The organism is Halomonas shengliensis (assembly GCF_900104135.1).
GTDB lineage: Bacteria > Pseudomonadota > Gammaproteobacteria > Pseudomonadales > Halomonadaceae > Halomonas > Halomonas shengliensis.
Map to the genome: position 1 here is coordinate 445,975 of NZ_FNIV01000001.1, position 54,879 is coordinate 500,853.

Below are 54,879 nucleotides of genomic sequence, written 5' to 3' on the forward strand. Positions count from 1 at the left end.
CGGCTCGTCCAGCATCACCTGGGCCGACCACAGCGGCGTGGCGGGGCGCTGGCTGCGCCGCCTCAGCTCCTGGCCCATGCCGCCGTCCAGCAGCACGATACGTTGTGTCTCAGCGCTCATGGCGTGGGCTCCTGGCTCATAGGGGATAAGGCCTGACAGGGTTTCGGAAGGATCACCATGACCGCACCTCGAGAGACCGAACTGGGTGGCGTTCAGGATGGCGAAGGCAGGGCGGCGCGACAACCATGGCGGGGGTGATGCCGCCTTGCGACCATCGCACGGCTGGCCCTCAGGCGGCTTTGGTGCCAGGCTGACGGGTAACGATTTGTTGCCAAACGTCAGCAGGCTCGTCAGCCGAGCCGATATGCAGGAATAAGTCCATGATCCTTAAGGAAAAGGATGCCTATCCAAGCAGCGACGGCGATGACCGTGACCAGCGCGCCTTCTACGGCCACAAGCAGGAGCAGGACGTCGCCTTCCAGCTGCGCCGCGAATTCGGCGAGCACAAGCAGATCCACGTCATCAACGACCTGCGCCTCGAGCATCACGGCGAGCGGGCGCAGATCGATCATCTGATCCTCCACCCCTACGGCTTCATCATCATCGAGTCCAAGAGCATCGTTGGCGAGGTCACGGTCAACGCCGCCGGGGAGTGGTCGCGCAGCTACCAGGGCAACTGGATAGGGATCCCGTCCCCGATTCGCCAGGCTGAACTTCAGAAGATGGTATTGGGTCGTCTATTAGCTGCCAATGTCGAGAAAGTCATCAGCAAAATACTGGGCATTCAAGGAGGCGTCGGGGGACGTGACTGGCAGGTGCTGTGTGCCGTCTCCAGCACCGCGATCCTGCATCGCGACAAGATGCCCAAGAAGGTCGCCGATCGGGTGGTAAAGACCGAGTTCCTGGCGCAAAAGGTGAAGGACATAGTCGGAAATATCGCCATCGCCTTTATCAAGGCCAAGCCTGCGTTTTCGAAGCGGGAGTTGGCCAATATTGGTAGCTTCCTGCTCGAGCATAACGATCAGGTAAGCACCGCCTCGGCGAACAGCAATAGCGAAACCGCCACACCAGAGCCGGCCGCCACCGTTACCGAGCCCGTATCGCACTACTCGTCTACACCGGCGCCGGATACCGCCCCATTCCAGGCCGAGCCAGCCACGCAGGCCCAGAACCTGGTGACCTGCAAGCAGTGTGGCGAGTCACATCAGCTCACGGGCATGTACGGCCAATACGGCTACTACGTGAAGTGCGGTCGTTGCAGCACCAACACCTCGATGAAGCAGCCATGCCCCGCCTGCGGCTGGAAGAGCGTGCGGGTATCCAAGGATGGCCCGGAATACACTGGTACTTGTCAGAAATGCGCGCAGCAGTTTCTGGTCTATCGGCAGGCATAGAGGAGAGGGATGTCATGACAGCTATCGACCCAAAGCGGACATGCCGGCAAAGGCAGCAAGCACGTTCATTGGGGATATGCAGCATGCGATATGATTGGTGTTATACCGCCGAACTATACTTAATTATTAGGAATTTCAATAGGATGGGAGGGGTATGAGCGTGCGGCATAACATTGTTGAACGCGCGTGCGCGTTCAAGTGGAATATCGAGCACGCCGTATAATACAACTGTTAGGCCTACTTAAGTATTCGCCATGGATGATATACATAGCATGCTTTCTAAGATTCAAGCTGAGCGAGAAGCTAAAATCACTGAGCATAAAAAGCATCTTGAATCCGATGAATATCAGAACTCTCTAAAGCTTATAGAAGTGGTTACATTCGACTTCATCAAAGGCATGAAGTCATGTTCTTTTTATTGCAGCCATGGTGCTGAATTTCGTGATAATTCTCTTTCGCTCAGCCATATTGATGATTATTTCATGTCAGCCATCATGATCGTAGCAATGCTCAAAGAAGGAGGCTTAAATCCTGCGAAACGAGAAATACGCTACCTCATTGATTCGAGCATGCGCTACTTATATGTAGATCAGAAATTGTGGAGAGGGAAGCTAAGTGAAAAGCTCGTTTATTTCGATAAGAAAATCGATAAATCGAATATAAAGTATATCCATGATATTGATCTTCACATGATCGGAAACCAAGACTTAAAGAAGTCATTTTGTTCTGAGTACACTCAAAATTATTACAAAGCCTGTGAGTACGTCCATGCGTCTACCAAGCAAATTGAGGAGCGATTTTCACTGTATGAGCAGGGAATCACGATAGGATTAGAACGAGCTGAGCAGCTACAGGAAGTGGCAGAGTTATTGAGCGAAGTGTATTCAACTCTTTTAGTTTTTACGTTTCATGCATCAGGCGTGAGTACAATTGGCGACCTTATGTTAGACACTCTTTCCCCACAAGACGATTGGGTGTACAACGGCAACAAATATATTGCAGAAATTGATCGCCATTTCGACTACAAGCACGAGCGGAAAGATGTTCTTCAAGAGTTAGAAGCAACGCGCTCGGCAAGAGCCTGGCCTAACAAAGCATTGCAGCGGACAAGCCGCTGAATGCGGCGTTATATTTGAGGAAGTTATGGATAGGAAGCCCTATAAAACACCGTTTAGGAAAAATAGTGTCACGAAATTTGTCTGTCCAACCTGCACGAAAGGCAACCTTAAAGTTAAAGAAAACTCTTTTCTTTACCAGGAAACCCGTTCATCTCGGCTAGCTCATAGCCATGATGCATGGGACCCTGATTGGATTGATTACGTATACTCCTGCCTATTCGAATGCACCAACTCGGCATGCAAGGAAGTAGTGTCTAGCACTGGAACGGGTTTTGTTGATCAAGATTTTTACTATGATGAAAATGGTAACCCGGACGTAAATTATGATGACTACTTCAGGCCGGTTTACTTTGAGCCGCACCTTTGCTTCTTTTCGATTCCTAAAGCAACTCCGGACTCAGTAACTGATGAAGTAAATACCTCCTTTTCACTCATATTTTCTGACCCTGCGTCTTCCTCAAATCACGTCAGAATCGCTCTTGAACACTTGCTGACCTTCTTGAAAATTAAGCGATTCAATACGAAAAATGGGAAAAGGCTATACTTAAATTTACACCAAAGAATCGACCTACTTCCTCAAAAATATGATCATGTCAAAGACCTTTTCTTTGCAGTAAAGTGGCTTGGCAATGCGGGTAGTCATAGCGGTCAAGAAGTGACCATTGACGATGTTTTCGATTCTTATGAACTATTGAGTGAAATATTGTCGGAAGTTTTTGAGAATAAGAGAGAAAGTGCCAAGAGTCTGGCCAAAAGAATAAACAAGAAAAAAGGACCTAAATAATATAACCAAGCAGGCACGGCGACGCCCATTTCATTGCGCCTTCGGCTCCATTACATGGGCGCGCATGCTGCAGGCGTTAGGTGCTAAAGGAACACAGATGAGGAGATTATCGTGTCAATGTTAGTAGCAGATTGCCCAAGGTGTGGAGCAAAGGAAATCACCTTTGATTTACAGAATCAGATTCTTGTTTATACCGAGTATGATTGGAAAAAATACCTTGAGGTTTTCTGTGTTTGCCGCGCATGCTTCAAGCCAACGATTTTTCTTGTATCACAAAAAGAATATGACTACTCAAAATTAATTAATGAAGGTCTTCCTAATCTCAAGGTTGCGGTTAATGAAATTGTCAGAGTAGAACGCTATATCGGAATCCAAGATAATACGACAGAAAAACCACCTGAATATCTACCCGAAGACATAAATAATATCTTTAAAGAAGGTGCTGCCTGCATGTCTATTGGTTGCTGCAACGCAGCAGCGACCATGTTTCGTTTGTGCTTAGATTTAGCCACCAAATCACTTTTGCCAGAAGAGGCTGAAGGACTCAATAATCGAGTTAAAAGAAACCTTGGGTTACGCCTACTCTGGCTATTCGATAATCAAATACTTCCAGAAGCACTAAGAGAATTGTCAACTTGTATAAAAGATGATGGCAATGATGGAGCGCATGAGGGAGTTCTTTCAAAGGACGATGCAGCAGATATTCTGGACTTTACATTTATCCTTTTGGAACGTCTCTATACTGAACCTAAAAGACTGGAAATAGCAGGTCAGAGAAGGGCCGCTAGAAGAGAAATTGGATAAACCGCACCTAACAAGGCGCTGCTGTCGGACAAATTTTCCGCTGCGCTCCAAATTTGCCGCAGAGCGCGGCGTTACATTACATCAGGTTTTTCTGAACGGCCGCTTCTGGCCGAGAGCTGACACGTTTTTTGAAAAATCCGGCTCGCTGACGATGGAATTTCCCACCGCAGCGAGCCGGAGTCTGTCAACATAGTTGGCACATGAAATGACTTCGGCTCTTTAAAATCCTGCGGCCTGTGGCACCGGGTCCCGCTCGGGATTGAGGTGTACCACCTCCGGCAGGCTGAGCTTCCGGATGGCGCCTGCCCACCGCTCCGGGTGGCGCTGCCTCGCATTCTCAAAGACCTTTCGGCGCTGCGTCAGAATATCCTCGGCTTCGCCGCGATGGCGCTGGCCTGGGGTGACATAGCGAAGGGCGCTGTGGCGGTGCTCGTGGTTGTACCACTCGATGAATTGCTGGACCCACTCCTGGGCCTCGGCCAGGGTGGCGAACCCGGCGACGGGGAAGCCCGGTCGGTACTTCAGCGTCTTGAAGGCCGACTCGGCGAAGGCATTGTCGTTACTGACCCTTGGTCGGCTGTATGACGGGGTGATGCCCAAGTCATAGAGCTTCTCCAGGAAGGTCGCTGCCTTCATCGGGCTGCCGTTATCTGAGTGCAGAATCAGGGGCTTATGACGATCCGTCAGATGCTCTCGCCAACAGGCCTTCTGGATCAGCTCGGCGGCCAACTCGCCGGTCTCGCTTTCGTAGACCTCGTGCCCGACGATCTTGCGGCTGAAGACATCCATGATCAGGTACAGATACCACCAAGTGCCACGCGCAGGGCCAGGCAGCCACGAAATGTCCCAACACCACAGGTGGTTAGGCGCGGTGGCCTGGTGCGTTGTCGGCGGACGCCCGCGCTGCGGGACCTGCTGGCGGCCCCGGTGGTGTTGCTGACCATATTCATGAAGGACTCGGTACATCGTCGACTCAGAGGCCAGGTAGCGGCCCTTGTCCGCCTGATCGGCCACGATGAAGGCCGGAGGTCGGCTTCGGTATTCCGGGGCGTTGCACAGCGTCACGATCGCCTTTCGCTCCTCGGGAGACAGCTTGTTGGCCGGTTCCGGGCGGTCGGCGCCGGGGCGGCGATCCGCCGTCACCTCGCCCTCAGAGACCCAACGGTAGTAGGTCCGCACGTTGATGCCCATCACCTGACAGGCCTTGGCCAGCCGAGCACCGTCACGCTGGGCGTCTTGCACCAGGGTCACGATGCGCTGGCGATCCGGGAGGCTGGTCAGTCGTCCTCGTCGTTGGTCGTGCCCCAGATCGCCTCGGCTTTTTTTGATAAGGCCAGCAGCGCCGCCGTCTCGGCCAGAGCCTTGTCCTTGCGGTGCAGTTCTCGCTCCAGCTTGCGGAGCCGCTTCTGCTCCGCCTTGCGCGCCTGACGGAGCTGCTTGGCCTGCGCTGCCGCCTCATCGTTGGCGTTCATGCAGGCATCCCGCCAGGCTTCCACCTGCTCGGGGTAGAGCCCGCGCTCGCGGCAGTAGGCGCTGAGTTCGGCCTCGTTCATGGGGGCCGTCTCCAGGACGATCTGGAACTTCTCCTGGCTGGTCCACTGATCGGGCTGGGTGGAACGTGATGGCAAAACCTGTCCTCGTGCTCTGGCCTGCTTCCGCCAATTGTAAAGGGTTGTCGCTGTGATGCCTTCCTGCTCGGCCAGTTCCGGGATGGTCATGCTCATGGGCGGCGCCATCTTCTTGAGGATGGCTTCCTTACGCTCTGCGGGGTAACGCACGTTGATCACCTCTCAATCCGTTTAGGTGACAACTACGTTGACGCATAGGGGAGCCGTTTCTCTTCCTTCACTGGCTGACCAGTATTGCCCGGCTGGTGCCGTTGCCGACGGGCTCCACCCGGATCTGCACCGGGATGCGTTCGTGCATCTCCTGCACGTGGGAGATCACGCCGACGCGGCGGCCCAGGGCCTGCAGGCCGTCGAGTGCCTCCATGGCGAGCGCCAGGGATTGCGGGTCGAGGCTGCCGAAGCCCTCGTCGATGAACAGCGACTCGATCACCAGTTCGCCTGACGCCATCGAGGCGAGCCCCAGGGCCAGCGCCAAAGAGACCAGGAAGGTCTCGCCGCCGGAGAGCGAGTGCACCGAGCGGCGCTCGTCGGCCATGTCGCGATCCTCCACCAGCAGGCCGAGCTCGCTGCCGCCGCGGATCAGCCGGTAGCGGCGGGAGAGGCCGCTCAGGTGCGCATTGGCGTGCTCCAGCAGCTGCTCCAGGTTGTAGGCCTGGGCGATGCGCCGGAAGGCTTTGCCGTCGGCGGAGCCGATCAGCTCGTTGATCTGGCCCCAGCGGCGGAACTCGGCCTGGGCGGCCTCCCGTTCGGCCTGGCCGGCCTTGCGCCGCTCGCGGCGGCGATCGTCGTCGCTCAGGGCGAAGGCGGCCTCGTCGCGAGCCTTTTGTGCCCCCTCCAGGCGCGGGTGAAGCTCGGCCTCGGCCACCTCCAGCGCCTCGCGGCGGCGTCGGAGTTCGTCGTCCACGGCGTCACTCAGCAGCGCCGCGTCGCGCTCGTCCTCGCGGCTCGCTTCATCCGCCTCTTCAGCCAGGCCCTGGTCGCGGCGGTGGCGAAGCAGGGCGTCGCGCCGCTCGGCGAGGGTGGCGGCGGCGCGCTGGCGGGCCTGGTCGGCGGCCTCGATCTCCCGCTCCTCGTCGCGGGCCGCTTCTTCTGATTGGGTGAGCAGCCGGTCGAGGGTGGCGTCGCTCAGCTCGGGGTGCGCCGCTCGCCAGTCGGCGAGCTCGCGGGCGAGGGTGTCGCGCTCCCGGTGTAGCCCCTCGAGCCGCTCGGCCTCGTGTTCGACCCTTTGGGCGAGGCGCTGCTGTTGCTGTTGGGCCGTGTGCCAGCGCGCCTGGGCGGCGTCGCGGGCCTGGCGGGCCTGCTCCTGGCGGGCGTCGAAGTGCTGCTGCCAGGCATCCGGCGAGGCGTGCTCGCCGAGCCGGGCGGCGAGGGCGCGGGCGAGTGCCTCGCGCTCCTCGCGCAGCGGCGGCAGCCGCTGGTCCAGCTCGGCCAGCGCCTTGTCGGCGCTCGCCTTCCCTGTCTCCAGGCGCGCCAGGGCGACCTGGCCCTCCTGCAGCGCCTGTTCCAGCGGGGCCAGTTCCGCCTCGGCCCGGGCCAGCTCGTCCAGGTGCCCTCGCGCCCGGCGGCGGTGGGTCTCGCTCGTCTCGCGCTCGGCCTCGAGCCAGGCGTCGCGCTCGTTTGCCTCGATGGCGGCGAGCTCCTGCTGCAGGGGGTGCGCCTCCAGGGCCTTTCGTGCGGCGTCGTGCTGCCGCTCGGCCGCCTCGCGATCCTGCCGGTGGCGGGCGAGGGCGGCCTCCACGGCGCGGTATTCGCCGACAAGTTCGTCGCGCCGCCGCTGGGCCGCGTCGCGCGCCTTCCGGGCCGCGTCGAGCTGGCGGGCTTCCTCCGCCTCCTGGGCCTCGAGCTGGGCGGCCTCCGGGGTGGCCGGCGGGTGCTCCCGCCAGGGGTGGTCGTGGCCGCCGCACACCGGGCAGGGCTCGCCCTCGACGAGGGCCTCGCGCAGCCGTGCCACGCTCTCGCTACGCACGGCGCGGCTGCGGTCGATCAGCGCGCCGACGCTGTCGAGGTGGGCCTGGGCGCTGTCCAGGGCCTTGCGGGCGGCCTGGCCCTCGGTCAGCAGCGTGTTCCTGCGGGTCTCATCGTCGCCGAGTCGGCGGGTGAGCTGATCCAGGGCCTGGTCCGCGCGGCCGAGCTCCTGCCAGCGGCTGGCGAGCTCAGCGAGCGCCAGGTGGCGCCGGGCGGCCTCGTCGTGAATCTGCTGGGCGGCCTGGCGAGCGGCATCGAGGCGAGGGTGACTGCCCACCAACCGCTCGAGGGTTGAGCGCCAGTCGTCGCGGCGTCGCTGCCGTGCCTGCTGGGCCTCATCGGCTGAGCGGTGCTCCCGGGCCAGCCGTTCGGTCTCGGCCTGCTGCCGGGTGCGGGCCGCTTCCAGGTCGGCGAGCTGCCTGTCGTGGGTGGCGAGGCGCTGGGCCTCCTCTCGGGCCTCGCGCAGGGCGGGCTCGGCCTCGCGGCGCGCCGCGGCGGCCTCGGCCAGGTCGCGCTCGCGGGCATCAAGGGCCTCGCGGGCCTCGGCCTGGTCACGCTCGGCCTCGGCGAGCGCCCGCGCCGTTTCGGCGTGGCTCGCCTCCAGGGCGGTGATCTCGTCGGGCAGGGCGGCGCTACGTGCCAGCGCATGGCGCTTGGGGGCGATCCGCCGGCGCCACTCGCGGTCGGCACGCGCCTCGCCGAGCGCCTGCCAGTCGGCCTCGGCGTCCTGCTGCCGGGCCAGGCCCTGGCGATAGGCCGCGTGCAGCCGGTCATCGTCGTCGTGCCAGCGGCGCCGGTCCTGAAGCGATGCGGCCTGGCGCTGCAGGTCGGTGAGCGCCTGCCGGGTGGCCTCGGCCGTCTGCTGCAGTTCGGCGCGGGTCTCGGGCTCGGCGGGCCGGTCGCCCTCGAGCCGGGCCTCCAGGGCCTCGACGGCCTTCCTGGCGGCGTTGGCGCGCTGGTAGGCGGCCATGGAGATCGCCGAGTACTCCGCGGTGCCGGTGAGGCGCTCCAGCAGGTCGCTGCGGGCGTTGTCGTCGGCCTGCAGGAAGGCGGCGAACTCGCTCTGGGCGAGCAGCACGGCGCGGGTGAACTGGTCGAAGCCGAGCCCCAGGCGTTCGGGCAGCAGGCGGTCGAACTCGCGTTTCTGGGCGGTGAGCAGGCGCTCGGCGTCGAGGTCAGTGAGTGACTGCTCGGCCTTCTGCAGCCGGCCGTCGACGCGCTGCCGGGCGCGGCGCACCGCCCAGCGGGCGCGGTAGCGGCGGCCGTCGCGGCCCAGGAAATCCACCTCGGCGTGGCCCTCGGCGGCGCCGCGGCGCAGCAGGGTGCGCGGGTCGCCGGTGGTCAGGGTGGAGTCCGGGGCATCGGCGACCTGGCTGTCGCGGCTGGGTGCCTGGCGCAGGCGCGGCGTGCTGCCGAACAGCGCCAGGCAGAGCGCGTCGAGCAGGGTGCTCTTGCCGGCGCCGGTGGGACCGGTGATGGCGAACAGGCCGGCGTCGCCCAGCGGCGGCGCAGTGAAGTCGAGCTCGAGGGGGCCGGGCAGCGAGGCCAGGTTCTCCAGGCGCAGGGCGAGGATCCTCATGCGTGGTTCTCCTCCCGGGTGTCGTCGGCGTCGAGTACCGCCTGGCGCAGGCGATCGAAGTCGGCCAGCACCTCGTCGCCCGGCGGCTCGCCCCAGCGCTGCTCCCAGGTGCGCGCGAACAGCTTGCGCGGCCCCAGGCTCTCGAGGTCGACCCGGGCGGGGTTCGCCCCGCCGGCCACCTCGGGCAGGCGGCGGGCCAGGCGCAGCAGGCGCAGCGCACGGCCCTCGAGGGCGGCCTCCACCCGGGCGCGCAGGTCCGGCATGGGCGCCTCGAGTGCGACCTGCAGCTCCAGCCAGGGCCACTGCTCCCTGGGCAGCGCCGGGTCGTCGTCGAGTGCCGCAACTTCGGCCAGTGCCGTCTCGAGCGGGGCGGGGCCGATTCGATGCATGGCCACCGGGCGTGGCACGGGGATCGTCTCGGTCACGGCCAGCGCCTCGCCCTCGAGGCGGACCGCCACCACCTGGTGAGGGTAGCCGGCCTCGCTGAAATCCAGCGGCAGGGGGCTGCCGCTGTAGCGGATGCGCGCCTCGCCCACCTGCTGGGGGCGGTGCAGGTGGCCGAGGGCGACGTAGGCGATCGCCGGCGGGAAGAGGGCGGCGGAGATCGACTCCTCGCCGCCGATCACGATGGGCCGCTCGCTGGCCTCGGAGACCGCCGCGCCATGCAGGTGGGCGTGGCTCATGGCGACCAGCGCCTGACCGGGTTCGCGACGCGCCTCGGCGGCGGCGATCAGCTGGCGATGCACCCGGGTGATGCCGGCCACATAGTCGTTGGGCGCGGCGTCGGGCCCGTCATCGTCGTCGTGTCTCGCCAGTGCCGCGCCGGTCACCTCGGCGGGGCGCAGGAAGGGCAGCGCCAGGCACCAGGCGCGGGTCTCGCCAGTGGCGTCGGTGAGCGGCACCAGCAGGCGCTCGGCGTCGAGGGTACCGTCGTCGAGCCAGCGCACCCGGCCCAGGGCATGGGTACGCAGACGGCGCATCAGCGGCGCGGGCAGCTCGATGCGGTTGCCGCTGTCGTGGTTGCCGGCGATCAGCACGATATCGAGGCTCGGCAGCCGCTCGTGGGCGCCGACGATGAAGTCGTACAGCAGCTCCTGGGCGGCCAGCGACGGGTTGACCACGTCGAAGATGTCGCCGGCCACCAGCAGGGCGTCGGCTTGGCTCGCCACCAGGGTATCGAGCAACCAGGCGAGGAAGGCGCGATGCTCGGCGTGGCGCTCCTGGCCGTGGAACGTCTGGCCGAGGTGCCAGTCGGCGGTGTGGATCAGTTTCATCAGGTCTCCCTTCCTGCCAGCGTGCCGGGGGCGATAGTCTACGTCACTCACGAGCGGCTGTTCAGGAGTCCCCATGCCGACGGTACCCCTCCACGACTGGAACCTCGCCCCGCGGGATGCCATCGCCCTGCAGAGGCGCCTGGCCGGCCGCGTCGAGCGCGAGGACCGCCTTGGCGAGGTGCGGCGACTCGCCGGGGTGGATATCGGCTTCGAGCAGGGCGGCGAGGTCACCCGGGCGGCAGTGGTGGTGCTGGCCTGGCCACCCGAGGTAGACGGCGGCTTCACGGTCGTGGAGGAGGTGGTGCATCGCGAGCCGACGCGCATGCCCTATATCCCGGGGCTGCTCTCCTTCCGCGAGGTGCCGGCGGCGCTGGCCGCCTTCGAGCGGCTCGCCGTGACGCCGGACCTGGTGATGGTGGATGGCCAGGGCATCGCCCACCCGCGGCGGTTGGGGGTCGCCTCCCATCTCGGGCTGTGGCTCGACCTGCCCACCATCGGCGTGGCCAAGTCGCGGCTGTGTGGCCGCCACGGCGAGCCGGGGCCTGAGCGGGGCGACTGGGTGCCGCTGACCGACGGCCCCGACGACGAGGTGATCGGCGCGGTGCTGCGCTCGCGGGCGAAGGTGAAGCCGATCTTCGTCTCCGGCGGTCACCGGGTGTCGCTGCCCACGGCGCTCGACTGGGTGATCCGCTGCCTCGTGCGCACCAAGCTGCCGGAGCCGACGCGACTGGCCGACCGCCTGGCCTCACGGCGGGGCGGCGCGGCTGGTGCTAAGGGGTAGCCCCGCCAGGGGCTGCGCTATACTGCGGGCCACTTCCTTTACCGTGAGCCCGCCATGCCCTCCGTCGATCTCCTCGCCGCCACCCGCCAGTGGGTGGAGACCTTCGTGGTCGCCCGAAATGTCTGCCCCTTCGCCGGCCGCGAGGTCGAGCGCGACAGCATCCGCTACGTGGCGGTGGACGCCGCGGCCTGGGAGCCCGCCCTGCTGGCGCTGATCGGTGAGTGCGAACGCCTCGATGCGACGCCGGCGATCGAGACCACCCTGCTGGTGCTCACCCCCGGCCTCGAGGCCTTCGACGACTACCTGGACTTCCTGGGCGTGGCCGAGGCGCTGCTCGCCGATCAGGGCTATGAGGGCACCTACCAGCTGGCGAGCTTCCACCCGGACTACGTCTTCGCCGACGCCGAGGAGGCGGATCCCGCCAACTTCACCAACCGCTCCCCCTTCCCCATGCTGCACCTGCTGCGCGAGGCGGGGCTGGAGCGGGCGCTCTCGCACTACCCGGACCCCGAGGCGATCCCCGAGCGCAACATGGCGGCGCTGCGCGAGGTGGGCCAGGCGCCCCTCGCCGCGGCGCTGGCCCGGCTGCGCCGCGGCGACTGAGCGGCAGGGCTATCTCAGCTAGCCTGCGGTGATAACGAAAGGCGCCGGGGGCAGGTCGAAGAGGGGGGCCTATGCCAGGGGTGAGGAGCATTGCTCCGAACGGGCTGGCCAGGGATGGCCAGCGCCGGACCTTCAAGCGGAGCGGGACGCGAGAGCGCAGAAGGGCATCGGTAGCGCCCAGGGATGGGTTCACAGCGCCCCCTCGAAGGCCTGTCGCCGGGAAAGCCTTGAGCGGTACTTCTATCTACGATAGCCCTGGACTAAGCGGCACATGATGTGACCCCCTGACTAGATGTGATCTCTCTGTAGGTTGTTCATCCGGAACCAACCCGGAAGACTGGAGATGCGAACCAACCAATCGCTCCAGGAGGCCCGGATGAACACCCATAAGAATGCCCGTCTCACTCCGCATGGTCGAGCCCTGCTGGCCGCTCGCGTCATCGATGAAGGGTTGCGGCCCAGAGAGGTCGCGCAAGCCCAGGGCGTCAGTGTGAGAACAGTCTACAAGTGGGTGCGTCGTTTCCGAGAGGAGGGGCAGGACGGGCTTCAGGACCGTCGGTCACGCCCCGCCCACAGCCCGCTGGCGACGGACGCAACGACGGTGGAGCAGATCGTCAAGCGTCGTCAGCAACGCCAGACCTATCGCCAGATTGCCCAGGCGCTGGGGGTTGGTCAGAGCACAGTGGCGCGCATTCTCAAGCGCAAGGGGCTGAATCGCCTGGCGGCGCTGACGCCGCCAGGGCCCGACAATCGCTATGAGCACGACGCCCCCGGGGATCTCCTGCATCTGGATATCAAGAAGCTCGGCCGCTTCAAGCGCCCAGGACATCGGGTCACCGGCGATCGCCAACAGGCTACGCGTGGCGCGGGGTGGGAGTATGTCCACATCGCCATCGACGATCACTCGCGGGTGGCCTACGGCACCCGCTACCCTGATGAAACCGGCTGGAGCGCGTGTTATGCGCTGTTGGAGGCCATGCGGTATTACCGAGGGCTGGGGGTTAGCTTCACACGGGTGCTCACCGACAATGGCGCCTGCTACCGGTCCAGGACATTTCACCGCCTGTGCCGGCGACTGGGGCTGAAGCACAAGCGCACTCGCCCCTATACGCCCCGCACCAATGGCAAGGCAGAGCGGTTCATTCAAACCGCCCTGGGCGAATGGGCCTATGCCCGGTCGTACAAGAGTTCGAAAGAGCGAGGCCAGCATCTGCTCGCCTGGCTCCATCAGTACAACTGGCATCGACCGCATGCCAGCCTGAATTATCAGCCTCCGGTCAGCCGGCTGGGGCTTTCCGTGAACAACCTGGTGGGTTTACACAACTAGACGATATCCAGCGCCACCTTGCGCGCCGGTGCCGGGAAGGCGGCCTCGAGCCTGGCCAGGGCGTCGTCGTCCAGGCGCACCTGCAGGGCGGCGGCGTTCTGCTCCACGTGCTCGGTGCGCGCCGCCTTGGGGATGGCGATGACGTCGCGGCGCCCCTCGACCGGGCGGATCGCCCAGGCCAGCAGCACCTGGGCCGAGGTGATGCCGTGGCGCGCGGCGATGCCCGTCACCTCGGGGTGGCCGAGCAGGTCCTCGCGCAGGCCGCCGGCCTGAGCCAGCGGGCAGTAGGCCATGGTGGGCATGCCGCGCTGGCGCTGCCACGGCAGCAGGGAGTGCTCGATGCCCCGGGAGCCCAGGTGGTAGAGCACCTGGTTGACCGCGCAGGCGTCGCCGCTCGGCAGGCCGTGCAGGGCGGCGAGCTCGTCGACGTCGAAGTTGGAGACCCCGAAGCGGCGGATCTTGCCCGCCTCGCGCAGGCGCTCGAAGGCCTCCAGGGTCTCCTCCAGCGGGATATCGCCGGGCCAGTGCAGCAGGTAGAGGTCGAGGTGGTCGGTGCGAAGGCGCCTGAGGCTCGCCTCGCAGGCGGCGATGGCCGATTCGCGTCCGGCGTTCCAGGGGTAGACCTTGGAGACCAGGAAGGCCTCGTCGCGCCGCCCGGCCAGCGCCTCGCCCACCACCTGCTCGGCGCCGCCGTCGGCGTACATCTCGGCGGTGTCGATCAGCGTCAGGCCCATGGCCAGGCCATGCTGCAGGGCGCGCACCTCGTCGCGGCGCGGGGCGCGCCCCTCGCCCATGTACCAGGTGCCCTGGCCGATGGTGGGCAGCGCGACGGCGGGCTCGTGGGTGGTGGCGGGCAGGGTGACGCGGGGAGCGGGGAGCATGGCGAGGGCCTCTTGTCGGTTTTATGGAAGGCGTTTCCAGTCATTCTGGCCCCCCTTGTCATCCGACCGCAACGGCCCCATGGTCTATGGTGAAGTGGCAAGTGAATCCCCTGACGAGAGAAGGAGTCGAGATGAGCATCGAGAAAACCGGCAGCGCCGTCTGGCAGGGCGGCCTCAAGGATGGCAAGGGCAGCGTCTCCACCCAGAGCGGCGTGATCCAGGAGGTGCCCTACAGCTTCGCCAAGCGCTTCGAGGGCGAGTCCGGCTCCAACCCCGAGGAGCTGATCGGTGCCGCCCATGCGAGCTGCTACTCCATGGCCCTGTCGATGGTCCTTGGCGAGGCGGGACTCACCGCCGAGCGCATCGCCACCGAGGCCAAGGTCGCCCTGGAGGAGGTCGACGGCGGCTTCGCCATCACCCGCATCCACCTGAGCACCGTGGCGAGCATCCCCGGCGCCGACCAGGCGGCCTTCAAGGACGCCGCCGAGAAGGCCAAGGCGGGCTGCCCGGTCTCCAAGCTGTTCAACGCCGAGATCAGCCTGGACGCTCGCCTGGAGGGCTGACGCCGACGTCACGCCTCCCCATGCGCCGGGGCCGCCAGCGATGGCGGCCCCGGTGTCGTTTCAGCCCGCGCAGGGTGCCGTGCGCTGCGCGGCCGCCTTCACCAGGGCGCGGATCAGGCGCTGCTGCGGGCGGTTGAAGATCAGCCACTCCGGGTGCCACTGCACGCCGATCAGGAAGTCATGGTCGCGGGACTCGATGCCCTGGACCAGGCCGTCGCGGTCGCGGGCGACGATCGCGATGCCGCGCCCGGCGCGGCTCACCGCCTGGTGATGGAGGCTGTTGATGCGACACCAGCTCACCCGCAGGATGCGATGCAGCCGGCTGTCGGCGACGATGTCCACGGTCTTGCGCGGCAGCACCGTGCGCCGGCGCTTGAGCCCCTCGTGGCTGGTGTAGATGTCGGGGTCCAGGGTGCCGCCCAGATGGACATTGATCAGCTGGGCGCCGCGGCAGATGCCGAGCACCGGGGTGCCCCGGGGGATGAAGGTCTCGAGCAGCTCCAGCTCCAGCTCGTCGCGCTGGGGGTCGACGCGCACGTCGAGCTGCACCTCGGCGTCGTAGAGGTGGGCCTGGATGTCGTCGCCGCCGCCGATGATCAGCCCGTCGAGGGTGTCCGGCCAGGGGCGCGCGGGGGAGAGCCGGCGTGGCCGGCCGCCATGGCGCCAGACGGCGAACCAGTCGAAGAGCCAGGCGATCTGGCTCTTGCGGTCCGAGGTGGTGATGCCGATCAGCGGACGCCGACTCATGAACGCCTCACCCAGCGGCGCAGGCGCAGCCACAGGCGCACCAGCGGCGAACGGGTGTGGCGCGCCACGTACTCGGCGCTGCGCCGCGCCAGCGCCTCCTTGTCCGCGGCCAGCCTCTCCACCTCTACCCAGCGGTTCCACTCCACCGCCGAGCCCCAGCCGGCCTGGGAGAGGCGGGCGTCGGGCAGCCGGTAGTGGAAGGTGGGGCGCGCCTTGACCAGGCGGTTGCGGAACAGCTCGTGGGGGTAGTCGGGGCGCAGGTGGGCGAACAGCGGGGTCATGTCGAGCTCGCGGTTGCGGGTCGGGTTGTCGGCCAGGTAGTCGGCGATCAGGGTGTCGAGGTCCGGGGCGTAGTCCGCCGCCAGCACCTTGAGGGCGTAGGCCTTCGGGAAGGGGTTGGCGTGGGGCAGCATCTCGCGGGTGATGTCCACGTCGATCTGCTCGCGCAGCCACTCCGCCAGCAGCAGGTAGGCGCGCAGGTGGTCGCGCAGGCTCGCCACCTCGAGGCTCGGTACCTCGGGGTTGAGGTGCAGGCCGAAGCCGTAGAGCAGGCTCTCCTCGGTGCCCTTGGCGCCATGCTCGCGCAGCGCGGTGAACAGCGTGTCGAGCTCGCCGAGCTCATCCCAGGGGATCGGCGGACAGACTATCTCGGTGGGCACGAGCCCGGTGACCACGTCGCCGATCAGCTCACGGGTGCGGTTGTGGAACTCGACGCGCATCTGGTGGCGATGGCGCTCCCACTCGCTGTCGTCCTTGGGCCTGGCCTCCAGCACCTCCGCGTCGGGGTGGGCGTACTGGGTGTCGAGCTCGATGGTGAAGGTGCCCCAACGGGTCCCCTCCACCTTGAGCCGGTGGGGGCTGACCACCACCACCTCGCCGCCGAAGCGCTCGCGAACCTGCTCGGCGGTGTCATGCGGATGCAGCCCGGCGAACTCGATCTCGACCCCCACGCGGCGCGTCTCGCCGTCGGCGTTGCGGGGTTCGGGTGGCGGTTGCGGCGTCATGTCGGCATCCTGTGCGTCACATGGGGGCGTCCATCGAGCGTATCATACTGCCCCGGGCCCCCGACGCCTCTTCGCCCCATCGTCCATTGCCCATCCACAGGGAGACGTGATGTTGCCTCACCGCCGCTCCGGTTGCTTGTTCCTGGCCTGGAGGCCGCTGCTCGGCCTGGTGCTGCTGCTGTGTGCCTGGTGGCTGCCGCTGGCCGCCCAGGCCCAGGCGGTCAACCTGCCGGGGCTGGTCACCTCCGCGGAGGACCAGCAGCAGCATGACCCCCAGGCGTTCCAGCAGTCGCTGGAGCGGATCATCGCCACCCTCGAGGACGCCGAACGGCGCGGCCAGTTGCTGGAGAGCCTCAAGGACCTGCAGAGCGTGCATGGCGAGGCCACCGAGGAGGGCGGCATCGCCCCGCGGGAGGGGCTGCTGGGGGCGCTGGCCGAGACCATCAGCGACCTGGGTGAGCAGGCCGAGGGCGACTCGCCCCTGGCGCGCTGGCAGGCCCAGCTCCGCCAGGGCTGGCAGGACCTGAGTACCCTGGTGGCGGAGACCGGCAATGCCGACCTGATCCGCTTCGCGGTGGAGGCGACGGTGCTGCTGGTGATCTGGGGCGGGCTGCTGGTGATCCTGATCGCCCTGGGGCGGCTGCTGGCGCGGCGCCACGGCTGGCCCCTGGACCTGCCCCGCGAGCCGCGGGCCTGGCTCATGACCGTGCACTTCCTGCGCCGCATGCTGCCCTGGGCGCTGGCCTTCGCCCTAGTGTTGGGCATCGCCCAGCTGGTGCCGCCCAGCACCGGGCGGGTGCTGGCGCTGGTGGTGGCCTACGTGGCGCTGGCCGGGCGCACCCTCTCGGTGATCGTGGAGACCTTCGTCTCGGTGTTCACCCGCGGCCATCGCTTCGTCGCCGTGCAGCTGGTGCAGAACCACGGTCTGCGCCCGCTGTTCGTGATCGGCGCCCTGGTGGCGCTGGGCGACGCCTTCAACTCCGGCCGCCTCACCGGGCTGCTCGGCGACGAGCTGGCCGGGCTCGCCTCGGTGTTGGCCAACATGCTGGCGGCGCTGCTCAGCGTGCGCTTCATCCTGCGCTTCAAGCGGCCCATCGAGCACATCATCCGCAACCGCCCCTGGCGCGAGCGGCGCGAGACCAGCGCCGGCAGCAGCGTGGCGCAGGTGCTGGGCCGGCTGTGGCACGTGCCGGCGCTGCTGCTGGTGGGGGGCTCGCTGGTGGCGATCTTCGTCACCGGCGGCGACGTCGGCACCGCCCTGGCGCGCTCGATCATCTCCGCGGCGCTGCTGGTGCTGGCGCTGGTGGTCACCGGCCTGGTGCGGCGCCACGCCGAGCGTCGCAAGCGGCGCCAGCGCCGCCGCCGGGTCAGCCAGTACCGGGTGCGCCTGGAGCGCTTCGGCTATGTGTTGGCCCATGTCGCCGCCTGGCTTGCCTTCGCCGAGCTGTCACTGCAGGTGTGGAGCGGCTCGCTGCTGGGCATCGGTGCCCAGGGGGTGGCCAGCGCGCGCATCGGCCAGGCGCTGCTGGCCATCGCCGTGACCCTGCTGCTGGCCTGGCTGGCGTGGATCTTCGCCGACACCGCCATCCAGCGCGCCCTGACCAGTTCGGCGCGCTCCCGCGGGCGGCGGGTCAACCAGGCCCGTGCCCAGACCATCACCCCGATGATCCGCAACGTCATCTTCACCGCCATCGTGATCATCGCCGGCATCGTCGGGCTGGCCAACCTGGGGGTCAACGTCACGCCGCTGCTGGCCGGTGCCGGTGTGATCGGCCTGGCGCTCGGCTTCGGCGCCCAGACCCTGGTGCAGGACCTGATCACCGGCATCTTCATCCTGATCGAGGACTCGCTGGCGGTGGACGACTTCGTCGAGATCAACGGCCACATGGGCACGGTGGAGGGGCTGACCCTGCGCACCGTGCGCCTGCGCGACCTCGACGGCATCGTGCACATCATCACCTTCAGCCGCATCGACTCGATCCACAACATGTCGCGCCAGTTCGGCATCGCGCTGATGAAGATCCGCATCCCCTACGACATGCCCATCGACGACGCCATCACCCTGATGCAGGAGACCGCCCAGGCGCTGCGCCAGGACCCGATGATGCGCCACTACATCTGGTCGCCGCTGGAGATGCAGGGGATCCACGCCTTCGAGGAGGGCTGCCCGATCCTGCGCATGCGCTTCCGCACCGCCCCGGAGATGCAGTGGGACGTGGCACGCGCCTTCAACCTGCTGCTCAAGCAGCGCATGGAGGCCCAGGGCGTCGGCCTCGGCGTGCCGCGGCTCAGCGTCAGCATGGAGGGGCGTGGCGGCGGCCGCCTGGACGGTTCCAGCGAGCGCGGCGACGAGGCGGCAAGCCAACGCGATGCCGCCGGCCGCGCCCCGGGGCGTGCCGGCGCCGCCGACCCACAGCGCCAGACCAGTGCCAGCGGCGGCTCGCCCGACCCGGCCCAGTGATGCGCCGGCAGCGTGAACCCGGCAGCGAGGCCCGTGCGTGATCCATGTCGAACGCCAGGACAGCCTGCACCTCAAGATCTCCCGCGTGCTGCAGGAGGAGACCTCGCATCGCCTCGACCTCTTCCTGTTCGTGCCCGGCGAGCTGGGGCTGACCGGCCGGGTGATCGCCGAGGAGGACTTCTACCACGCGGCGATCCAGGTCAAGCGCACCTACTACAGCGACCGCTATCGCCTGCCGCTGGTGCTCAGCCGCCTGGCCGAGCGCGGCAAGCTCGACCCCGAGCACTACCGCCTGAGCCTGAGCCTCTATGCCTACCAGTACGTGGTGGCCATGGAGCGCTCCACCCAGCCGCTGATCGATGACGCCCGGCGCGTCCGCCGCGCCGAGAAGAGTGCCCGGGCGACCGGCGAGGCGCGCCGCCAGGAACCCGGTGACGGTGCGCAGGGAACGCGGGAGGAGGAGGCCCCGGACGAGCATCAGGAGCTGCAGCGGCGCCTGGCGGAGCATGCCGACCTGGCGGTGAGTATCCTGCGCCGGCTGCGCCGCCATGAGCCGAGCGAGGAGAGCCTGCACCGCTACTTCGCCACCATCGACAACTATCTCTCCTGGTTCACCGAGCAGCGCCTGCTGGCGCTGCTCGCCGGGCTGCCGCGGGGCGCGCGCTTCCGCCCCCTGCGCGCGCGCCTGGTGGCGATCTGCCGTGCCGAGGACGCCTACCGCCGCGAGCGCGAGTACAACTCCGAGCGGGTGACCCGCGACCCCACGCGGATGTCCAACAAGATGCGCCTGCTGCGCCGGCTGATCGAGTACCCGGTGACCCTCAAGCAGACCACCCAGGAGCTGGGCAATGCCGAGCAGAAGGCGGTCAAGGCGCTGGCCACCGCGGTGGTGATGGTGTTCGTCTCCCTGGGCCTGCTCGAGATCCGCACCGTGCTGGCCGACATCACCGCGCTCTTCGTGCTGGCCATGGCTGGCCTCTACGCCCTGCGCGAGGTGTTCAAGGATGACCTGCGCAACACCCTGTGGCGCCTGCTGCGCCGTGGCCGGCCCAAGTGGCGGCGCCAGTACCTGGACCCCACCCGCAATGCCGTGGTCGGCCGCCAGCGGGAGTGGTTCGACTACAAGCGCTACGCCCGCCTCGACGACGAGATCCGGCGGGTGCGCAAGCGCAACGTGGCCCAGCGCGAGGAGGTGGTGCTGCACTACCGCTCCAGCTCGCGGATGTCGCCGACCCGCTTCCTGAGCGGCTACGACCATACCCGCGAGACCCTGAGCCTCGACCTGTCACCGATCGCCCGGCTGATGGACAAGGGCAGTCACCGGGTCTATCGCCTGGAGGAGGGCGACCAGGTGGTGCGCGAGGAGGTGGAGAAGCGCCACCTGCTCAACCTGGTGATCCGCGAGACCCAGGGCGCGGCCCCGCCCACCCTGCAGCGCTGGAAGATCGTGATGAGCCGCTCGCGCATCGTCGACGTGGAGCGTGTCCACGCCGAGGGGCCGGGGCACGAGACGGGATCAGACGGCTGAGTGCCGAAGGCCAGGCTGCTGGAGGGGCCAGGTCAAGTGACGGGGCTGGCCGCGCGGGACGCTCAGGTCAGGTTCTCGGGTCCGAAGGCGTCGGGTAGCAGCGCCTCCATGCTGTAGTCCTTGAGCAGGCGCCCCTCGGCATCCACCACGCGGATGCGGGTGTGCTCGTCGGCGAACTCGCGGATACGCTGGCGGCAGTCGCCGCACGGCGTGCAGAGGTGCTCGCCGGGGCCGATCACCCACACCTCGCGCAGGCGACGCTCGCCGGCGCCGACCATGGCGGCGATGGCCGAGGCCTCGGCGCACAGCCCCTTGTAGTGGGCCACCTCGACATTGGCCCCGGCGTAGTGCCTGCCGCTCTCGGCGACCACCACCGCGCCTACCGGATGGCGGGAGTAGGGCGCATAGGCGTTGCCGCGCACCGCCACCAGGGTCTCGATCAGGCTCGGGTCCGGCGTGTTCATGCACTCTCCCCACGGTCGTCGAGCAGCACCGCGTCCAGCGCCGTGCGCATCATGTCGTCGAAGCTGCGCTCCCGGGCGGTGCTGTCCAGGGAGTCGCCCTTGAGGATATGGTCCGAGACGGTGCAGATGGTCGCCGCCCGGGCGCCGAACTCGGCGGCCACCCCGTAGAGGCCGGCGGCCTCCATCTCCACGCCGACGATCCCGTAGCGCCTGAGCAGCTCGGCGGTCTCGGGCCGCGGGTCGTAGAACAGGTCCGCCGAGAAGAGGTTGCCGACCCGGGCCGCGAGGCCCTGCGCCTCTGCCGCGTCGGCCAGCGCCCGGGTCAGGGCGAAGTCGGCGGTGGCGGCGAAGTCCATGCCGCCGAAGCGGGTGCGGTTGACCCCGGAATCGGTGCAGGCGCCCAGGCCGATCACCAGGTCGCGTACCTGCATGTCGTCGCGCACCGCGCCGCAGGAACCGACACGGATCAGGCGCCTCACGCCGTACTCGGTGATCAGCTCCTTGGCGTAGATCGAGACCGAGGGGATGCCCATGCCGTGGCCCATCACCGAGACCGCGCGGCCGCGGTAGGTGCCGGTGTAGCCGGCCATGTTGCGCACGGTGTTCACCTGGCGGACATCCTCCAGGTAGGTCTCGGCGATGTACCTGGCACGCAGCGGGTCGCCGGGCATCAGCACGCTGTCGGCGAAGTCGCCGGGGGCGGCGTCGATATGGGGCGTGGCCATCATGGGGCTCCTGTGGCATCGGATTCGAGGAAGGAGGTGCCATCGGCGAAGGGCGGCAGGGCGAGCCACTCGGCGAGGCTCTGGCCGATGTCGGCGAAGGTCGCCCGCGCGCCGAGGGGGCCGGGGGTGAGGCCGCCGCCCAGCGCCAGCACCGGCACCTGCTCGCGGGTGTGGTCGGTGCCGGACCAGCTGGGGTCGCAGCCGTGGTCGGCGGTGAGGATCAGCAGGTCGTCGTCGCCGAGCCTTTCCAGCAGCTCGGGCAGGCGGGCATCGAAGGCCTCCAGCGCCGCGGCGTAGCCGGCCACGTCGCGGCGGTGGCCGTAGAGGGTGTCGAAGTCGACGAAGTTGGTCATCACCAGCGCGTGGCCCTCAGTCGCCTCCAGCGCCGCCAGGGTGGCGTCCATCAGGGCGTCGTGGCCGCTCGCCTTGACCGTGCGCGAGACCCCGCAGTGGGCGTAGATGTCGGCGATCTTGCCGATGGCGACCACCTCGCCGCCGTCGTCATGCAGCCGCTGCAGCAGGGTGGGCGAGGGCGGCTCGACGCTGTAGTCGCGGCGATTGGCCGTGCGCGTGAAGCCGGCCGCATCGCCGCCGGTCGGCTGTTCTCCAACAAAGGGGCGCGCGATCACCCGGCCGATGTTGTACGGCTCCAGCAGGCGGCGGGCGGTCTCGCACAGCGCGTAGAGCCGCTCCAGGCCGAAGGCCTCCTCGTGGGCGGCGATCTGGAACACCGAATCCCCCGAGGTGTAGACGATGGGCTTGCCGGTGGCGAGGTGCTCCTCGCCGAGCCGGGCGATGATCTCGGTGCCAGAGGCGTGGCAGTCGCCCAGCACCCCGGGAAGCCCGGCCTCGCGCACCAGTGCCTCGAGCAGCTCGGGCGGGAAGCTCGCCTGCTCGTTGCGGAAGTAGCCCCACTCGAAGCGCACCGGTACCCCGGCGATCTCCCAGTGGCCGGAGGGGGTGTCCTTGCCCGAGGAGACCTCGGCGGCGTGGCCCCAGGCGCCGGCCACCTCGGCGGGGGGCGTCACCCCCTCGGCCCAGGCGCCGGTGGCGGCGCGGTGGGCATGGAAGAGCCCCAGCCGTGCCAGGTTCGGCAGCGCGAGGGGGCCTGCCCGGTTGGGGCCGTCGCATTCGCCCCGCGCGCAGGCGGCGGCGATATGGCCCAGGGTGTCGCTGCCCTGGTCAGCGAAGCGCGCGGCGTCGGGGCCGGCGCCGATGCCGAAGGAGTCGAGCACCACGAGGATGGCGCGGTGCGAGGTACCATGGGTCATGGGGTCTCTCCCTGGAGGCGTTCCTGGATCAGCGTAGGCGCTGTGGCGGCGTCGTCGCCTACCACCATGGCCTCGCGCAGGGTGGCGGCGGCGCGTTCGGCGTCGGCACGGCTGGCGGCGTGGACCAGCGCCAGCGGGCGCTCGCCGTCCACCGCCTCGCCGATGGCGGCGATGCCGGTGAGGCCCACCGCCGGGTCGATGGCCGCCCCCGGGGTGCGGCGTCCACCGCCGAGCTCGACCACCGCCAGGCCCAGGGCGCGGGTGTCCAGGCGCTGGACGATGCCGGCGCGCTCGGGGCGCACGGCCAGCGTCACCGGTGCCTCGGGCAGGTGGTGGCCGGGGCGCTCGAGCAGGTCCGGCGGGCCGCCGAGGCCAGTCACCATGCGCGCGAAGCGCTCGGCGGCGGCCCCCGAGGCGAGCGCCGCCTCGAGCCGCGCCACGGCCGCGTCGCGGCTGTCGGCCAGGCCCCCGGCGATGAGCAGTTCGGCGGCCAGCTCGCGGGTCACCGACAGCAGGCGGCCGTCGCTCGCCTCGCCGCCGAGCAGGCGGATCGCCTCGTGCACCTCCACGGCGTTGCCGGCGCAGGGCGCCAGCGGCTGGCTCATGTCGGTGACCAGTGCCGTGGTCGGTGTGCCGGCGCGGGTCGCCACCCGGGCGATCGCCGCGGCGAGCTCCACGGATTGCTCATGGGTGGGCATGAAGGCGCCGCTACCGCTCTTGACGTCCATCACCAGGGCATCCAGCCCGCAGGCGAGCTTCTTGCCGAGGATCGAGGAGACGATCAGCGGCAGCGACTCCACCGTGGCGGTGACATCGCGGATGGCGTAGAGGCGGGCGTCGGCCGGGGCGAGCGCGGCGCTCTGGCCGACGATGGCCACCCCCACCTCGCGCACCAGGCGGCGGAAGGTGGCGGTCTCCGGGGTCACCGAGTAGCCCGGGATCGCCTCGAGCTTGTCCAGGGTGCCGCCGGTGTGGCCGAGGCCGCGACCGGAGACCATGGGCACATGGCCGCCGCAGGCGGCGACCCAGGGCCCCAGCACCAGCGAGACCAGGTCACCCACGCCGCCGGTGGAGTGCTTGTCGAGCACCGGGCCGGGCAGCTCCCAGGCGAGTGTCTGGCCGGAGTCACGGATCGCCGTGGTCAGCGCCACCGTCTCGGCCTCGTCCATGCCGTTGAGGAAGATCGCCATGGCCAGCGCCCCGACCTGGGCGTCGGAGAGTGTGCCGTCGGCGATGCCGGCCACCAGCTCGGCGATCGCCTCGGCGGAGAGCGCGCGGCCGTCGCGCTTGGCGCGGATCCGCTCCTGGGGCAGGGCGGGCGAAGGGGACGTGGGCATCAGTAGCCTCCCTGGCTCCCGGCGGGGGCGACCGCCATCCCCAGGGTGACCAGCAGGTCGTCGAGCAGGCCCGAGGCGCCGAAACGGAAGTGCGCCGGGGTGATCCAGCTCGCGCCCATGATGCGCTCGGCCAGCGCCAGGTAGGCCTGGGCGTCCTCGGTGGTGCGCACCCCGCCGGCGGCCTTGAAGCCGATGTCACGGCCGCTGGCCCTGATCGCCTCGAGCAGGATCTCGGCGGCCTCCAGGGTGGCATTCACCGCCACCTTGCCGGTGGAGGTCTTGAGGAAGTCGGCGCCGCCCTCGATGGCGAGCTCCGCGGCGCGGCGGATCAGCGCCGGCTCCTTGAGCTCGCCGGTCTCCAGGATCACCTTGAGGGTGGCGTCGCCGCAGGCCTGGTGGCAGCAGGCGACCAGTTCGCGGCCGGTCTCCTCGTCGCCGGCCAGCAGGGCGCGATACGGGAAGACCACATCCACCTCGTCGGCGCCGGCGGCCACCGCCTCGCGGGTCTCGCGGGCGGCGGCCATGATGTCGTCGCCGCCGTGGGGGAAGTTGGTCACCGTGGCGATGCGTACCTGGCCCTCGAGGTCCAGCGCCTTGAGGGTGCGCCGGGCGGTGGTGACGAAGGCGGGGTAGACGCACACCGCGGCCGGGGTGCCGGCGGGGGTGCGCGCACGGCGGCACAGCGACTCGATGCTGCGGTCGCTGTCGTCGTCGTTGAGGCTGGTCAGGTCCATCAGCGCCAGCGCCTGGCGGGCGGCGCGCTTGAGGTCATCGGTCATGTCGCATCCGTGTGTCGCGGAGAGTGTGGCGAGAGCGTGTGTCGCGGAGAGAGGCAGGGCGCCCGCCGTCGGGTGCCCTGCGGTGAGCCTAGCCCAGGGCCCCGAGGGCCAGGAAGAAGCCGGCGATGGAGGCCGACATCAGGTTGGAGAGGGTGCCGGCCAGCACCGCCTTGAGGCCGAAGCGGGCGATCTCGTGGCGGCGATTGGGGGCGATGCTGCCCAGGCCGCCGAGCAGGATGGCGATGGAGGAGAGGTTGGCGAAGCCGCACAGCGCGAACGACAGGATCGCCATGGTGTGCGGGGTCATCGCCTGGCCGGTGGCGGCCACCATCTGCTCGCCGTCCAGGTAGGGGGCCAGGTTGATGTAGGCCACGAACTCGTTGACCACCAGCTTCTGGCCGATGAAGGAGCCGGCCAGGGTGGCCTCCTCCCAGGGCACGCCGAGCAGGAAGGCGAGCGGCGCGAACAGCCAGCCGAGGATCCACTCCAGGCTCAGCCCCTCGAAGCCGACCCAGCCGCCGATGCCGCCCAGCATGCCGTTGATCAGGGCGATCAGGCCGATGAAGGCGAGCAGCATGGCGCCGACGTTGGCGGCCAGCCTGAGTCCCGAGGTGGCCCCGGCGGCGGCGGCGTCCAGCACGTTGCTGGGCTTGTCCTCGTCCTCGTCGAGCTCCTCCTCGACCCTCGAGACGCTGTCCTCGGGGTCGCGGGTCTCGGGCATGATCAGCTTGGCGAACAGTAGCCCGCCCGGGGCGGCCATGAAGGAGGCGGCCACCAGGTACTCCATGGGGATGCCGAGTGCCGCATAGCCGGCCAGCACCGAGCCCGCCACCGAGGCGAGCCCGCCGCACATCACCGCGAACAGCTGCGAGGGGGTCATGCGGGCGATGAAGGGGCGCACCACCAGCGGCGCCTCGGTCTGGCCGACGAAGATGTTGGCGGTGGCGGAGAGTGACTCGGTGCGCGAGGTGCCCAGTGCCCTCTGCAGGGCACCGCCGAGGATGCGGATGACCCACTGCATGATCCCCAGGTAGTAGAGCACGGCGATCAGCGACGAGAAGAAGATGATCACCGGCAGCACCTTGATGGCGAACACGAAGCCGACCTGGTCGACATCGGCGAGCCCGGCGAACAGGAAGTCGATGCCGTCATTGGCGTAGCTCACCACCTGGCTGACCGCCGCCGAGATGGTGTAGAGCACCGTCTGGCCGACGGGCACGTAGAGCACGAAGGCGCCGATGCCGGCCTGGATGGCGAAGGCGCCGACCACCGTGCGCAGGCGGATCGCGCGGCGATCGTAGGAGAAGATCAGGGCGATGGCGATCAGGGTCACCATCCCGATGAGGCTCATGATGAGGGTCATGCGGATCCCCTTTGCCTTACAGCAGGTTGAGCTTGAGGGTGTAGATCATGGCGTTCTGGTACTGGCCCGGGGTGCCCAGCTTCTCATCGGAGTAGCGATACTGCACGCCCGCGGTGAGGCGGTCATGGGGGTGCCACCACAGGCTGAGAGCGCCGTTGGTGCCCACCGCGTCGGCCTTGTCGCCCACGTAGTTCTGCGTGAGGTAGTCGTCGTCGCGGCCGAAGGTCTGCTCGTGCCAGTTGGTGACGCTGAACGCCTGGCCGAAGGCGCTGAAGTCGTAGCCCGCCACCCAGCCGGCCATGAAGCCGTTCATGCCGGTATAGCCGTCGCTCTGCACCCGGGCCACGCCCAGGAAGGGCTTGATCCACAGGCCATTGGCGAAGGTGTGGCGATAGCCCAGGCCGAGGATCTGGTCCTGCTCGCGGGCGTCGTAGCCGTAGTCGCGGAAGTCGTAGACATGGGCGTAGAGGGAGAAGGGCGACTCGCCCAGGTAGAGGTGCGAGGTGACCTTGCCGGCGGTGCGGAAGTTGTCCTTGCCGCCGCTCTCCTCGTCGAACTGGTCGTTGCCCGGGTTCTCGAAGTCGAAGAAGCCGTAGAATTCGCCCCACTCGTAGCCCAGCCCACCCTCGAGCTCGAGGTAGAGGAAGTCGCCCTTGGCAGCGTTGTCGGCGGTGCGGGCCTCGGTGCCGTCGGACCAGTCGAGGTAGTTGGCCGAGACGTTGGCGAAGGACCACCGCGGGCCCTCGGCCATGGCGGTGAAGGGCACGGCGGCGAGCAGCAGGCCGCCGGCCAGGGTCGGGAGATGACGCGGGGAATCCATCATGTCATGTTCCGGTGTTGTGGTTGTGGGGTAAGGCGTTGCCTGGCTTTCGTGAAAATTATAACAGCCAGTGTTATTTTTCTAACATTTTCTATCTTAACGGGGCTTCGGATTCATGAACGAACGCAGCGCACGTCGACTGGCCTGCCTGGCCGAGGCGCTGGCCGAACGGGGCAGCCTGCACCTGGCGGAGGCGGCGACGCTGTGTGGCGTCTCGGAGATGACGATCCGCCGCGACCTGGCCGCGGGCGATGGCGAGCTGGTGCTGATGGGCGGGCACCTGGTGCGGGCCGCCGACCCGCGCTACGCCCCGGCCTACGACCTGGACGACCAGCGCGATCGCCAGGCGGCGGCCAAGCGGGCGCTGTGCCGACGCGCGGCGGCGCGGGTGGAGGAGGGCGACACCCTGTTCATCGACTGTGGTACCACCCTGATGCCGCTGGTGGCGGAGCTGGCCGGGTTTCGCGAACTCACCGTGGTGACCTATGCGCTCAATGTGGCCAATGCCGTGGCGCGCCATCCCGGGCTGCGCCTGGTGCTGCTGGGTGGACTCTATCATCCCGCCTCGCAGTCCTTCGGCGACGATGACATGGCTCGGGTGGTGGCCCGGCTGGGCATCAACCGTGCCTTCCTCTCCGCGGCCGGGGTTCACCCCCGCCATGGGCTGAGCTGTTTCCACTTCCATGAGGTGGCCCCCAAGCGGGCCGCCATCGGCGCCGCCGACGAACGTATCCTGGTGGCCGATGCCACCAAGCTGGGGGTGATCCGTCCGGCGCGCTTCGCCGAGCTCGAGGAGATCGACCTGCTGGTCAGCGACGCCGAGCCGTCGCGGCTGCCCCGCGGGGTGGCGAGCCTGGCTCCGGCGTGAGTCGAAGCGTTGGCGGAACCTGGCCTGGATCAAGGCGAAGCGGCGAGGCGCTTGCTATGTTGTGATCGTGACCCCCTGAAACCTTCCGGAGAACATCGATGCAAGCCGCCGACATCATGACCCGCAACGTCATCACCGTGAGCCCTGACAGCGAGGTACGCGAGATCGCCAGCCTGCTGCTGGAGCACGGCATCAGCGCCGTGCCGGTGGTGGACGCTGCCGACAAGGTGCTGGGCATCGTCAGCGAGGGCGACCTGATCCGTCGGGTCGAGGATGACAAGCGCAAGTCCTGGTGGCTGCGGCTGTTCGTCGTCAACGATCCCGGTGAATACGTCAAGTCCCACGGCCGCCGCGCCCACGAGATCATGACCCCCGACCCGCTCACCATCGCCGAGGACACCCCGCTGGCGCAGATCTCGCGCCTGCTCGAGAAGCATCACATCAAGCGGGTGCCGGTGGTTAAGGCCGGCAAGCTGGTCGGCATCGTCAGTCGCGCCAACCTGCTGCAGGGCTTCGCCGTGGCCGGTCCCGAGGCGACCGCCAGCGCCGACGACCGCGAGATCCGCGAGGCGATCCACAAGGAGATCGACGAGAACACCGGGGTGCTGGTCGACCGCATCAACGTCATCGTCAGCCAGGGCAAGGTCGAGCTGTGGGGCCTGGTGGAGAGCGACCAGGAGCGCATGGCGGTGCAGGTGGCGGCGGAGAACGCCGCCGGGGTCAAGGAGGTGAAGAACAACCTCGGCTATGTGCCGCGGGGCTTCGGCGCCGCCTGAGGGCAGGCGCTGACAGGCGCAAAGGGGCGGCCGATCGGCCGCCCCTTTGCTGTGCTGGTGCTGGTGCTGTCGCCGGCGCGGCGTCATGCCGGGCGCGGCGGCCCTGCCGCCTCAGGCCTCGTCGGGCGTCGCCTGGACGGGCTCGGCGATCCGCTCCAGCGCGCGACGCAGGGTGTCGGTGGTGCGCTGGTGATGGTGCAGCTTCTCCAGGCCGAACAGCCCGATGCGGAAGCTCTGGTAGTCCTCGCCCTCGTCGCACTTGAGCGGTACGCCGCCGGCGATCTGCAGGCCCGCCTCGGCGAAGCGTCCCACGATGCCGGGATCGTCCGTGTAGCAGACCACCACGCCGGGTGCCTCGTAGCCGGGGGCGGCGACGCTCTTGAAGCCGAATTCCGCCAGCACCTCGCGCACCTCGCTGCCCAGTTGGCGCTGCTCTTCGCGCACCCGGTCGAGGCCGTAGGCCTCGGTCTCGAGCATCACGTCACGCAGCCGCACCAGGCCGTCGGTGGGCAGAGTGGCGTGGTAGGCGTGGCCGCCCGCCTCGTAGGTCTCCATGATCGACAGCCACTTCTTGAGGTCGCAGGCGAAGCTGGTGCTGGTGGTCTCCTCGATGGTCTCCCGGGCCAGCCGCGAGAGCATCACCATGGCGCAGCATGGCGAGGCGCTCCAGCCCTTCTGGGGGGCGCTGATCAGCACGTCGACGCCGAGGTCCTGCATGTCGACCCACATGGCGCCGGAGGCGATGCAGTCGAGCACCAGCAGGCCGCCCTCCTCGTGGATGGCATCGGCCACCTGGCGGATGTAGTCGTCCGGCAGCATCATGCCCGAGGCCGTCTCGACGTGGGGGGCGAAGACGATGTCGGGCTGCATGTCGCGGATGGCGTCGATCACGTCCTGCAGCGGTGCGGGGGCGAAGGGCGAGGTGGAGTCGTCCTCGTCCAGGCGACGCGCCTTGCGCACGTTGATGTCGGCGGGGATGTGGCCCATCTCGAGGATCTGGCTCCAGCGGAAGCTGAACCAGCCGTTGCGCAGCACCAGCGCGCGGCGCCCCTTGGTGAACTGGCGGGCCACCGCCTCCATGCCGAAGGTGCCGCTGCCGGGGACGATCACCGCGCTGTGGGCGTTGTAGACCTCCTTCAGGTGCGAGGAGAGGTCGCGCATCACTTCCTGGAAGCGGGCGGACATATGGTTCAGCGAGCGGTCGGTGTAGACCACCGAGTACTCCAGCAGACCCTCGGGGTCGACGTCGGGAAGCAGACCGGGCATCTCGTTCTCCGTGTTGGTTCCAGCCTTGCGCGGCCAGGCCGCGGGTACCTCAAGCATATTCCCATTGCCGGGCCGGGGCCAGCCGTGGCGGCGCTCTGGGGCGCTGCGTTAATGCAGCGTCGAGCCACTGCTTGACGGCGACGATGTCTGCGCCTAGCTTGGAATTTGGACATTTTCTATAAACGTCATGATTTTTAGCCGGGAGCCCCCATGCCCGACAACGACAATGATGCCAAGGCTCCGCTGATCCGCTTCGCCGGCGTGCAGAAGACCTACGATGGCGAGTCCCTGGTGGTGAAGGATCTCAACCTGACCATCGCCGAGGGCGAGTTCGTGACGCTGCTGGGCCCTTCGGGATCGGGCAAGACCACCTGCCTGATGATGCTGGCGGGGTTCGAGAACCCCACCGGCGGCGATATCTTCCTGGGCGAGCAGCGCCTCAACCGCGTGCCGCCGCACAAGCGCAACTTCGGCATGGTGTTCCAGAACTACGCGCTCTTTCCCCACATGACGGTCGAGGAGAACATCCGCTACCCGCTCAAGACTCGTGGCCTGCCGGCGGACGAGGCCCGGCGCAAGGTGGCGGAGATCCTCGAGATGATCCAGCTGATCGAATTCGCCAGGCGCCGCCCCGGCCAGCTCTCCGGCGGCCAGCAGCAGCGCGTGGCCCTGGCCAGGGCGCTGGTCTTCGAGCCCCAGCTGGTGCTGATGGACGAGCCGCTGGGGGCCCTCGACAAGCAGCTGCGCGAGCAGATGCAACTGGAGATCAAGCACCTGCACGAGACGCTGGGGCTGACCGTGGTCTTCGTCACCCATGACCAGGGTGAGGCGCTGACCATGTCGGACCGCGTGGCGGTCTTCAACGACGGGGTGATCCAGCAGATCGACACGCCGAGCAACCTCTACGAGTACCCGGCGAACTCCTTCGTGGCCCAGTTCATCGGCGAGAACAACACCCTCGATGGCGTCGTGGAGTCGGTGGAGGGGCGCCGCTGCCGGGCCCGCTTCGGCGACGACCTGACCACCGGCGCCCTGCTGGGCCCCGGCCTCGGCGCGGGACAGGCCACGCGGCTGTCGATCCGCCCGGAGCGGGTCAAGCTCGATGGCGCGGCGAAGGGGCTGCCCAACCGCCTGCGCGCCCGGGTGCACGAGTTCATCTACCTGGGCGACCACCTGCGCGTGCGCTGTGCGCTGCCGGGCAACGATGACTTCGTGGCCCGGGTGCCGGTGGACGACTTCGACCCGCGGCTGCGTCCCGGCGACGATGTCGAGCTGGGCTGGCGCGACGACGACGTGCGCGCCCTGGATGCGTCCTGAGCCGGCTCGCCGGCCCGGGACCTGCCCGCCCCCGGGCGGGAACACTGCCATACCCTCAACAACAACGCACAAAGGCCGCATGCGGCCGGGAGACCAAGATGAAACGTAACTTCAGCCTCGCCCCCCACGCGATGACCCGCCTGAGCCGTGGGGTGGCCCTGGGTGGCCTGTTCACCGCCGGGCTGGCCATGTCGGCAAGTGCCCAGGCGCTGACCGTCATCTCCTTCGGCGGCGCCTCGGGTGACGCCATGGACAAGGCCTACTATGGCCCCTTCCAGGAGAGCACCGGCGTCGAGCTGACCCCGGGGGACTACAACGGCGAGCTGTCCCGGATACGGGCGATGGTGGAGACCGGCAACGTCAGCTGGGACCTGGTGGAGATGGAGTCTCCCGAGCTGGCGCGCGGCTGCTTCGAGGGGCTCTTCGAACCCATCGACTGGGAACGCCTGGGGCTGGGAGATGCCTTGATCGACTCGGCCTACAACGACTGCGGGGTGGGCACCTTCGTGTGGTCGACGGTGCTGGCCTACAACGCCGACGAGCTCGAGGCGGCACCGAGCTCCTGGGAGGACTTCTGGGACGTCGAGGCGTTCCCCGGCAAGCGTGGCCTCAGGCGCGGCGCCAAGTACACCCTGGAGTTCGCCCTGCTCGCCGACGGCGTGCCGGCCGATGAGGTCTACGAGGTGCTGGCCACCGACGAGGGGGTGGATCGCGCCTTCGCCAAGCTCGACGAGATCAAGGAACACATCCAGTGGTGGGAGGCGGGCGCCCAGCCGCCGCAGTGGCTGGTCGCCGGCGACGTGGTGATGACCTCCTCCTACAACGGCCGCATCGCCGCCGCCCAGGAGGAGGGCAACGCCCTGGATATCGTCTGGCAGGGCAGCATCTACGACCTGGACTACTGGGCCATCGTCGCCGGCAGCGACTATGTCGACGAGGCCTACCGCTTCATCGAGTTCGCCAGCCAGCCGGAGAACCAGGCGGTCTACTCCAGCGAGATCCCCTACGGCCCGGTCCATCCCGATGCCATCGCCCAACTGGACGAGGAGCAGGCGCGACGCATGCCCACCCACGAGGAGAACCTCGCCGGTGCCCTGGCCATGGATACCGCCTTCTGGGTCAGCTACGGCGAGGAGCTGGAGCAGCGCTTCAACGCCTGGGCCGCCCAGTAACCCGATGAAGGGCGGCGCCTCGGCGCCGTCCTCTCCTCTTGCGACTCGCACGACCGGATTCCGGCGGCTGGAGATGCCATGGCTTCCACACTCGACCCCGGTGCCCCAGCGGCCCAGGGGAACCTGAAGGCGCGGCTGCGGCGAGCCGAGCGCCTGCGCAAGCTCAAGGCGGTCGGCCTGGTGGCGCCGCTGGCGCTGTTCCTGGTCATCGTCTTCGTGCTGCCCATCGGTAGCATGCTGCTCAACAGCGTCGACAACGGCTCCCTGCGCCAGGTCATGCCTGCCACCGCGGCGTCGCTCCAGGAGTGGGACGGCGAGGGGCTGCCCGAGGCCGCCACTTTCGCCGCCTTCGCCGAGGAGTTGCGTGACTCCCGACGCGGGGGTGGGCTCGGCAGCGTTGGCCGGCGCCTCAACTACGAGGACTCCGGCTTCCGTGGGCTGCTGATGCGCACCCTGATGGGGCTCCCGCGCGAGAGCGACGACTGGCGCGCGACCCTGATCGACATCGATCCCGCCTGGGGGGAGGGCGTCACCTGGCGTCGGATCCAGGCGGCGGCACCCCCGCGCACCGACCGTTACCTGCTCGCCTCCGTGGACCTGGAGCGTGGCGCGGACGGCGAGATCCAGCGCGTTGATGCCGACAGCCGCCTCTATCAGGCGGTCTTCCAGCGCACCCTGGTGATCGCCGGCGGGGTCACCCTGATCTGCCTGGCGCTGGGCTTCCCGCTGGCCTACCTGCTGGCGACGCTGCCGGCCAGGACCAGCAACCTGCTGATGATCCTGGTGCTGTTGCCGTTCTGGACCTCGCTGCTGGTGCGCACCGCGGCCTGGATCATCCTGCTGCAGTCCAACGGCCTGGCCAACCAGTCGCTGATGGCGCTGGGGCTGGTCGAGTCGCCGCTGCAGCTGGTCTTCAACCGCATCGGCGTCTTCTTCGCCATGGTGCACATCCTGCTGCCCTTCATGGTGCTGCCGCTCTACAGCGTGATGAAAGGCATCTCGCCGAGCTACCAGCGCGCCGCCGTGTCGCTGGGCGCGCACCCCTTCGCCGCCTTCTGGCAGGTCTATGTGCCCCAGACCGTCTCTGGGGTGGCGGCCGGCACCATCCTGGTGTTCATCATGGCGTTGGGCTACTACATCACCCCGGCGCTGGTGGGCGGGCCCGCCGACCAGATGGTCAGCTACTACGTGGCCTACTACACCAACACCACCAACAACTGGGGCATGGCCGCGGCGCTGGGCAGCATCCTGCTGGCGGTGACGCTGCTGCTCTACCTGGTTTACCACCGCCTGGTGAACCGCAAGCAGATGATCGGGAGCTGAGCCATGGCCTTGCCACCCTATGCGTCACCGCTCGAGCGTGTCTGGTTCTGGGTGTTCCGCACCTTCTGCGGCCTGGTGCTGCTGTTCCTGATCACGCCGGTGCTGGTGATCATCCCGCTCTCCTTCAGCAGCGGCTCCTTCCTTACCTACCCGCTGCCGGGGTTCTCGCTGCGCTGGTACCAGGAGATCTTCAGCGCCGGCCCCTGGCTCGACTCGCTGAAGAACAGCCTGATCGTGGCGCCGCTCGCCACCCTGCTGGCCATGGCCTTCGGCACCCTCGCCGCGGTCGGGCTCAACCGTGCCGAGTTCCCCGGCAAGGGGCTCATCCTGGCGCTGCTGATCTCGCCCATGGTGGTGCCGCTGGTGATCGTGGCGGTGGGCATGTACTTCTTCTTCGCCGAGGTGGGCCTGCTCAACTCCTACACCGGCCTGGTGCTGGCCCACACGGTGCTCGGGGTGCCCTTCGTGGTGATCACCGTCAACGCCACCCTGCAGGGGTTCGACTTCAACCAGATGCGGGCCGGGGCGAGCCTCGGGGCGAACCCGACGCGGGTCTTCTTCGACATCGTGCTGCCCCAGATCCTGCCGGGGGTGGTCTCGGGGGGGCTCTTCGCCTTCGCCACCTCCTTCGACGAGGTGGTGGTGGCGCTGTTCATCGCCAGCCCCACCGAGCGGACGCTGCCGATCCAGATGTTCTCGGGCATCCGCGAGAACATCAGTCCCGCCATCGCCGCCATGGCCACGGTGCTGATCCTGCTCTCGACCCTGCTGCTGGTGACCATGGAGCTGCTGCGCCGGCGCGGCGAGCGCCTCAAGGGAAGCGTCGAGTGAGCGAGCTCGGCCAAGAGGTAGTCCGCCCCGCCCTGTCCGGCGGGAGTGGCGCTTCGCGTCGCTGAGGCGCCGGCTCAGTCGCCCTGGGCGGCCTGGATGGCGGTCAGCGCGATGGTGTAGACGATGTCGTCGACCAGCGCGCCGCGGGAGAGGTCGTTCACCGGCTGTTTGAGGCCCTGCAGCATGGGGCCGACGCTGACCACGTGGGCGCTGCGCTGCACCGCCTTGTAGGTGGTGTTGCCGGTGTTGAGGTCGGGGAACACGAACACCGTGGCGCGGCCGGCCACCGGGGAGTCGGGCGCCTTCTGGCGGCCCACGCTCTCGATGGCGGCGGCGTCGTACTGCAGCGGCCCGTCGATGCACAGCTCCGGCGCGCGTTCGCGGGCCAGGCGCGTGGCCTGGCGCACCTTCTCGACGTCGGCGCCGGAGCCGGATTCGCCGGTGGAGTAGCTGATCATCGCCACCCGCGGCTCGATGCCGAAGGCCGCCGCCGAGCGGGCGCTCTGGATGGCGATCTCGGCCAGGGTCTCGGCGTCGGGGTCGGGGTTCACGGCGCAGTCGCCGTAGACCACCACCTGCTCGGGCAGCAGCATGAAGAAGATCGACGACACCTGGCGGTAGTCCGGCGAGGTCTTGATCAGCTGGAAGGCGGGCCGCACGGTGTTGGCGGTGGTGTGCACGGCGCCCGAGACCAGGCCGTCGACCTCGCCCTCGGCGAGCATCATGGTGCCCAGCACCACGTTGTCCTGCAGCTGGTCCTCGGCGGTGATCGCGTTCAGCTTGCCGCGCCGGCGCTCCACCATGGGTGCCACGTAGCGGCTGCGGATGCCTTCCGGGTCGAGGATCTCGAGTCCCTCCGGCAGCTCGATGCCGCGGCTTCTGGCCACCTCCTCGATCGCCTCGCGGCGGCCCAGCAGCACGCAGCGGGCGATGCCGCGGCGCTGGCAGATCGCCGCGGCTTCCACGGTACGTGGCTCATCGCCCTCCGGCAGCACGATGCGCCGCTCGGCCTGCTGGGCCAGGTGCACCAGCTGGTGGCGGAAGGCGGCGGGGGAGAGACGCCGCGGGTAGCCGCGGCTCAGGGTCTCCTTGAGCCACGGCAGGTCGAGGTGGCCGGCGACGAAGCGGGTCACCTGCTCGGCGCGCTCGGCGTCGTCGATGGGGATGTCGTTGGCCATGCGGTCGAGGCGCTTGGCGGTGACGAAGCTGTCCGACTCCACCGCCAGCACCGGCAGGCCGCTGCGCAGCGCCGGGCGGCAGATCTCCACCATCGCCTCGCCGGGCTGCTCGCCGTGGGTGAGCAGCACCCCGGCCAGGGGCACGCCGTTCATGGTGGCGAGCGCCGCGGCCAGCAGGATGTCGTCGCGATCGCCCGGCGAGACGATCAGCCGCCCCGGCTTGAACACGTGCAGCGCCCGGGAGGCGCTGCGCGCACACAGGCTGGTGCCCATCACCCGGCGGGTCGCGGCCTCGCCCTCATGCAGGAACTCGGCGCCCAGGGCGCGGGCCACGTCGAGCACCCGCGGGGCGGAGAGCGCGTCGTGCCAGGGCACCGCGCCGATCAGGCGGAACTGCTGGCCGTCCAGGGCCGGCAGGTAGCGGCGCAGGGTGTCGGCCAGGGCGCCGTTGGTGCTCGCCGCCAGCGCCGGCGCCGAGAGCGAGGCTGCCGCATCGCCCTCCGGCAGCGGGCGCACCCGCATCAGGATGCAGCCCAGGGTGCGCGTGGAGCGCACGCCGTCGAAGGGCTGGGCGTGCAGGTCGAGCTGCTCGGCCAGCTGGCGCGGGTCGTCGAGATTGCCGTCGGCCACCAGGATCACCCGGGCGTCCAGGGCGCGGGCCAGCTCGGCGTTGAGCTGGCCGGCGTAGCTGCTCTGGGGGCTCGCCACCAGCCCCTCCACCACGACCAGGTCGGGGCCGGCCTCGGGGTCGTCGCCCATCGCCTGGGCGTGACGCGCCACCGCTTCCTCCATCAGCTCGTCGACGCGGTCGTCGCGCAGCAGACGCTCCAGGCGCGCCTGGGGCAGCGGCTCGGGGGGCGTGAGCCCCAGGGTGGTGCGTGCCAGGGCGGTGGAGCGGTCCGGCCCCGGGCCGTTGAGCTCGTCCTGGCGGAAGGGGCGCAGGAAGCCTGCCTTCAGGCCCAAGGTGTCCAGGGCGCGGATCAGGCCCAGGCAGGCGGAGGTGAGGCCGACGCCGGTGCCGGTGGGCACCAGCAGCAGCGTACGCGGGTCGGGACGGCTCATGGCTGGCTCTCGTCGAGGAGTTGGCGGGTCTCGAAGGCGATGCGGCCCTCTTCGTCGGTGGGGATCACCCACAGCTCGGGGCCGCCCTGGTCGGTGTCGATGCGCCCCTCGTGGCCGCCTACCGTCGCGGCGTTGGCCGCGGCGGAAAGGCGCAGGCCGAAGTGGGGCAGCGCCTCCACCACCCGGGCGCGCACCGCCGCCGCATTCTCGCCGATGCCGCCGGTGAAGACGATGCCGTCGAGGCGCGGCAGGGCGCAGGAGAGGGCGGCCAGGGACTTGGCGATCCGGTAGCAGAACACCTCGATGGCCAGCTCGGCGCCGGCGTGGTGCTCGGCGGCGGCCTGCTCCAGCCGGCGCATGTCGTTGGAGAGCCCGGAGAGCCCCAGCAGACCGCTCTCCTTGTTGAGCAGGGTATCGATGCGCTCCAGCGACCAGCCCAGTTGGCGCCCCAGGTGGGCGTGCAGGCCGGGGTCGACGTCGCCGCTGCGGGTGCCCATCACCAGCCCCTCCAGCGGGGTCAGGCCCATGCTGGTGTCGAGGCTCTGGCCCTGCCACACCGCGCAGGTGGAGCAGCCGTTGCCGAGGTGGGCGATCAGCCAGCCGCCATGGGCCCGCGCGGAGAGGGTGTCGACCCGGGCGCTGACGTGGGCGTGGCTGCTGCCGTGGAAGCCGTAGCGACGGATGCCGTGGCGGGCGTAGAGGTGCTGGGGCAGGGCGTAGCGGTAAGCTCGGGGCGGCAGGGTCTGGTGGAAGGCGGTGTCGAACACCGCCACCTGGGGCCGCTCGGGAAACAGCGCCAGGGTGGCGTGGACCCCCACCAGGTTGGCCGGGTTGTGCAGCGGCGCCAGGGCGCCGGTGGCCTCGATGGCGCGCAGCACCGCGGCGTCGATGCGGGTGGCGCGGGTGAAACGCTCGCCGCCATGGACGATGCGGTGGCCCACCGCCACGGGATGCGCGCCATCGAGACCGTCGAGGATCGCCGCCATCGCCGCGGCGTGGTCGGCGCCGTGCAGCGGGCGGGCGAAGTGCTGGCCATCGCCGTCGATGCCCTTGAGGCGGGCATCGTCGCCGCCCAGGCGCTCGGCCAGGCCGGATTGCCGCGGGCTTGCCGGATCACCGGGCACCAGGGCGTACTTGATGGAGGAGGAGCCGCAGTTGATCACCAGGACGGGGTCGCGCATCGCGGGGCCTCGTGGACGAAATGGGACCTTAGGCTAACATGGAGGTCCGGCGCGGGGGATGACGACGGCTTGATGCGCGTCATGCCTCCGGCCGAAGCTCCCGCACTCCCTCGACCGCAAGGACGCGCATGACCCGACCCGCCCCCTTTCCCCGTCCGCTCGCCCTCGGCCTGATGGCCTGCCTGGCGACCCTGTTCGCCGCCAACCACGTCGCCGCCCGCGTCGCCTTCGACGACGGTGCCGGCCTGCTGCTGGCGATCCTGGTGCGCTCCGGCCTGGCCACCCTGGCGCTCGGCCTGCTGGTGCTCGTGCAGCGCAAGTCGCTGCGCCTGCCGTCCGGCAGCGGGCGCTGGCAGCTGGCGGTGGGGCTGCTGGTGACCCTGCAGAGCCTCTTCCTGTATTCGGCGGTGGCGCGCATCCCGGTGGTGGTGGCGCTGCTGCTGATGAACACCCTGCCGATCCAGCTGGCGCTGATCAGCTGGGCGATGGGCGGGCCGCGTCCCACGCCGCGGGCGGCGCTGATCATGGGGGTGATCCTGGTGGGGCTGGTAGTGGTGCTCGACCTGCCCGCCTGGCTCGCCGAGCCGGAGGCGCTGGGACCCGAGTGGTTCCTCGGCGTGGCGCTGGGGCTCGCCGCCGCCTTCGTGTTCGCCTGGGCGCTGTGGATCACCGAGCACCGCCTGGCCGAGGTGGGCAGCACCCTGCGCAGCCTCTTGACCATGCTCACCGTGCTGGTGGCCATGCTGGCCGCGGGAAGCGCCGGCCTGGTGCCCGGCGGCATGGCCCTGCCCGAAAGCACCGTGGGGCTCTGGGGGCTCGCCGCCCTGGGGCTCCTCTATGGCCTGGCCTTCTCGACGCTGTTCATCACGGTGCCGCGGCTCGACATGGCGCGCAACGCCCCGGCCATGAACATCGAGCCGGTGGCCGCGCTGGTGCTTGGCTACCTGGTGCTGGGTCAGGCGCTGACCCCGGTGCAGCTCCTCGGCGGCGGCATCGTGGTGGCAGGCGTCGTGGCGCTGGGGCTCTCGAGGCGGGCCTGAAGGCGGCGAAGAGGCTCAGCCGACGCCGGCGATCACCCGCAGCGCCGCGGGCTCGACGCGCAGCGTCATCTCGCGGTGGTGGCCCAGGGACTCGCCGTCGGCGGTCACCCGGTGCCCGTGGGACATGGCGATGTGGCACGTCGTTGGCTGGCGCACCAGCACGCTGTCGTCGTCCTCGGGCGTATGGCCGCGCAGGCGGGTGATCACGAAGGTCAGCAGCAGTCGCCACCAGGGGCGCGGACGCACCGCCACCAGGGTCAGGCGGCCATCCCGGGGCGAGGCGCCGGGCACCCGTGAGCCGCCGCCGAAGAAGGCCCCCGAGGCGATGGCCAGCGACAGCCAGCGCTCCTCGAGGGGCTCGTCGTCGGCCTCCAGGCGCGCGTGGAAGCCGCGCAGCAGGCCGAGGTGACGCAGCTGGGGCAGCACGGCGGCGTAGCTGAAGCGCCCCAGCCAGCGCTTGAGGCGTGGCGATGCCTGGGTGGCCGGCAGGGTGCCGAGGCCCACGTGCACCACGTTGAGGAACAGCCGATCATCGAGCCAGCCGACATCCAGCCGCGCCGTCGGCCCACGAGCCATCAGCGCGCAGAGGGCGTCGGGGTCCTCGGGCAGCGCCAGGTTGCGGGCGAAGTCGTTGGCGGTGCCGGAGGGGAGCACGCCGAGGATGGCGTCCCGTGCCAGGCAGACCCCGGCCACCCGGTTCACCGAACCGTCGCCGCCGGCCACCAGCACGGTGTCGCCGGGCGCAAGCTCCGCCTCCCACTTCTCGTCGGCGATATCGCGCACTTCCGGCGCCGCGATGCCGGCACGTGCCAGGCGGGGCCGCCAGAAGTCGGCGCCGCGGGCGCCGCCGCCGGCTCGGGTGTTGGCGATCAGCCAGTGACGCATGCGGGGTCCTCGGTGGCGTGGAGGCACCAGTATAGCCGGGCGGGAGAGGGTGGCGGGATGTCGCCGGGCGGCGACGGCGCGTAGCGCAAGGTTGCACATTTGTCCCTTGATCCTTGGTCGAATCGGGACCACACTTCGGGGTGTTACAGAACGGTGTTCACTAACGAGGAGGATGCCATGAAGACCCTGTCACTCGCCGCCATCACGACCGCCCTGTTCGCCGCCGGCATCACCGGCGCCCAGGCCCAGCAGCCCCCCTATCCCCAGGGCTATGTGGGCGGCGACGCCATGTTCTGGGAGCTCGACCACGACGGTCCCGCCGATAGTCGCGACGGCACCGGCCTGCGCGTGAACGGCGGGCTGAAGTTCAACGACTACTTCGCCGTGGAGGGCCACCTCGGCGGCGGCGGCTCCGACGGCGGCGTGGAGCTGGACTCCCTGGCCGGCCTCTATGCCAAGGGGATCCTGCCGATCTCCCGGGAGTTCCGCCTCTATGGCCTGGCCGGCATGACCGACGTCGACTTCGACGTGGACAGCGAATCCGGCTTCTCCTACGGCGCCGGCGCCGAGTTCGACGTGGCCCCCAACCTCTCGCTGGGCGCGGACTACATGCGCTACCTCGATGAGGACCAGTACGACTTCGACGCCGCCAGCGTCGGCGTGCGCTATCGCTTCTGACCCCGCCTCCCGAGGCCTGTGACCCGGCGCCCCGAGGCTCTTCGCCTCGGGGCGCCTTGCGTTGGTGCAGCCGTGCATCGTCATGGTGCAACCGCGGGGCGTCGCCGCGCGGTCCTCCGCGGCCTGCGTTGCCGATCCGCCCGCAACGGCAGGCTGGCACGCCCTGTGCGAGCTGGCATGTCCTGTGCATCAGCAGTGAGGGGCATGTGCCCCAGTCGACCGCCCGGGAGCTGTCATGACCGATCTACGCCCCACGCCGGATGCCGGCCGCGATGCGGCCCTGACGCCGCGACTGCTGTTCAGCGACCTGGACGGTTCGCTGCTCGATCACCACCGCTATGACTGGTCTCCCGCCCGGTCCTGGCTGGCGCGCCTGCGGCGGCTGGGGGTGCCGGTGATCCCGGTGACCAGCAAGACCCGCAGCGAAATCATGCCGCTGCGCCAGGCGATGGAGCTGACCGAAACCCCGTTCGTCGCCGAGAACGGCGCCGTGGTCGGCCTGCCACCGGCCTGGTGCCATGCGCGCATCGATCGCCCCGGCCCCGATGGCCTGGCGATCCGCACCCTGGGCATGGACATCGGCTTCATCCGCAAGCGCCTGGCGGTGTGGCAGGCGCGGCTGGGCGTGACCTTCACCCCCATCAGCGCGATGTCGCTGGACGAGCTGGTCGACTTCACCGGGCTCCCCGAGGCTGAGGCACGGCTGGCGCGGATGCGCGAGGGCAGCGAGCCGCTGGTGTGGGAGGACGACGAGGCCGCGCTCGAGGCGCTGCGCGCGGGGCTGGCCGGCGACGGCCTGCGGCTGGTACGCGGCGGCCGCTTCTGGCATGCCACCGGCGAGGCCCACAAGGGCAGCGCCGTGGCCTGGCTGGTGGAGCGCTTCCAGGCGTTGCGCGGCCGCCGTCCGCTGACCCTGGCGCTGGGCGACGGTCCCAACGACATCCCCATGCTCGAGGCGGTGGACCAGGCGGTGGTGATCCGCGGCTGCCATGGCCTGGTGGTCGAGCCCGACCAGCCGGCGCTCTACCGCAGCGCGGCGACCGGTCCCACCGGCTGGGCCGAGGGGGTGGCCCACTGGTGGGGGCGAGCCGAGCGCCGGCCAGTGCCGGCGGTGAGGCACGCCGGCGATGACGGGGCCAGGAGGGCGATGGCATGAGCGACTTCCACCAGAACGGCATCATCACCGACTTCCACAACCTGACCCGGCGGCCGCTGGAGGCCCTGGAGGCGGACCTGGTGGGCTTCTCGCGCCGCCGCCCGATGAGCCTGATCCTGCCCTCGCTCTATTCCGAGCTGGAGGGACCGGCACTGGAGCGCATCGTCACGGCGCTCGCCGAGGTGCCCTACCTCGCCGAGGTGGTGATCGGCCTGGACCGGGCCGACCGCGCGCAGTTCCTGCACGCGCGGGAGTTCTTCGCCCGCCTGCCCCAGCACCACCGCATCCTCTGGAACGACGGCCCGCGGCTGCGCGCCCTGGATGATGAACTGGACGCCCAGGGGCTCTCGCCCCGGCAGCCGGGCAAGGGGCGCAACGTCTGGTACTGCGCCGGCTTCGTCCAGGCCTCCGGGCGCGGCGCCGTGGTGGCGCTGCACGACTGCGACATCCTCACCTACGACCGCGGCCTGCTCGCGCGGCTCTTCTACCCGGTGGCCCATCCCCACTTCAACTACGAGTTCTGCAAGGGCTACTACCCGCGCATCGCCGAGGGGCGGCTCAACGGGCGGGTGGCGCGGCTGATGGTCACCCCGCTGCTGCGGGCGCTCAAGGCGATGCATGGCCCGCTGCCCTACCTGGAGTACCTGGACAGCTACCGCTACCCGCTCTCGGGGGAGTTCTCGATGCGCGCCGAGGTGCTCGACGGCATCCGCATCCCCGCCGACTGGGGCCTGGAGGTCGGCGTGCTCTCCGAGGTGCACCGCAACCACTCCACCAAGCGGCTCTGCCAGGTGGACCTGGCCGACGCCTACGACCACAAGCACCAGCCGGTCTCCGCCGACGACCCCTCGGGCGGGCTCAACCGCATGAGCCTGGACATCGCCAAGGCGCTCTACCGCAAGCTGGCGACCCAGGGGGTGACCTTCAGCGCCGAGGGCTTCCGCACCCTCAAGGCCACCTACTACCGCCTGGCCCTGGACCTGATCGAGGCCTACGACCACGACGCGCGGATGAATGGCCTCTCGCTGGATCGCCACGGCGAGGAGCGGGCGGTGGAGCTGTTCGCCGCCAACCTGCTGGAGGCCGGCAGCGCCTTCCTCGACAACCCCGGCGAGCGCCCCTTCATCCCCAGCTGGAACCGCGTGCGCTCGGCGATCCCCGACCTGCCGGAGCGGCTCCACGACGCCGTGGAGGCCGATAACCGCGGGGAGGTGTAGCCAACGCCCCCTCGAGCGATGCTGCTATCGCTCAGGGCTTCTGCACCAGCCACAGGCAGCGATAGGGCGCCAGGCTCTCCACCGGCGTCCAGGGGGCCTTCTCCAGCAGGTCGAACCACGCCCCCTGGCCGAGGGCCGGAAGCGTCAGCGGCTGGGGGGCGTCGGTGACGTTGTGGATCGCCAGCAGGCGGCGCCCGTCGGGCAGCGGGCCGCGCTCCAGTACCAGCAGCTCGGGCGGTGTCTCCAGCACCCGCTGGGGGGCGTCGGGATGGAAGCAGGGCTCGCGACGGCGCACCGCCAGCCGGCGGGTCAGCGCCTCGAACACCATCCGGGTCGGTGTGTCGGGGCTGTCCAGCAGCAGCTCCAGCTCGTCGCGGTGCCAGCGGCGCCGGTTGATGGAGCGCAGGCGTCCGCTGCGCTCCACCCCCTCCAGATCGTTGAGGGTTCCCGTCAGCACGTGGAGGTAGAGCGCAGGGATGCCCTGCAGGCCAAGCATCAGCTGCTGGCCGCACAGGAAGCGCTGCACCTGCCAGGGATCCGGCCCGCGCCGCGTCCCCTTCATGGCGTCGAACCAGGTGATGTTGATCTCGTAGGGGCTGTCGCTGCCGTCGTCGCGGGTGCGCATGCTGACGAAACCGCCGAAACGGTGCATCAGCTCCAGCAGCGCCTCGATCTCGTGCGGGGGGAGCCAGCCCTCCAGCGGGCGCACGCCGATGCCGTCGTGGCTGGCGGTGAAGTTGAGGAAGCTGCAGCCGGGCGGCAGGCTCGGCAGGCTCTTAAGCCAGGCCGCCAGGGTGCCCGCCTCGCCGCTGGTCAGGGTGTGCAGCAGCAGCGGCGGCAGCGGGAACTGGTAGACCAGGTGCGCCTCGTCGGGGGCCTGTTCGTCTGACAGGCGTTCCAGGCTCCCGTCTGCAAGACGTTCCAAACCAAAGTAGCTGAGGTTCTCGCGATGGGGCACGTTGGTCTCGGTGAGCAGCAGGGTGCCCGGCGCCACGTGGTCCACCACCGCGCGCAGCAGCCGCACCACCTCGTGGGTTTGGGGCAGGTGGATGCAGGGGGTGCCGACCACCTTCCACAGGTAGGCGATGGCGTCGAGCCGGATCACCCGGGCGCCCTGGCCGAGGTAGAAGAGCAGGATGCCGATGAACTCCAGCAGCACGTCGGGGTTGGCGAAGTCGAGGTCGATCTGGTCCTCGGAAAAGGTCGCCCAGAGGTGGCGGGTGCCCCGCCGCGTGGGCACCGCCACCAGCAGCGGCGAGCTGCGCGGCCTTACCACGGCCGAGAGGTCGGTCTCCGGGTCCATCTCGATGAAGTAGTCGCGCCCCGGCTGGCTGCCGGTCAGGTAGTCGACGAACCACAGCGACTCCCGGGAGACGTGGTTGAGCACCAGGTCGACCGCCAGGTCGTATCGCCCGGCCAAGGCGCGCACGTGGGGCCAGTCGCCGAGGTCGTCGGCGACCTCGCGGTAGTGGATCACCGAGAAGCCGTCGTCGCTGCTCCAGGGGAAGAAGGGCAGCAGGTGCACGCCACTGAAGGTATCGCCCAGCCGCGTGGCCAGGAAGTCGTCCAGCACCGCCAGGGGCGCGCGCTCCTCCTCCAGCAGGCTGTCGCCATAGCTGATCAGCCACTGGTCGCGCTCGCTCCAGAGTGGCGCATCGGGGGTGTCGGGGAAGGGCGGGGCCTGATGGGCCAGCAGGGTGAGCAGCCGGCGCAGCACCTCGTCGGCGCGCGGGCCGTAGAGGAAGGCCAGGTGCCCATGGGCGCGGCGGCGGAAGGCCTCGGCGTCAAGGGGCGTAGCGACGGAGGGGGTGAAGGTCGGCAGGTCGGGCATGGTCGGGGGCTCCGGGGAGTGTCGCCCAGACCATGCAGGGGATGTGCCAGGCAGGCGTCTGGCCGACTGCTCAGAACAGGCTCATGCGCTCCATCACCCCGTCGCGACGGATCAACCAGTGGTAGAGGGCGCCGGCGATATGCAGGGCCAGCAGGCCCAGGATCGCCAGGCCCAGCCAGCCGTGCCAGACGAAGAGGCGCTCCGAGAGCGCCTCGTTCACGGGCACGATACCCGGCAGGTGCCAGTTCAGGAACTGCACCGGGAAGTCGCCGCTGGCGGTAGCGGCCCAGCCCAGCAGCGGCTGGGCGAGCAGCGCCAGGTAGAGCAGGTGGTGCACCGCCGTGCTCAGGATCCGCTGGAAGGGGTGCAGCGGCGGGTCGTGGTCGGGCACCACATACAGGAACCGCACCACCAGGCGGACCGTCATCAGCGCGAGGATCGCCACCCCTAGCGACTTGTGGGCGGTGTAGAGCAGGTTGGTGCCGCCGCGGCCGAGGCGCTCCATGGCCCCCTCGAAGCCCAGCAGCCCCAGGGTGATGCCGCTGGCCAGGGAGAGCAGCACCACACCGGCCACCAGCCAGTGCAGCACGCGTTGCGGGTAGGCGTAGCGATCCGTCTCGGTCATGGGGGCTCCGGGCTGGGCTGAGGTCATGCCTTCAGCCTAGCCGATCCCGGTGTCCGCTGCGCCGTCACAGGGCGCAGTCCAGCCCCATCTGCCAGAAGTCGATCTCCAGGCGCGTGGCGTCGCGGAACACCGTGGCGAGCTCCTCGAAGCGGCGCGGCGTCACCTCCGCCAGGCGCGCGTCGAGCCAGGCCTCCTCGGCGCGTCGGGCGGCCTGGAACTCGTCGCTCTCGTACATGGCGATCCAGGCATCATAGGGGTTGGCGTCGCCGCGCAGCGTTCCGGCACGGCCGTTGATCCAGTCGGCGATCTCGCCGTAGCCCACCAGGCACGGGGCCAGGGCCACGTGCAGGTCGAGCAGGTCGCCGCGGTGGCCGGTGTCCAGCACGTAGCGGGTGTAGGCCATCGTCGCACGCGCCTCGGGCAGCCCGTCGAGCTCCTCCTCGCCGATGCCCCAGTCGCGGCAGAAGCCTACGTGCAGGCCGAGCTCCAGATCCAGGATCGCCTTGAGCCCCTCGTGGGCATGGCGCAGGTCGGCAAGCGACCGGCTCTTGTAGGCGGCCAGGGCATAGGCCCGGGCGAAGTGGACCAGGAAGAGGTAATCCTGCTTGAGGTAGTGGCGGAAGGCCTCCTGCTCGAGGGTGGCGTCGGCGAGCTGGCGCACGAAGTCATGCTCGAGGTAGGCGCGCCAGTCGTCGTGGCAGGCAGCGGTAAGGTCCTTGAAGCGATAGCCCATGGTCGTCTCCGGCATCGAGTGACGATCCGGGGTTCAGGCGAGGGAGGGAGTGGGGGCCGGGGGAGCGGCACTGCCGGGGAGACAGCCGAGGAGACCACCGCTTGATTCCTACGCCGGTACTAACCGGATCAGGTTCAACGGGATCGGCGCTTGGGTCTTCGGGAGACCCCTGCGCCATCTCAGCCGGATCTCACCGGCACCCCGTCAAGCGAGCCTTCACTCTATCAGCCCCGGTGACATTTGCCAGCCCGTCGCTCAGCGGTGGCGATAGAGCCAGCGAACATCCATGGCGAAGGAGACGGTGAGCCCCGCCAGGGCGGTGGCGGCGAGCCAGGTGGCGATCAGGCCGGTCGCGACCGGCAGCAGGGCAAGCATCAGCGCCGCCACCTGCCACACGCACACCGCCTTGCGCCGCCGGCTCTCGGGAATCGGGGCCGCGAGCCAGGACCAGCGCCAGCCTGCCACGACAAAGGCGTAGCGCATGGCGCCGATGGCCAGCATCCAGGGGCCGACGCGGTCGAGCAGCAACAGCGCCAGGCAGAGCACCAGGATGAAGGCGGCGTCGAGCTCCATGTCGAAGCGTGCCCCCAAGGCGCTGGCACTGCCGGTGCGCCGGGCCACCCAGCCGTCGACGCCGTCCAGCAGCAGGGCGATGAGCGCCACGCCGAAGAGCCAGCTCGCCTGGGCGGTCAACAGCCCCGGGTCGGCCAGGGTGCCGGTCAGCAGCGCCACCAGCACGCCGCGGGCCAGGGTGACCCGGTTGGCGGGGCCCAGGCCGTTACCGGATCTGGGCGCGTCCCCGGGTGAGCGTCGCAGCCCGCCCCAGAGTAGCGTCGCCATGCCCAGGTAGGCGACCAGGGCCAGGGCCACCACGCCCCCGTTGGCGTCGAGCAGGCTCCACGCCGCCACTGTCAGCCCCAGCAGCGCGAGGCCGCCGGCGACCAGCTCCAGTAGGACGCGCCACCCGACGCACCTGGCGTCGGCGATGGGGGGGAGGGACGTGGGCTCGGGTGGAGGCATGGGACTCCAGTGACTAGCCGCTATGCTGATTCATGGGGCCGACACACGTTCAGCCTAACAGGCGTCGGGCGATGGTGTCGCAATGATTATGCAATTCGTGATACTTGTACCATTATTGTAGAAGTTTATTCCCTGCCGGAGATCCCATGGCCGATCACACCGCCACCGCCTTCTGGACCCTGGCCCCGGGCCACGGCGAGCTGCGCCAGGAGCCGCTGCCGATCCCCGGCGAGGGGCAGGTGCGGGTGCGTGCGCGCTACGGCGCCGTCAGCCGCGGCACCGAGGCGCTGGTGTTCCAGGGGCGGGTGCCCGAGAGCGAGTGGCGGCGCATGCGTGCCCCCTTTCAGGCGGGCGACTTCCCCTGGCCGGTGAAGTACGGCTATGTCAGCGTGGGCGTGGTCGAGGCCGGCCCCGAGGCCCTCGTGGGGCGCGAGGTGTTCTGTCTCCACCCCCACCAGGACCGCTACGTGGTCCCCGCCGCGGCGGTCACGCCCCTGCCGGCGGGCCTGCCCGCCGCCCGGGCGGTGCTCGCCGCCAACCTGGAGACCGCCATCAATGGCTGCTGGGATGCCGAGCCCCGCGTCGGCGACCGCATCGCGGTGATCGGCGCCGGCGTGGTGGGTGCCCTGGTGGCCTGGCTCTGCGCGGCGATCCCCGGCACCCGGGTCCGGTTGGTGGACGTCGCCCCGGGGCGCGCCGAGCTCGCCCGGGCACTGGGCGTAGGGTTCTGCCTGGCCGATGAGGCCCCGGGCGACAACGACCTGGTGGTCCACGCCAGCGGCAATCCCGCGGGGCTGCGCCAGGCGCTGGCCCTGGCCGGCGACGAGGCGCGGCTGGTGGAGATGAGCTGGTACGGCGATCGCGAGGCGAGCCTGCCGCTGGGCGAGGCCTTCCACTCCCGGCGGCTGCGCCTGGTCGGCAGCCAGGTGGGGCGACTGCCCGCCGAGCGCACCCCGCGCTGGGACCACCGCCGTCGCTTGGCGCTGGCCCTCGAGCTGCTCGGCGACCCCCGCCTCGACGCCCTGATCAGCGGCGAGAGCGACTTCCATGAGCTGCCCGTCCTGATGCCGCGCCTCGCCGCCGGGGCCGGCGAGGTGCTCTGCCACCGCCTGCGCTATCCCGACCCCGCCTGACCACACACACCCGTGACCCCAGGTCCCACCGGAGCCCAGCCCCATGTATCGACTCAGCGTTCGCGACCACTTCATGATCGCCCACAGCTTCAGCGGCGAGCTGTTCGGGCCCGCCCAGCGTACCCACGGCGCCACCTACGTGGTGGACGTCAGCTTCGCGCGCCGCGAGCTCGACGATCACGACCTGGTGGTCGACATCGGCCTGGCGAGCGAGGCCCTCAAGGCGGTGCTCGGCGAGTTCAACTTCGAAAACCTCGACGAGCTGTCGGAGTTCCAGGGGCGCAACACCACCACCGAGTTCATGGCGCGGGTGATCTTCGAGCGCCTGGCCACGGCGATCCAGCTCGGCCGGCTGGGGGAGGGCGCCACGGGTCTCGAGGCGATGACCGTCACCCTGCATGAGTCCCACATCGCCTGGGCCAGCTACGAAGGTACCCTGTGATGGCGGACGCGCTCACCCTGATCGTGGCCGGCGACCCCGGACAGCTCACCGGCGGCTACGTCTATGACGCGCGCATCGTCGAGGCATTGCGCGACCGGGGACGCGACGTCGCGGTGGTGGGGCTCGAGGGGCGCTTCCCCGAGCCCGACGCGCGCGCCCGGGCGAGCATGGCCGAGACGCTCGCCGCGCTGCCCGACGGCGCTCGGGTGGTGATCGATGGCCTGGCCATGGGCGGCTTGCCCGAGGTGATCGCCCCCCATGCCGACCGCCTGGCGATCGTCGCCCTGGTCCACCATCCGCTGGCCGATGAGAGCGGCCTGCCCGCGGCGACCCGCCATCGCCTCCTCGACAGCGAGTCCCGGGCGCTGGCCCAGGCGCGCCGGGTGATCGTCACCAGCGCCTTCACCGCCCGCGGCCTCGGGCGCCTCGGCGTGGCCCCGGAGCGAGTGCACGTGGTGGAGCCCGGGGTCGACCCCGCGCCCCTGGCGGCCAGCGCCCTGGATCTGGAGACCCCCACCCCATGGCGCCTGCTCTGCGTGGCGACCCTGATCCCGCGCAAGGGCCACGAGGTGCTGCTCGAGGCGCTGGCCGGCCTGTCACGCCGCGACTGGCGCCTGGAGGTGGTCGGTAGCCACCGGCGCAACCCCGAGCACGCCGCGCGGCTGGTCGCGACGGCGGAGCGCCACGGCCTCGCCGACCAGATCACCTGGGCCGGTGAGTGCGACTCCGCCGGCCTGGCCGCGGCCTACCATCGCGCCGAGCTCTTCGTGCTGCCCTCGCGCTACGAGGGTTACGGCATGGTGGTCACCGAGGCGCTGGCCCGAGGCCTGCCGGTACTCACCACCACCGGCGGCGCGCTGGCCGACACCCTGCCGCCGGACGCCGGGCTGGCCGTGCCTCCCGGCGATGCGGATGCCCTCGCCGCGGCGCTGTCCGCCTGGCTGGATGACGCCACGCTGCGCCGGCGGCTGCGTCACGGCGCTCGGCAGGCGCGTCGCGGACTGGCCGACTGGCACCAGGCCGGCGACCGCTTCCTGGCCGCCCTGGAGGGGCCAGCCACCCACTCCCGTGATACCCAGGGCGGTGACACCCGCCCCGACGAGGAGAGCGCGCCATGAACGCCCCCGAAGCGGTCCTGTCGACTGCCGCCCCGCCCGCCGCCGCGCCCCGTGAGCGATTCGCCGCCGACTGGCTCGCCAGCCGTGAGGCCCTGGACGCGCGCGCGCGCAGCCACTGCCTGACCGGGCTGGCCGCCGGCTGGCTCGCCGGGCGTGTGGCACTGCACAGAGGCCCCGTTGGCATCGTCGACCTGGGCAGCGGCAGCGGCAGCAACCTGCGCTTCCTGGCGTCGCGACTGCCGGGTCCCCAGCGCTGGCGGCTGGTCGATCACGACCCGGCGCTGCTGGCGCTGGCGCGGCGCCAGGCGGCGACCCTGCGCGACCCCACAGGGGCGCGGCCCCGGGTCGCGACTCACCACCGCGACCTCGCCCCGGTGGATGATGACCTGCTGGCGGGCGCCGACCTGGTGGTGGCCTTGGCGCTGTTCGACCTGGTCACCCGCGACTGGGCCGAGGCGCTGGTGTCGGCCGCGGTGGCCCGCCACCAGGCGCTGCTGTTCAGCCTCAGTGTGGACGGTGACTGGGCCTTCCTGGGGGCGGCGGGCGAGCGTCGCGAGGACGACGAGGACCTGGCGGTGCGCGCGCTCTTCCAGTCCCACCAGCGCCTCGACAAGGGGCTCGGCCCGGCGCTGGGCGGTGACGCTCCCGCGGTGCTGGCCGCGGCCATGGCCGCGGCGGGATATCGCGTGGAGAGCGCGTCAACCCCCTGGCATGTGGCCGCCGGCGACCGCGAATGGCTACCGCTGGCCGAGCGGCTGGTGCACGGCTGGCATGACGCCGCCGTCGAGCAGGCCCCCGAGGAGGGCAGGCGGCTCGCGCACTGGCGGGAACGCCGCCTGGCCGGCCTCGCCGCCGGTGAGCTGGGCCTCACGGTGGGTCATCGCGACCTGCTGGCCCTGCCGCCGCTGCCGACCGGAGGTGCCTGAGGGTGGCCCGCCTGCGTCACGTGCCGGGTCGCCTGCTGCGGCCGCTGGCGGGGTTGGGGCTGCTCCTCGGGCTCGTCGCCTGGCTCGAGCCGGCGGCGCTGCTCGCCGAGGTGCAGCGGCTCTCCCCGGGCTGGGCCCTGCTCGCCCTCGCCCTGACCCTGCCGCCGCTGGCGCTCAGCGCCTGGCGCTGGCGCCTCACCGCCCGCCTGCTGGGGCTCTCCCTGGGCCTGCGCCGGGCGCTGGCCGAGTACGCCCTGGCGCTGTTCCTCAACCAGGTGCTGCCGGGCGGGGTCGCGGGGGATGCCACCCGGGCCTGGCGTCACGCCCGCGCCAGCGGTCGTCGCGGCGGTGCCTGGCGGGCGGTGATCATCGAACGCGCCTCCGGCCAGCTGGCCATGGCGCTGTTGTGCGTCGCGGTGCTGGCCGCCTCGCCGCTCTGGCATGAGCTGATGGCGCGCGCCGCCGCCGGGGTGGCCCCCTGGGGGGCGCTGCCGGTCGCGGCAGGCGCCATATTGCTGCTGGTGGCGCTGAGCTGGCGGCTCGCCCGGCGCCCGCCGGCGGCGCTGGTGGGCCTCGGCGGCGACCTCAAGCGCAGCCTGCTGACCGCCTCGGTGTGGCCGAAGCAGCTCGGCGGGTCGCTGTTGGTGGTGGCGAGCTACGCCCTGGTGTTCGTGTGTGCCGCCCGGGCGATCGGCGTCGGTCTGCCGCTGGCCACCCTGCTGGCGCTGGTGCCGCCGGTGCTGCTGGCGATGCTGATCCCGCTCTCGGTCGCCGGCTGGGGCGTGCGCGAGGGCGCCGCGGCCCTGGTCTGGGGGCTGGCCGGCCTGCCGCCGGCCCAGGGCGTGGCGGTCTCCCTGGCCTACGGGGTCGTGGTGCTGGTGGCGAGCCTGCCCGGGGCCCTGGTGCTGCTGCATCGCCTGGTCGGCGACGCACAGGGACGCGTCGGTGGCGTATCCGGTGGCTCAGGCGGTGGGGGCCTCGAGGTCGAGGTCGAAGAGGGTGTCGTCGCCGCAGCGGAAGCTGCGGCAGGCAGGGCGGCGCGCCTCGGCGAGGGTGGCGATGGGCGTCATGGCGAGTCCCGGCCGGCCCGAGCCGATCAGCAGCGGCGCCATCAGCAGGTGAAGTCGATGCAGCACGCCGGCCTCCAGGAAGCGCGACACCGTGACGCCGCCACCCTCGATCAGCACCCGCCGAAGCCCCCGGGTGGCCAGCGCCTCCAGCAGCGCCGCCGGGGCGAAGCCGCCGTCGACCAGCGGCAGCGCCAGGCGTGTCACGTGACCCCCTGCCGCGCCGGCGGGGCGCGCTCCCTCGCCATGCAGGTGCAGGGTGGGCGCCGCCGGGTCCCGCAGCACCCGACGCCCCGGCGCCACCCGGCCGCGGGGATCCAGCAGCACCCGCACCGGCTGCGGGCCGCTGGCATGGCGCACCGTGAGCTGGGGGTCGTCGGCCTCGACGGTGCCGGCGCCCACCACCACGGCATCCATCAGGGCACGCAGGCGGTGCAGGTGCACCAGGCTCTGCGGCCCGTTGACGTAGTGGGAGTGGCCGCTCTCGGTGGCGATGCGCCCGTCGAGGCTCTGGCCGAGCTGGGCAATGGCCAGCCGGCCGGGGCGGGTCGCGAGCGGGGTGAGGCACTCCAGCAGCTCGCGGGCCTCGGTGGAGACGGGGCGCTCGGCCTGCCAGCCGCTCGGGGCCAGGCGCAGGCCGGCCACCGGCGCGCCATCGCCGCCGGGGTGGGCGGCCTGCAGCAGGGCCTGCCAGGCCTCGTCGAGGGAGAGCAGCGCGTCGCGGGCGTCCATGGCGCCTCCTGTCGGCGGATCGACCCCCATCATGCGCACGATGCCGTGGCGATGCCAGGCGCGGCGCCATCATCAGGAGAGAGCGATGCATCAGGTTGAACGGGCTATCTTCGATCTGCGACGCGGGCTGCCGGTGCTGATCGCCGACGGTGACGACTGGGTGCTGGTGCAGGCCGTGGAGGGGGACGCCGAGGCGGCGGCCGCGCGGCTCGGCGAGCTTTCCGGCGGCGCGCCGGCGCTGGTGTTGAGTCGTCATCGGCTGGCGGCCCTGGGCGTCGAGGCGACAGGGGAGGCGGCTCGGCTGCCGCTGCCCGACGACGTCGCCGCCTCCCGCCTGGCGGCCCTGGCCTACGCGGCCTCGCCCGCCGCGCCTCTCGGGCGCACGGGGCTGGCCGCGTGCCGGGCCGCCCTCGAGGCGGCTGCTCCGACTGACCTGGCCGCCCTGGCGCTGATGCGTCGGGCGCTGCTGATCCCCGCCGCGCTGGTGGCGCGGGTCGCGGCGACGCGACGCGAGGCGATCGCGGCGGTCCGCGCCGACGGCTCCCTGCTGGCGGTGGAGGCGGCCCAGGCCGCGCGCTGCCTGGAGGGCACCCCGGGGATGCTGCGTCGGGTCAGCGAGGCGCGCATTCCCCTGGCCGACGCCGACGACTGCCGTTTCATCCTGTTCCGCGAGCCTGATGGGCTGCGCGAGCACGTGGCGGTGGTGATCGGTGACCCGGCATCCGCGGCGGCGGTTCCCCTGCGCCTGCACTCCGCCTGCCTCACCGGCGACCTGTTCGGCAGCCTGCGCTGCGACTGCGGCGAGCAGCTGCGCAACGCCGTGGCCGAGATCGAGGCGCTGGGCGGCGGGGTGCTGCTCTACCTGGCCCAGGAGGGGCGCGGGATCGGCCTGGCCAACAAGCTGCGCGCCTACACCCTCCAGGACGCCGGGCTCGATACCCTGGACGCCGACCAGGTGCTCGGCTTCGGCGAGGACGAGCGCCGCTACGGGGTGGCGGTGGACATGCTGGACGCCCTGGGCATCCGCCGGGTGCAGCTGATGACCAACAACCCCCTGAAGATGGCGGCCCTGGCCCGGGGCGGCATCGAGGTGGTGGAGCGCCAGGCGCTCTACGGCTCCCTCAATGACCACAACCACCGCTACCTCAGCGCCAAGGCCGAGCGTGCCGGCCACCTGCTCGACGAGGTGTTCCGGGTGCGTCGCTGACCGGCAGGCGTCAGGGCCCGCCGTGGATCCGCTCGAGGCGCATCGCCCGGGTCTCCTGCAGGATACGGGCGATGCGTTCGGCATAGTGCGCCACCAGGCGTTCGCCCAGCGCTGCCGTTCCCAGCGGGGCGTTGCCGACGACGCCCCCGGGATGCAGGTCCTCGGCCAGCCAGGCGAAGGCGGCCTCGCCCTCGGGCCCCAGCAGCTGGCTCTCGTCGGCCATGGCCTGCCCCCGGGAGATGGGGTGGTCGAGATACGCGAGGCGCACCTTCTCCGGCGCCAGGTGGCGCATCAGGGCGGTCTCCAGCGCCCCGCCATGCAGCCCATGGCGACGTTCCTCGGCGGGCAGAGTCGCCTCGGGCAGCCCCTCCGGCAGCGGCATGCGCATGTAATGGACCTTGACCACCAGCAGGCCGTGGCGGCGACGCAGCCGCAGGGCGGCCAGGTCCATGACCGCCTTGTTGCCGCCGTGGGCATTGAGCCACACCAGGCGCTGGAAGCCGGCCCGGGCCACCGCCTCGCCGTGGGCCTCCAGGGTGGCGATGGCCAGCTCTGGCGGGAGGCTCAGCGTGCCGGGGAAGGCGAGGTGCTCGTCGCTGGCCCCCACCGCCAGGGCGGGCAGCTGCACCAGCGGGAAGCCCGCGGGCAGCCGCGCCAGGGCGGCGGCCAGCAGCCCCTCGGCGATGTCGAGGTCGGTGGAGAGCGGCAGGTGGGCGCCGTGCTGCTCGATGGCGCCGAGCGCCATCACCGCCACGCTCTCCTCAGGCAGGGCGGCGAGCTCCGCTGTGGTCAGCGCTTGCCAGCGGGGGAAGTCCGGCGGGGTGTTGGCTTCTGTCATGCAGGGGGCTCCCGGTTGGCGTCGGCGGGGGTGTCATCGGGTGCGGTCAGCCGCGCG

Annotated in this window: 50 protein-coding genes, 1 pseudogene and 1 riboswitch (2 of these 52 cut by a window edge); of the genes and pseudogenes, 26 read left to right on the forward strand and 25 right to left on the reverse strand. The window is 69.7% G+C overall.

Annotated features, from left to right (window positions below; genetic code table 11):
* On the reverse strand, positions 1-120 hold the 5' end (the start) of the coding sequence (locus BLP95_RS02055) for a homocysteine S-methyltransferase family protein (RefSeq protein ID WP_089676638.1). Its footprint begins 798 nt before the window's first position; 120 of the gene's 918 nt are visible here — the first part of the coding sequence; its start codon is at positions 118-120; the stop codon falls past the left edge of the window.
* A gap of 260 nt (positions 121-380) precedes the next feature.
* On the opposite strand from BLP95_RS02055, the gene BLP95_RS02060 reads away from it, so the two are divergent.
* The 4 genes from BLP95_RS02060 (at position 381) to BLP95_RS02070 (ending at position 4,100) form a co-directional block, all read left to right on the forward strand.
* Complete coding sequence (locus BLP95_RS02060; protein WP_089676640.1) at positions 381-1,394, forward strand: nuclease-related domain-containing protein; 1,014 nt, start codon at positions 381-383, stop codon at positions 1,392-1,394.
* Between the two features lie 272 nt (positions 1,395-1,666).
* Positions 1,667-2,512: a hypothetical protein gene (locus tag BLP95_RS16625; RefSeq protein WP_143004394.1), complete on the forward strand. Its 846-nt coding sequence runs from the start codon at positions 1,667-1,669 to the stop codon at positions 2,510-2,512.
* 25 nt (positions 2,513-2,537) lie between these two features.
* Positions 2,538-3,296, forward strand: coding sequence for a DUF4145 domain-containing protein (locus tag BLP95_RS02065; protein WP_089676642.1), 759 nt, complete (start codon positions 2,538-2,540; stop codon positions 3,294-3,296).
* 117 nt (positions 3,297-3,413) lie between these two features.
* Positions 3,414-4,100, forward strand: a complete 687-nt coding sequence (locus tag BLP95_RS02070) for a DUF4145 domain-containing protein (RefSeq protein ID WP_089676644.1) — start codon at positions 3,414-3,416, stop codon at positions 4,098-4,100.
* A 219-nt stretch (positions 4,101-4,319) separates the two neighbouring features.
* On the opposite strand, the gene BLP95_RS02075 is transcribed toward BLP95_RS02070, so the two are convergent.
* The 3 genes from BLP95_RS02075 to BLP95_RS02085 form a co-directional block, all read right to left on the reverse strand.
* Positions 4,320-5,836 (reverse strand): IS3 family transposase gene (locus BLP95_RS02075; RefSeq protein ID WP_089676895.1). Its coding sequence is split into 2 segments (ribosomal slippage): positions 4,320-5,399 and positions 5,402-5,836, totalling 1,515 coding nucleotides; the frame shifts between segments, so codons are not numbered across the junction.
* A gap of 109 nt (positions 5,837-5,945) precedes the next feature.
* The gene (locus BLP95_RS02080; RefSeq protein ID WP_089676646.1) at positions 5,946-9,272 is read right to left on the reverse strand and encodes an AAA family ATPase; all 3,327 of its coding nucleotides are present in this window, start codon (positions 9,270-9,272) and stop codon (positions 5,946-5,948) included.
* Entirely contained in the window at positions 9,269-10,546 is a 1,278-nt protein-coding gene (locus tag BLP95_RS02085) for an exonuclease SbcCD subunit D (protein WP_089676648.1), read from the reverse strand. Before BLP95_RS02085 ends, BLP95_RS02080 begins: the two co-directional genes overlap by 4 nt.
* Before the next feature lie 73 nt (positions 10,547-10,619).
* On the opposite strand from BLP95_RS02085, the gene nfi reads away from it, so the two are divergent.
* The 3 genes from nfi (at position 10,620) to BLP95_RS02100 (ending at position 13,257) form a co-directional block, all read left to right on the forward strand.
* Entirely contained in the window at positions 10,620-11,327 is a 708-nt protein-coding gene (gene nfi, locus BLP95_RS02090) for a deoxyribonuclease V (RefSeq protein WP_089676651.1), read from the forward strand.
* Positions 11,328-11,381: 54 nt separating this feature from the next.
* On the forward strand, positions 11,382-11,930 hold the full coding sequence (locus BLP95_RS02095) for a DUF1415 domain-containing protein (protein ID WP_089676653.1): 549 nt from the start codon (positions 11,382-11,384) through the stop codon (positions 11,928-11,930).
* A 376-nt stretch (positions 11,931-12,306) separates the two neighbouring features.
* Complete coding sequence (locus tag BLP95_RS02100; protein WP_089676655.1) at positions 12,307-13,257, forward strand: IS481 family transposase; 951 nt, start codon at positions 12,307-12,309, stop codon at positions 13,255-13,257.
* Here BLP95_RS02100 and BLP95_RS02105 read toward each other — a convergent pair.
* Positions 13,254-14,138, reverse strand: coding sequence for an aldo/keto reductase (locus BLP95_RS02105; protein WP_089676657.1), 885 nt, complete (start codon positions 14,136-14,138; stop codon positions 13,254-13,256). The two genes, BLP95_RS02100 and BLP95_RS02105, sit on opposite strands and share 4 nt — an antisense overlap.
* 131 nt (positions 14,139-14,269) lie before the next feature.
* Here BLP95_RS02105 and BLP95_RS02110 point away from each other — a divergent pair, with 131 nt between their 5' ends.
* Positions 14,270-14,701 (forward strand): OsmC family protein, encoded by a 432-nt coding sequence (locus BLP95_RS02110; protein ID WP_089676660.1) that lies wholly within the window; start codon positions 14,270-14,272, stop codon positions 14,699-14,701.
* Positions 14,702-14,761: 60 nt separating this feature from the next.
* On the opposite strand, the gene BLP95_RS02115 is transcribed toward BLP95_RS02110, so the two are convergent.
* Together BLP95_RS02115 and BLP95_RS02120 are read right to left on the reverse strand one after the other, a co-directional pair.
* A complete protein-coding gene (locus BLP95_RS02115; RefSeq protein ID WP_089676661.1) occupies positions 14,762-15,448 on the reverse strand; it encodes a gamma-glutamyl-gamma-aminobutyrate hydrolase family protein in 687 nt (228 codons plus the stop codon).
* Positions 15,445-16,452, reverse strand: coding sequence for an amidoligase family protein (locus tag BLP95_RS02120; RefSeq protein WP_089676663.1), 1,008 nt, complete (start codon positions 16,450-16,452; stop codon positions 15,445-15,447). The genes BLP95_RS02115 and BLP95_RS02120 overlap by 4 nt, the downstream gene beginning before the upstream one ends.
* A 109-nt stretch (positions 16,453-16,561) precedes the next feature.
* Here BLP95_RS02120 and BLP95_RS02125 point away from each other — a divergent pair, with 109 nt between their 5' ends.
* Together BLP95_RS02125 and BLP95_RS02130 are read left to right on the forward strand one after the other, a co-directional pair.
* Complete coding sequence (locus BLP95_RS02125) at positions 16,562-18,913, forward strand: mechanosensitive ion channel domain-containing protein (RefSeq protein ID WP_089676665.1); 2,352 nt, start codon at positions 16,562-16,564, stop codon at positions 18,911-18,913.
* Between the two features lie 37 nt (positions 18,914-18,950).
* Complete coding sequence (locus BLP95_RS02130; RefSeq protein WP_089676667.1) at positions 18,951-20,441, forward strand: hypothetical protein; 1,491 nt, start codon at positions 18,951-18,953, stop codon at positions 20,439-20,441.
* Positions 20,442-20,503: 62 nt separating this feature from the next.
* Here BLP95_RS02130 and cdd read toward each other — a convergent pair whose 3' ends face one another.
* From cdd to BLP95_RS02165, 7 genes are all read right to left on the reverse strand, one after another.
* Complete coding sequence (cdd, locus tag BLP95_RS02135) at positions 20,504-20,905, reverse strand: cytidine deaminase (protein ID WP_089676669.1); 402 nt, start codon at positions 20,903-20,905, stop codon at positions 20,504-20,506.
* Positions 20,902-21,630, reverse strand: a complete 729-nt coding sequence (deoD, locus tag BLP95_RS02140; protein WP_089676671.1) for a purine-nucleoside phosphorylase — start codon at positions 21,628-21,630, stop codon at positions 20,902-20,904. The genes cdd and deoD overlap by 4 nt, the downstream gene beginning before the upstream one ends.
* A complete protein-coding gene (locus BLP95_RS02145; protein WP_089676673.1) occupies positions 21,630-22,901 on the reverse strand; it encodes a phosphopentomutase in 1,272 nt (423 codons plus the stop codon). Before BLP95_RS02145 ends, deoD begins: the two co-directional genes overlap by 1 nt.
* The gene (gene deoA / locus BLP95_RS02150; RefSeq protein WP_089676676.1) at positions 22,898-24,238 is read right to left on the reverse strand and encodes a thymidine phosphorylase; all 1,341 of its coding nucleotides are present in this window, start codon (positions 24,236-24,238) and stop codon (positions 22,898-22,900) included. Before deoA ends, BLP95_RS02145 begins: the two co-directional genes overlap by 4 nt.
* Positions 24,238-25,017 (reverse strand): deoxyribose-phosphate aldolase, encoded by a 780-nt coding sequence (gene deoC, locus BLP95_RS02155; protein ID WP_089676678.1) that lies wholly within the window; start codon positions 25,015-25,017, stop codon positions 24,238-24,240. Before deoC ends, deoA begins: the two co-directional genes overlap by 1 nt.
* An 88-nt stretch (positions 25,018-25,105) precedes the next feature.
* Positions 25,106-26,380: a NupC/NupG family nucleoside CNT transporter gene (locus BLP95_RS02160; protein ID WP_089676680.1), complete on the reverse strand. Its 1,275-nt coding sequence runs from the start codon at positions 26,378-26,380 to the stop codon at positions 25,106-25,108.
* 16 nt (positions 26,381-26,396) lie between these two features.
* Entirely contained in the window at positions 26,397-27,131 is a 735-nt protein-coding gene (locus BLP95_RS02165) for an outer membrane protein OmpK (protein WP_245678662.1), read from the reverse strand.
* Positions 27,132-27,315: 184 nt separating this feature from the next.
* Between BLP95_RS02165 and BLP95_RS02170 the strand changes: the two genes are divergently transcribed.
* Positions 27,316-28,068 carry a DeoR family transcriptional regulator gene (locus BLP95_RS02170; RefSeq protein ID WP_089676683.1) on the forward strand — a complete coding sequence of 251 codons (753 nt, stop codon included), beginning with the start codon at positions 27,316-27,318 and terminating at the stop codon, positions 28,066-28,068.
* 98 nt (positions 28,069-28,166) lie between these two features.
* Positions 28,167-28,844 carry a CBS domain-containing protein gene (locus BLP95_RS02175; protein WP_089676685.1) on the forward strand — a complete coding sequence of 226 codons (678 nt, stop codon included), beginning with the start codon at positions 28,167-28,169 and terminating at the stop codon, positions 28,842-28,844.
* A gap of 111 nt (positions 28,845-28,955) precedes the next feature.
* On the opposite strand, the gene BLP95_RS02180 is transcribed toward BLP95_RS02175, so the two are convergent.
* Complete coding sequence (locus BLP95_RS02180) at positions 28,956-30,110, reverse strand: aminotransferase class V-fold PLP-dependent enzyme (RefSeq protein WP_089676687.1); 1,155 nt, start codon at positions 30,108-30,110, stop codon at positions 28,956-28,958.
* 210 nt (positions 30,111-30,320) lie between these two features.
* Between BLP95_RS02180 and BLP95_RS02185 the strand changes: the two genes are divergently transcribed.
* From BLP95_RS02185 to BLP95_RS02200, 4 genes are all read left to right on the forward strand, one after another.
* Positions 30,321-31,427 (forward strand): ABC transporter ATP-binding protein, encoded by a 1,107-nt coding sequence (locus BLP95_RS02185; RefSeq protein WP_089676689.1) that lies wholly within the window; start codon positions 30,321-30,323, stop codon positions 31,425-31,427.
* 98 nt (positions 31,428-31,525) lie between these two features.
* Entirely contained in the window at positions 31,526-32,599 is a 1,074-nt protein-coding gene (locus BLP95_RS02190; protein ID WP_245678658.1) for an ABC transporter substrate-binding protein, read from the forward strand.
* Between the two features lie 78 nt (positions 32,600-32,677).
* Complete coding sequence (locus BLP95_RS02195) at positions 32,678-33,922, forward strand: ABC transporter permease (protein WP_089676690.1); 1,245 nt, start codon at positions 32,678-32,680, stop codon at positions 33,920-33,922.
* Positions 33,923-33,925: 3 nt separating this feature from the next.
* Entirely contained in the window at positions 33,926-34,753 is an 828-nt protein-coding gene (locus BLP95_RS02200; RefSeq protein WP_089676692.1) for an ABC transporter permease, read from the forward strand.
* 74 nt (positions 34,754-34,827) lie between these two features.
* Here the strand turns inward: BLP95_RS02200 and pta are convergent, their stop codons facing one another.
* Positions 34,828-36,993, reverse strand: a complete 2,166-nt coding sequence (pta, locus tag BLP95_RS02205; protein WP_089676695.1) for a phosphate acetyltransferase — start codon at positions 36,991-36,993, stop codon at positions 34,828-34,830.
* Entirely contained in the window at positions 36,990-38,174 is a 1,185-nt protein-coding gene (locus BLP95_RS02210; RefSeq protein WP_089676697.1) for an acetate/propionate family kinase, read from the reverse strand. Before BLP95_RS02210 ends, pta begins: the two co-directional genes overlap by 4 nt.
* A gap of 128 nt (positions 38,175-38,302) precedes the next feature.
* On the opposite strand from BLP95_RS02210, the gene BLP95_RS02215 reads away from it, so the two are divergent.
* The gene (locus tag BLP95_RS02215) at positions 38,303-39,214 is read left to right on the forward strand and encodes a DMT family transporter (protein WP_089676698.1); all 912 of its coding nucleotides are present in this window, start codon (positions 38,303-38,305) and stop codon (positions 39,212-39,214) included.
* A 15-nt stretch (positions 39,215-39,229) separates the two neighbouring features.
* On the opposite strand, the gene BLP95_RS02220 is transcribed toward BLP95_RS02215, so the two are convergent.
* Positions 39,230-40,099, reverse strand: coding sequence for a diacylglycerol/lipid kinase family protein (locus BLP95_RS02220; protein WP_176760211.1), 870 nt, complete (start codon positions 40,097-40,099; stop codon positions 39,230-39,232).
* Positions 40,100-40,276: 177 nt separating this feature from the next.
* Here BLP95_RS02220 and BLP95_RS02225 point away from each other — a divergent pair, with 177 nt between their 5' ends.
* From BLP95_RS02225 to BLP95_RS02235, 3 genes are all read left to right on the forward strand, one after another.
* On the forward strand, positions 40,277-40,777 hold the full coding sequence (locus BLP95_RS02225) for a porin family protein (protein ID WP_089676702.1): 501 nt from the start codon (positions 40,277-40,279) through the stop codon (positions 40,775-40,777).
* A 235-nt stretch (positions 40,778-41,012) separates the two neighbouring features.
* The gene (locus tag BLP95_RS02230) at positions 41,013-41,933 is read left to right on the forward strand and encodes an HAD-IIB family hydrolase (protein WP_089676704.1); all 921 of its coding nucleotides are present in this window, start codon (positions 41,013-41,015) and stop codon (positions 41,931-41,933) included.
* The gene (locus tag BLP95_RS02235; RefSeq protein WP_089676706.1) at positions 41,930-43,150 is read left to right on the forward strand and encodes a glycosyltransferase family protein; all 1,221 of its coding nucleotides are present in this window, start codon (positions 41,930-41,932) and stop codon (positions 43,148-43,150) included. Before BLP95_RS02230 ends, BLP95_RS02235 begins: the two co-directional genes overlap by 4 nt.
* A 31-nt stretch (positions 43,151-43,181) precedes the next feature.
* Here the strand turns inward: BLP95_RS02235 and BLP95_RS02240 are convergent, their stop codons facing one another.
* From BLP95_RS02240 to BLP95_RS02255, 4 genes are all read right to left on the reverse strand, one after another.
* Positions 43,182-44,981 (reverse strand): sugar phosphorylase, encoded by a 1,800-nt coding sequence (locus BLP95_RS02240; RefSeq protein WP_089676708.1) that lies wholly within the window; start codon positions 44,979-44,981, stop codon positions 43,182-43,184.
* Between the two features lie 70 nt (positions 44,982-45,051).
* The gene (locus BLP95_RS02245) at positions 45,052-45,606 is read right to left on the reverse strand and encodes a cytochrome b (protein ID WP_089676710.1); all 555 of its coding nucleotides are present in this window, start codon (positions 45,604-45,606) and stop codon (positions 45,052-45,054) included.
* Between the two features lie 64 nt (positions 45,607-45,670).
* Positions 45,671-46,339, reverse strand: coding sequence for a thiaminase II (gene tenA / locus BLP95_RS02250; protein WP_089676712.1), 669 nt, complete (start codon positions 46,337-46,339; stop codon positions 45,671-45,673).
* Positions 46,340-46,427: 88 nt separating this feature from the next.
* Positions 46,428-46,553, reverse strand: a riboswitch (TPP riboswitch).
* Positions 46,554-46,594: 41 nt separating this feature from the next.
* Positions 46,595-47,359, reverse strand: a complete 765-nt coding sequence (locus BLP95_RS02255) for a CDP-alcohol phosphatidyltransferase family protein (RefSeq protein WP_089676714.1) — start codon at positions 47,357-47,359, stop codon at positions 46,595-46,597.
* 146 nt (positions 47,360-47,505) lie between these two features.
* Here BLP95_RS02255 and BLP95_RS02260 point away from each other — a divergent pair, with 146 nt between their 5' ends.
* The 5 genes and pseudogenes from BLP95_RS02260 to BLP95_RS17035 form a co-directional block, all read left to right on the forward strand.
* The gene (locus BLP95_RS02260) at positions 47,506-48,492 is read left to right on the forward strand and encodes a zinc-dependent alcohol dehydrogenase (RefSeq protein WP_089676716.1); all 987 of its coding nucleotides are present in this window, start codon (positions 47,506-47,508) and stop codon (positions 48,490-48,492) included.
* Between the two features lie 43 nt (positions 48,493-48,535).
* Positions 48,536-48,934: a 6-pyruvoyl trahydropterin synthase family protein gene (locus BLP95_RS02265; RefSeq protein WP_089676718.1), complete on the forward strand. Its 399-nt coding sequence runs from the start codon at positions 48,536-48,538 to the stop codon at positions 48,932-48,934.
* Positions 48,934-50,052 carry a glycosyltransferase family 4 protein gene (locus tag BLP95_RS02270; protein ID WP_089676720.1) on the forward strand — a complete coding sequence of 373 codons (1,119 nt, stop codon included), beginning with the start codon at positions 48,934-48,936 and terminating at the stop codon, positions 50,050-50,052. Before BLP95_RS02265 ends, BLP95_RS02270 begins: the two co-directional genes overlap by 1 nt.
* Complete coding sequence (locus BLP95_RS02275; RefSeq protein WP_089676722.1) at positions 50,049-50,978, forward strand: class I SAM-dependent methyltransferase; 930 nt, start codon at positions 50,049-50,051, stop codon at positions 50,976-50,978. Before BLP95_RS02270 ends, BLP95_RS02275 begins: the two co-directional genes overlap by 4 nt.
* 20 nt (positions 50,979-50,998) lie before the next feature.
* Positions 50,999-51,859: pseudogene (locus BLP95_RS17035) on the forward strand (lysylphosphatidylglycerol synthase transmembrane domain-containing protein); the annotation flags it as partial.
* An 81-nt stretch (positions 51,860-51,940) separates the two neighbouring features.
* On the opposite strand, the gene BLP95_RS02285 reads toward BLP95_RS17035, so the two are convergent.
* On the reverse strand, positions 51,941-52,810 hold the full coding sequence (locus BLP95_RS02285; protein WP_342670378.1) for a RibD family protein: 870 nt from the start codon (positions 52,808-52,810) through the stop codon (positions 51,941-51,943).
* Positions 52,811-52,862: 52 nt separating this feature from the next.
* Here BLP95_RS02285 and BLP95_RS02290 point away from each other — a divergent pair, with 52 nt between their 5' ends.
* On the forward strand, positions 52,863-53,984 hold the full coding sequence (locus BLP95_RS02290) for a GTP cyclohydrolase II (protein ID WP_089676724.1): 1,122 nt from the start codon (positions 52,863-52,865) through the stop codon (positions 53,982-53,984).
* A 10-nt stretch (positions 53,985-53,994) separates the two neighbouring features.
* Here BLP95_RS02290 and BLP95_RS02295 read toward each other — a convergent pair whose 3' ends face one another.
* Both BLP95_RS02295 and BLP95_RS02300 read right to left on the reverse strand, forming a co-directional pair.
* Entirely contained in the window at positions 53,995-54,822 is an 828-nt protein-coding gene (locus tag BLP95_RS02295; RefSeq protein WP_089676726.1) for a creatininase family protein, read from the reverse strand.
* Positions 54,819-54,879 carry the 3' end of an FkbM family methyltransferase gene (locus tag BLP95_RS02300; RefSeq protein WP_089676728.1) on the reverse strand. The gene runs 746 nt beyond the window's last position, so 61 of the gene's 807 nt are visible here — the last part of the coding sequence; the start codon falls outside the window, past its right edge; it ends in the stop codon at positions 54,819-54,821. The genes BLP95_RS02295 and BLP95_RS02300 overlap by 4 nt, the downstream gene beginning before the upstream one ends.

Excerpts from the sequence above, each read along its gene's own strand:
- deoC (WP_089676678.1), bottom strand. The coding sequence starts at position 25,017 with ATGACCGATGACCTCAAGCGCGCCGCCCGCCAGGCGCTGGCGCTGATG.
- BLP95_RS02185 (WP_089676689.1), top strand. The coding sequence starts at position 30,321 with ATGCCCGACAACGACAATGATGCCAAGGCTCCGCTGATCCGCTTCGCC.
- BLP95_RS02080 (WP_089676646.1), bottom strand. The coding sequence starts at position 9,272 with ATGAGGATCCTCGCCCTGCGCCTGGAGAACCTGGCCTCGCTGCCCGGC.
- BLP95_RS02215 (WP_089676698.1), top strand. The coding sequence starts at position 38,303 with ATGACCCGACCCGCCCCCTTTCCCCGTCCGCTCGCCCTCGGCCTGATG.
- BLP95_RS02245 (WP_089676710.1), bottom strand. The coding sequence starts at position 45,606 with ATGACCGAGACGGATCGCTACGCCTACCCGCAACGCGTGCTGCACTGG.
- BLP95_RS02100 (WP_089676655.1), top strand. The coding sequence starts at position 12,307 with ATGAACACCCATAAGAATGCCCGTCTCACTCCGCATGGTCGAGCCCTG.
- tenA (WP_089676712.1), bottom strand. The coding sequence starts at position 46,339 with ATGGGCTATCGCTTCAAGGACCTTACCGCTGCCTGCCACGACGACTGG.
- nfi (WP_089676651.1), top strand. The coding sequence starts at position 10,620 with ATGCCGACGGTACCCCTCCACGACTGGAACCTCGCCCCGCGGGATGCC.
- BLP95_RS02180 (WP_089676687.1), bottom strand. The coding sequence starts at position 30,110 with ATGCCCGGTCTGCTTCCCGACGTCGACCCCGAGGGTCTGCTGGAGTAC.
- BLP95_RS02260 (WP_089676716.1), top strand. The coding sequence starts at position 47,506 with ATGGCCGATCACACCGCCACCGCCTTCTGGACCCTGGCCCCGGGCCAC.
- BLP95_RS02225 (WP_089676702.1), top strand. The coding sequence starts at position 40,277 with ATGAAGACCCTGTCACTCGCCGCCATCACGACCGCCCTGTTCGCCGCC.
- BLP95_RS02275 (WP_089676722.1), top strand. The coding sequence starts at position 50,049 with ATGAACGCCCCCGAAGCGGTCCTGTCGACTGCCGCCCCGCCCGCCGCC.
- BLP95_RS02070 (WP_089676644.1), top strand. The coding sequence starts at position 3,414 with ATGTTAGTAGCAGATTGCCCAAGGTGTGGAGCAAAGGAAATCACCTTT.
- BLP95_RS02095 (WP_089676653.1), top strand. The coding sequence starts at position 11,382 with ATGCCCTCCGTCGATCTCCTCGCCGCCACCCGCCAGTGGGTGGAGACC.
- cdd (WP_089676669.1), bottom strand. The coding sequence starts at position 20,905 with ATGAACACGCCGGACCCGAGCCTGATCGAGACCCTGGTGGCGGTGCGC.
- BLP95_RS02060 (WP_089676640.1), top strand. The coding sequence starts at position 381 with ATGATCCTTAAGGAAAAGGATGCCTATCCAAGCAGCGACGGCGATGAC.
- BLP95_RS02125 (WP_089676665.1), top strand. The coding sequence starts at position 16,562 with ATGTTGCCTCACCGCCGCTCCGGTTGCTTGTTCCTGGCCTGGAGGCCG.
- BLP95_RS02145 (WP_089676673.1), bottom strand. The coding sequence starts at position 22,901 with ATGACCCATGGTACCTCGCACCGCGCCATCCTCGTGGTGCTCGACTCC.
- BLP95_RS02065 (WP_089676642.1), top strand. The coding sequence starts at position 2,538 with ATGGATAGGAAGCCCTATAAAACACCGTTTAGGAAAAATAGTGTCACG.
- BLP95_RS02190 (WP_245678658.1), top strand. The coding sequence starts at position 31,526 with ATGAAACGTAACTTCAGCCTCGCCCCCCACGCGATGACCCGCCTGAGC.
- BLP95_RS02285 (WP_342670378.1), bottom strand. The coding sequence starts at position 52,810 with ATGATGGGGGTCGATCCGCCGACAGGAGGCGCCATGGACGCCCGCGAC.
- BLP95_RS02085 (WP_089676648.1), bottom strand. The coding sequence starts at position 10,546 with ATGAAACTGATCCACACCGCCGACTGGCACCTCGGCCAGACGTTCCAC.
- BLP95_RS02105 (WP_089676657.1), bottom strand. The coding sequence starts at position 14,138 with ATGCTCCCCGCTCCCCGCGTCACCCTGCCCGCCACCACCCACGAGCCC.
- BLP95_RS02240 (WP_089676708.1), bottom strand. The coding sequence starts at position 44,981 with ATGCCCGACCTGCCGACCTTCACCCCCTCCGTCGCTACGCCCCTTGAC.
- BLP95_RS02255 (WP_089676714.1), bottom strand. The coding sequence starts at position 47,359 with ATGCCTCCACCCGAGCCCACGTCCCTCCCCCCCATCGCCGACGCCAGG.
- BLP95_RS02270 (WP_089676720.1), top strand. The coding sequence starts at position 48,934 with ATGGCGGACGCGCTCACCCTGATCGTGGCCGGCGACCCCGGACAGCTC.
- BLP95_RS02175 (WP_089676685.1), top strand. The coding sequence starts at position 28,167 with ATGCAAGCCGCCGACATCATGACCCGCAACGTCATCACCGTGAGCCCT.
- BLP95_RS02165 (WP_245678662.1), bottom strand. The coding sequence starts at position 27,131 with ATGGCCGAGGGCCCGCGGTGGTCCTTCGCCAACGTCTCGGCCAACTAC.
- BLP95_RS02235 (WP_089676706.1), top strand. The coding sequence starts at position 41,930 with ATGAGCGACTTCCACCAGAACGGCATCATCACCGACTTCCACAACCTG.
- BLP95_RS02115 (WP_089676661.1), bottom strand. The coding sequence starts at position 15,448 with ATGAGTCGGCGTCCGCTGATCGGCATCACCACCTCGGACCGCAAGAGC.
- BLP95_RS02160 (WP_089676680.1), bottom strand. The coding sequence starts at position 26,380 with ATGACCCTCATCATGAGCCTCATCGGGATGGTGACCCTGATCGCCATC.
- BLP95_RS02210 (WP_089676697.1), bottom strand. The coding sequence starts at position 38,174 with ATGCGCGACCCCGTCCTGGTGATCAACTGCGGCTCCTCCTCCATCAAG.
- BLP95_RS02290 (WP_089676724.1), top strand. The coding sequence starts at position 52,863 with ATGCATCAGGTTGAACGGGCTATCTTCGATCTGCGACGCGGGCTGCCG.
- BLP95_RS02230 (WP_089676704.1), top strand. The coding sequence starts at position 41,013 with ATGACCGATCTACGCCCCACGCCGGATGCCGGCCGCGATGCGGCCCTG.
- BLP95_RS02200 (WP_089676692.1), top strand. The coding sequence starts at position 33,926 with ATGGCCTTGCCACCCTATGCGTCACCGCTCGAGCGTGTCTGGTTCTGG.
- pta (WP_089676695.1), bottom strand. The coding sequence starts at position 36,993 with ATGAGCCGTCCCGACCCGCGTACGCTGCTGCTGGTGCCCACCGGCACC.
- BLP95_RS02120 (WP_089676663.1), bottom strand. The coding sequence starts at position 16,452 with ATGACGCCGCAACCGCCACCCGAACCCCGCAACGCCGACGGCGAGACG.
- BLP95_RS02170 (WP_089676683.1), top strand. The coding sequence starts at position 27,316 with ATGAACGAACGCAGCGCACGTCGACTGGCCTGCCTGGCCGAGGCGCTG.
- deoA (WP_089676676.1), bottom strand. The coding sequence starts at position 24,238 with ATGCCCACGTCCCCTTCGCCCGCCCTGCCCCAGGAGCGGATCCGCGCC.
- BLP95_RS02295 (WP_089676726.1), bottom strand. The coding sequence starts at position 54,822 with ATGACAGAAGCCAACACCCCGCCGGACTTCCCCCGCTGGCAAGCGCTG.
- BLP95_RS02110 (WP_089676660.1), top strand. The coding sequence starts at position 14,270 with ATGAGCATCGAGAAAACCGGCAGCGCCGTCTGGCAGGGCGGCCTCAAG.
- deoD (WP_089676671.1), bottom strand. The coding sequence starts at position 21,630 with ATGGCCACGCCCCATATCGACGCCGCCCCCGGCGACTTCGCCGACAGC.
- BLP95_RS02265 (WP_089676718.1), top strand. The coding sequence starts at position 48,536 with ATGTATCGACTCAGCGTTCGCGACCACTTCATGATCGCCCACAGCTTC.
- BLP95_RS16625 (WP_143004394.1), top strand. The coding sequence starts at position 1,667 with ATGCTTTCTAAGATTCAAGCTGAGCGAGAAGCTAAAATCACTGAGCAT.
- BLP95_RS02220 (WP_176760211.1), bottom strand. The coding sequence starts at position 40,099 with ATGCGTCACTGGCTGATCGCCAACACCCGAGCCGGCGGCGGCGCCCGC.
- BLP95_RS02195 (WP_089676690.1), top strand. The coding sequence starts at position 32,678 with ATGGCTTCCACACTCGACCCCGGTGCCCCAGCGGCCCAGGGGAACCTG.